The organism is Arthrobacter sp. CAU 1506, from assembly GCF_005047635.1.
GTDB lineage: Bacteria > Actinomycetota > Actinomycetes > Actinomycetales > Micrococcaceae > Crystallibacter.
In genome coordinates, this window is record NZ_SUKC01000003.1 from 230687 (window position 1) to 288357 (window position 57671).

At 66.2% G+C, this 57671-nt stretch carries 49 protein-coding genes and 1 pseudogene (1 of these 50 cut by a window edge); 30 read left to right on the forward strand and 20 right to left on the reverse strand.

All coding sequences use genetic code 11. The annotated features are described in order from the left end of the window. Window positions 1–46 precede the first annotated feature (46 nt). Window positions 47–481, forward strand: a complete 435-nt coding sequence (locus E4J89_RS06055; protein ID WP_136785206.1) for a nuclear transport factor 2 family protein — start codon at window positions 47–49, stop codon at window positions 479–481. Window positions 482–510: 29 nt separating this feature from the next. Here E4J89_RS06055 and E4J89_RS06060 read toward each other — a convergent pair whose 3' ends face one another. Then, the gene (locus tag E4J89_RS06060; RefSeq protein WP_136785207.1) at window positions 511–1185 is read right to left on the reverse strand and encodes an alpha/beta fold hydrolase; all 675 of its coding nucleotides are present in this window, start codon (window positions 1183–1185) and stop codon (window positions 511–513) included. Between the two features lie 51 nt (window positions 1186–1236). On the opposite strand from E4J89_RS06060, the gene ligD reads away from it, so the two are divergent. Next, on the forward strand, window positions 1237–2259 hold the full coding sequence (gene ligD, locus E4J89_RS06065) for a non-homologous end-joining DNA ligase (RefSeq protein ID WP_136785209.1): 1023 nt from the start codon (window positions 1237–1239) through the stop codon (window positions 2257–2259). Window positions 2260–2421: 162 nt separating this feature from the next. Here the strand turns inward: ligD and E4J89_RS06070 are convergent, their stop codons facing one another. Then, window positions 2422–3042 (reverse strand): L-threonylcarbamoyladenylate synthase, encoded by a 621-nt coding sequence (locus E4J89_RS06070; RefSeq protein WP_136785210.1) that lies wholly within the window; start codon window positions 3040–3042, stop codon window positions 2422–2424. Between the two features lie 142 nt (window positions 3043–3184). Further along, window positions 3185–3544 (reverse strand): nuclear transport factor 2 family protein, encoded by a 360-nt coding sequence (locus E4J89_RS06075; RefSeq protein ID WP_136785212.1) that lies wholly within the window; start codon window positions 3542–3544, stop codon window positions 3185–3187. A gap of 237 nt (window positions 3545–3781) precedes the next feature. On the opposite strand from E4J89_RS06075, the gene E4J89_RS06080 reads away from it, so the two are divergent. The 3 genes from E4J89_RS06080 to E4J89_RS06090 are packed head-to-tail and all read left to right on the forward strand — an operon-like array spanning window position 3782 to window position 5867. Further along, window positions 3782–5077, forward strand: a complete 1296-nt coding sequence (locus E4J89_RS06080; RefSeq protein WP_136785214.1) for an inorganic phosphate transporter — start codon at window positions 3782–3784, stop codon at window positions 5075–5077. Next, entirely contained in the window at window positions 5074–5298 is a 225-nt protein-coding gene (locus E4J89_RS06085) for a hypothetical protein (RefSeq protein ID WP_205754416.1), read from the forward strand. Before E4J89_RS06080 ends, E4J89_RS06085 begins: the two co-directional genes overlap by 4 nt. A 26-nt stretch (window positions 5299–5324) precedes the next feature. Then, a complete protein-coding gene (locus tag E4J89_RS06090; protein WP_136785216.1) occupies window positions 5325–5867 on the forward strand; it encodes a dihydrofolate reductase family protein in 543 nt (180 codons plus the stop codon). 45 nt (window positions 5868–5912) lie between these two features. On the opposite strand, the gene E4J89_RS06095 is transcribed toward E4J89_RS06090, so the two are convergent. Continuing rightward, window positions 5913–6410: a hotdog fold thioesterase gene (locus tag E4J89_RS06095; RefSeq protein WP_136785217.1), complete on the reverse strand. Its 498-nt coding sequence runs from the start codon at window positions 6408–6410 to the stop codon at window positions 5913–5915. Here E4J89_RS06095 and polA point away from each other — a divergent pair. After that, entirely contained in the window at window positions 6409–9183 is a 2775-nt protein-coding gene (gene polA / locus E4J89_RS06100) for a DNA polymerase I (RefSeq protein ID WP_136785219.1), read from the forward strand. The two genes, E4J89_RS06095 and polA, sit on opposite strands and share 2 nt — an antisense overlap. A gap of 266 nt (window positions 9184–9449) precedes the next feature. Here the strand turns inward: polA and E4J89_RS06105 are convergent, their stop codons facing one another. Continuing rightward, window positions 9450–10208, reverse strand: a complete 759-nt coding sequence (locus tag E4J89_RS06105; RefSeq protein WP_205754417.1) for an ABC transporter permease — start codon at window positions 10206–10208, stop codon at window positions 9450–9452. A 98-nt stretch (window positions 10209–10306) separates the two neighbouring features. Between E4J89_RS06105 and E4J89_RS06110 the strand changes: the two genes are divergently transcribed. The 3 genes from E4J89_RS06110 (at window position 10307) to E4J89_RS06120 (ending at window position 14740) form a co-directional block, all read left to right on the forward strand. Then, window positions 10307–11617, forward strand: a complete 1311-nt coding sequence (locus E4J89_RS06110) for a GNAT family N-acetyltransferase (RefSeq protein WP_136785221.1) — start codon at window positions 10307–10309, stop codon at window positions 11615–11617. A 308-nt stretch (window positions 11618–11925) separates the two neighbouring features. Further along, on the forward strand, window positions 11926–13398 hold the full coding sequence (rpsA, locus tag E4J89_RS06115) for a 30S ribosomal protein S1 (protein ID WP_136785223.1): 1473 nt from the start codon (window positions 11926–11928) through the stop codon (window positions 13396–13398). A 247-nt stretch (window positions 13399–13645) separates the two neighbouring features. Further along, window positions 13646–14740: a M20/M25/M40 family metallo-hydrolase gene (locus E4J89_RS06120; protein ID WP_136785225.1), complete on the forward strand. Its 1095-nt coding sequence runs from the start codon at window positions 13646–13648 to the stop codon at window positions 14738–14740. Window positions 14741–14753: 13 nt separating this feature from the next. On the opposite strand, the gene E4J89_RS06125 is transcribed toward E4J89_RS06120, so the two are convergent. From E4J89_RS06125 to E4J89_RS06160, 8 genes are all read right to left on the reverse strand, one after another. Then, the gene (locus E4J89_RS06125) at window positions 14754–15896 is read right to left on the reverse strand and encodes an acyl-protein synthetase (protein ID WP_136785227.1); all 1143 of its coding nucleotides are present in this window, start codon (window positions 15894–15896) and stop codon (window positions 14754–14756) included. Window positions 15897–15947: 51 nt separating this feature from the next. Then, the gene (gene sbnB, locus E4J89_RS06130; RefSeq protein ID WP_136785229.1) at window positions 15948–17015 is read right to left on the reverse strand and encodes a 2,3-diaminopropionate biosynthesis protein SbnB; all 1068 of its coding nucleotides are present in this window, start codon (window positions 17013–17015) and stop codon (window positions 15948–15950) included. Window positions 17016–17026: 11 nt separating this feature from the next. Continuing rightward, window positions 17027–18019 (reverse strand): TauD/TfdA family dioxygenase, encoded by a 993-nt coding sequence (locus tag E4J89_RS06135; RefSeq protein ID WP_136785230.1) that lies wholly within the window; start codon window positions 18017–18019, stop codon window positions 17027–17029. Continuing rightward, complete coding sequence (locus E4J89_RS06140; protein WP_240691740.1) at window positions 18019–20487, reverse strand: non-ribosomal peptide synthetase; 2469 nt, start codon at window positions 20485–20487, stop codon at window positions 18019–18021. The genes E4J89_RS06135 and E4J89_RS06140 overlap by 1 nt, the downstream gene beginning before the upstream one ends. Before the next feature lie 143 nt (window positions 20488–20630). Next, window positions 20631–23756 carry a Pls/PosA family non-ribosomal peptide synthetase gene (locus E4J89_RS06145; protein ID WP_136785234.1) on the reverse strand — a complete coding sequence of 1042 codons (3126 nt, stop codon included), beginning with the start codon at window positions 23754–23756 and terminating at the stop codon, window positions 20631–20633. Next, window positions 23753–24826, reverse strand: a complete 1074-nt coding sequence (sbnA, locus tag E4J89_RS06150; protein ID WP_136785236.1) for a 2,3-diaminopropionate biosynthesis protein SbnA — start codon at window positions 24824–24826, stop codon at window positions 23753–23755. The genes E4J89_RS06145 and sbnA overlap by 4 nt, the downstream gene beginning before the upstream one ends. A 496-nt stretch (window positions 24827–25322) precedes the next feature. Continuing rightward, a complete protein-coding gene (locus E4J89_RS06155; protein ID WP_136785294.1) occupies window positions 25323–26438 on the reverse strand; it encodes a methyltransferase in 1116 nt (371 codons plus the stop codon). A gap of 73 nt (window positions 26439–26511) precedes the next feature. Then, window positions 26512–27252 (reverse strand): YigZ family protein, encoded by a 741-nt coding sequence (locus E4J89_RS06160; RefSeq protein ID WP_136785238.1) that lies wholly within the window; start codon window positions 27250–27252, stop codon window positions 26512–26514. 120 nt (window positions 27253–27372) lie between these two features. Between E4J89_RS06160 and E4J89_RS06165 the strand changes: the two genes are divergently transcribed. Both E4J89_RS06165 and coaE read left to right on the forward strand, forming a co-directional pair. Further along, window positions 27373–27603 (forward strand): DUF6480 family protein, encoded by a 231-nt coding sequence (locus tag E4J89_RS06165; RefSeq protein ID WP_136785240.1) that lies wholly within the window; start codon window positions 27373–27375, stop codon window positions 27601–27603. Between the two features lie 324 nt (window positions 27604–27927). Beyond that, window positions 27928–29139, forward strand: a complete 1212-nt coding sequence (gene coaE / locus E4J89_RS06170) for a dephospho-CoA kinase (protein WP_136785241.1) — start codon at window positions 27928–27930, stop codon at window positions 29137–29139. A gap of 15 nt (window positions 29140–29154) precedes the next feature. On the opposite strand, the gene E4J89_RS06175 is transcribed toward coaE, so the two are convergent. Continuing rightward, window positions 29155–30012 (reverse strand): VOC family protein, encoded by an 858-nt coding sequence (locus E4J89_RS06175; RefSeq protein ID WP_136785243.1) that lies wholly within the window; start codon window positions 30010–30012, stop codon window positions 29155–29157. Between the two features lie 161 nt (window positions 30013–30173). Between E4J89_RS06175 and uvrB the strand changes: the two genes are divergently transcribed. From uvrB to E4J89_RS06190, 3 genes are all read left to right on the forward strand, one after another. Continuing rightward, window positions 30174–32270, forward strand: coding sequence for an excinuclease ABC subunit UvrB (uvrB, locus tag E4J89_RS06180; RefSeq protein ID WP_136785245.1), 2097 nt, complete (start codon window positions 30174–30176; stop codon window positions 32268–32270). A gap of 259 nt (window positions 32271–32529) precedes the next feature. Next, window positions 32530–33564, forward strand: a complete 1035-nt coding sequence (locus tag E4J89_RS06185) for a TerC family protein (RefSeq protein ID WP_169303929.1) — start codon at window positions 32530–32532, stop codon at window positions 33562–33564. A gap of 39 nt (window positions 33565–33603) precedes the next feature. Then, window positions 33604–34920 (forward strand): MFS transporter, encoded by a 1317-nt coding sequence (locus tag E4J89_RS06190; RefSeq protein ID WP_240691741.1) that lies wholly within the window; start codon window positions 33604–33606, stop codon window positions 34918–34920. On the opposite strand, the gene E4J89_RS06195 is transcribed toward E4J89_RS06190, so the two are convergent. Further along, window positions 34917–36173 (reverse strand): alpha/beta fold hydrolase, encoded by a 1257-nt coding sequence (locus tag E4J89_RS06195; protein ID WP_240691749.1) that lies wholly within the window; start codon window positions 36171–36173, stop codon window positions 34917–34919. The genes E4J89_RS06190 and E4J89_RS06195 overlap by 4 nt on opposite strands. Before the next feature lie 44 nt (window positions 36174–36217). Further along, window positions 36218–36709 carry a GNAT family N-acetyltransferase gene (locus E4J89_RS06200; RefSeq protein WP_136785247.1) on the reverse strand — a complete coding sequence of 164 codons (492 nt, stop codon included), beginning with the start codon at window positions 36707–36709 and terminating at the stop codon, window positions 36218–36220. Between the two features lie 47 nt (window positions 36710–36756). Between E4J89_RS06200 and E4J89_RS06205 the strand changes: the two genes are divergently transcribed. Continuing rightward, window positions 36757–38250: an ATP-binding protein gene (locus E4J89_RS06205; protein ID WP_136785248.1), complete on the forward strand. Its 1494-nt coding sequence runs from the start codon at window positions 36757–36759 to the stop codon at window positions 38248–38250. A gap of 19 nt (window positions 38251–38269) precedes the next feature. Here E4J89_RS06205 and E4J89_RS19690 read toward each other — a convergent pair. Continuing rightward, window positions 38270–38384 (reverse strand): annotated as a pseudogene (locus E4J89_RS19690) (glutathione-dependent formaldehyde dehydrogenase); the annotation flags it as partial. Window positions 38385–38412: 28 nt separating this feature from the next. Next, entirely contained in the window at window positions 38413–40965 is a 2553-nt protein-coding gene (locus E4J89_RS06215) for a DEAD/DEAH box helicase (protein ID WP_136785249.1), read from the reverse strand. A 79-nt stretch (window positions 40966–41044) separates the two neighbouring features. Between E4J89_RS06215 and E4J89_RS06220 the strand changes: the two genes are divergently transcribed. Beyond that, window positions 41045–41821: a trans-aconitate 2-methyltransferase gene (locus E4J89_RS06220; protein ID WP_136785250.1), complete on the forward strand. Its 777-nt coding sequence runs from the start codon at window positions 41045–41047 to the stop codon at window positions 41819–41821. A gap of 158 nt (window positions 41822–41979) precedes the next feature. Here the strand turns inward: E4J89_RS06220 and E4J89_RS06225 are convergent, their stop codons facing one another. Further along, window positions 41980–42876, reverse strand: a complete 897-nt coding sequence (locus E4J89_RS06225) for a glucose 1-dehydrogenase (protein WP_136785251.1) — start codon at window positions 42874–42876, stop codon at window positions 41980–41982. 201 nt (window positions 42877–43077) lie between these two features. Here E4J89_RS06225 and E4J89_RS06230 point away from each other — a divergent pair, with 201 nt between their 5' ends. From E4J89_RS06230 to E4J89_RS06255, 6 genes are all read left to right on the forward strand, one after another. Continuing rightward, the gene (locus E4J89_RS06230) at window positions 43078–43788 is read left to right on the forward strand and encodes a PIG-L deacetylase family protein (RefSeq protein ID WP_205754418.1); all 711 of its coding nucleotides are present in this window, start codon (window positions 43078–43080) and stop codon (window positions 43786–43788) included. A gap of 120 nt (window positions 43789–43908) precedes the next feature. Further along, on the forward strand, window positions 43909–44127 hold the full coding sequence (locus E4J89_RS06235) for a CsbD family protein (RefSeq protein ID WP_136785252.1): 219 nt from the start codon (window positions 43909–43911) through the stop codon (window positions 44125–44127). Window positions 44128–44480: 353 nt separating this feature from the next. Continuing rightward, window positions 44481–44687 carry a hypothetical protein gene (locus E4J89_RS06240; RefSeq protein WP_136785253.1) on the forward strand — a complete coding sequence of 69 codons (207 nt, stop codon included), beginning with the start codon at window positions 44481–44483 and terminating at the stop codon, window positions 44685–44687. A 248-nt stretch (window positions 44688–44935) separates the two neighbouring features. Further along, window positions 44936–45226 carry a hypothetical protein gene (locus tag E4J89_RS06245; RefSeq protein WP_136785254.1) on the forward strand — a complete coding sequence of 97 codons (291 nt, stop codon included), beginning with the start codon at window positions 44936–44938 and terminating at the stop codon, window positions 45224–45226. Between the two features lie 249 nt (window positions 45227–45475). Further along, window positions 45476–45919 carry a hypothetical protein gene (locus E4J89_RS06250; RefSeq protein WP_136785255.1) on the forward strand — a complete coding sequence of 148 codons (444 nt, stop codon included), beginning with the start codon at window positions 45476–45478 and terminating at the stop codon, window positions 45917–45919. A 32-nt stretch (window positions 45920–45951) separates the two neighbouring features. Next, entirely contained in the window at window positions 45952–46893 is a 942-nt protein-coding gene (locus E4J89_RS06255) for a DNA topoisomerase IB (protein ID WP_346763374.1), read from the forward strand. Between the two features lie 79 nt (window positions 46894–46972). Here E4J89_RS06255 and E4J89_RS06260 read toward each other — a convergent pair whose 3' ends face one another. Beyond that, complete coding sequence (locus E4J89_RS06260; RefSeq protein ID WP_205754419.1) at window positions 46973–47617, reverse strand: MBL fold metallo-hydrolase; 645 nt, start codon at window positions 47615–47617, stop codon at window positions 46973–46975. 99 nt (window positions 47618–47716) lie between these two features. Between E4J89_RS06260 and E4J89_RS06265 the strand changes: the two genes are divergently transcribed. From E4J89_RS06265 to whiA, 8 genes are all read left to right on the forward strand, one after another. After that, window positions 47717–48100 carry a GntR family transcriptional regulator gene (locus tag E4J89_RS06265; RefSeq protein WP_136785258.1) on the forward strand — a complete coding sequence of 128 codons (384 nt, stop codon included), beginning with the start codon at window positions 47717–47719 and terminating at the stop codon, window positions 48098–48100. 288 nt (window positions 48101–48388) lie between these two features. Beyond that, a complete protein-coding gene (uvrA, locus tag E4J89_RS06270; RefSeq protein ID WP_240691750.1) occupies window positions 48389–51235 on the forward strand; it encodes an excinuclease ABC subunit UvrA in 2847 nt (948 codons plus the stop codon). A 74-nt stretch (window positions 51236–51309) separates the two neighbouring features. After that, window positions 51310–52026: an HAD hydrolase-like protein gene (locus E4J89_RS06275; protein WP_346763373.1), complete on the forward strand. Its 717-nt coding sequence runs from the start codon at window positions 51310–51312 to the stop codon at window positions 52024–52026. Then, the gene (locus E4J89_RS06280) at window positions 52023–52688 is read left to right on the forward strand and encodes a lysophospholipid acyltransferase family protein (RefSeq protein ID WP_136785260.1); all 666 of its coding nucleotides are present in this window, start codon (window positions 52023–52025) and stop codon (window positions 52686–52688) included. The genes E4J89_RS06275 and E4J89_RS06280 overlap by 4 nt, the downstream gene beginning before the upstream one ends. Before the next feature lie 49 nt (window positions 52689–52737). Further along, complete coding sequence (gene uvrC / locus E4J89_RS06285) at window positions 52738–54915, forward strand: excinuclease ABC subunit UvrC (RefSeq protein ID WP_136785261.1); 2178 nt, start codon at window positions 52738–52740, stop codon at window positions 54913–54915. A gap of 52 nt (window positions 54916–54967) precedes the next feature. Next, on the forward strand, window positions 54968–55867 hold the full coding sequence (rapZ, locus tag E4J89_RS06290) for an RNase adapter RapZ (protein ID WP_136785262.1): 900 nt from the start codon (window positions 54968–54970) through the stop codon (window positions 55865–55867). Beyond that, window positions 55867–56907, forward strand: coding sequence for a gluconeogenesis factor YvcK family protein (locus tag E4J89_RS06295; RefSeq protein ID WP_136785263.1), 1041 nt, complete (start codon window positions 55867–55869; stop codon window positions 56905–56907). Before rapZ ends, E4J89_RS06295 begins: the two co-directional genes overlap by 1 nt. Before the next feature lie 15 nt (window positions 56908–56922). After that, a protein-coding gene (gene whiA / locus E4J89_RS06300) for a DNA-binding protein WhiA (RefSeq protein WP_136785264.1) crosses the window boundary here: on the forward strand, window positions 56923–57671 show its 5' portion. 232 nt of this gene lie beyond the right edge of the window; only the first 749 of its 981 coding nucleotides appear in the window; its start codon is at window positions 56923–56925; the stop codon falls past the right edge of the window.

Here is a 57671-nt window from a genome sequence, read left to right on the forward strand (position 1 = left end):
CCGCTCGCCAGCGTTGGCGTGTCGGCGGCGGCAGCGGGAGGAAATCATGCCGGGAACCGAACTTGATGTCATGATCGAGCGCTACCACCACGCGTTGGACGCGTTTGTCCGCGGGGACCCCGCTCTCCAGAAGGAGCTGTTCTCGCGGCGGGACGACGTCACCCTCGCGAACCCTCTCGGCCCGCCGGTCAGGGGCTGGCACAACATCGAAAAGGTGATGGACCGGGCGGCTTCCTATCTCCGCGAAGGCAAGCCCAACACGTTCGAGCGGCTTTCCAGCTATACCGGCCCGGACCTGGCCTACATGGTGGAGATCGAGCGGACCCATGCCAAGGTCGACGGATCCCCTGAAGCCTTGCCGGTATCCCTGAGGGTGACCACAATCTTCCGGCTGGAGGACGACCAGTGGAAGGTCCTGCACCGCCATGCAGACCCGATCACCACTCCACGGCCCGCGGCAACCATCGTCCAGCGTTCATAAGTCCAGGCTGCCGCGCTCGGAGTGTCCTGCTAGGCGGCAATCCGGCTGGAGCGGAGGAACCGCGACACGGGAATCGCGAGCGAGGCGCCGATCTCCGACGCGCTGCGTTTCTGGCCCTTGACGTCGAACGAGTGGTCGCCGCCTTCCTGCCAGTCCAGAACTGCGTTTGGCCCGATCCGCTCGACGACGGATTCGAGCAGCTCGGGGGTGGCAAAGGTGTCACGGGTGCCCTGCAGGAAGAGCATTGGCAGCGTCAGGCCATAGAGGTGTTCGTCGCGCAGCTTTTCCGGCTTTCCCGGCGGGTGCAGCGGATAGCCCAGGTACACCAGGCCGGCGGCCGGCATGCCCTCGGCCACGGCCATTGACGCCATCCGGCCGCCAAACGACTTTCCGGCAGCCCACAACGGCTCGCCGTCGGAGCGCGCATCAGCTTCCTGCATGGCCGCCCGCCAGGCCTCAATTGCGGCCGGCGGTCGGTCGGGGAACCGCTTGCCGGCCTCCCGGTAGGGGAAGTTGAAGCGCAAGGTGGCCACGCCGTCGTCGTTCAACGCGCGGGTGAAGCCCGAGAGGAACGGGTGGTCCATGCCGGCACCGGCCCCGTGGGCCACCACCACGGTTGCCACCGGGGCCGGTGGCCGCGCGTAGACACCGGAGACGGTGGCCTGGCCAACCTCGATGGACACATCTATCTCGCTGACTTGCATGCTCCCATCATGCCCTCGCCAGAAGCGACATGTGTATGTTTAGGTGTTCCCATGGCCAGCGAACAAACAACGCTGACGGTCGATGGACCGCACGGTGAACGTGACATCCGCATCTCCAGCCCGAGCCGGGTGATGTGGCCCGAGCTGGGCATCACCAAACTGGACCTGGCGCGCTATATCGCGGAAGTGGGGGAGGTGTTCATCCGCGCCAACGGCGACCGCCCGGTGTCCCTGCAACGGTTCTCCGACGGGATCGACGGCGAGCAGTTCTTCTCCAAGAATCCGCCCAAGGGCGCCCCTGACTTTGTGCGCTCGGTAATGGTGGTCTACCCGAGCGCCCGCTCGCACCCGCAGCTGGTGCTCGATGAGCCTGCCGCGGCGGTCTGGGCGGTCCAGATGAACACCGTGGTGTTCCACCCGTGGCCTTCCCGGGCGGAGGACTCCGACAACCCCGACCAACTGCGCATCGATCTCGATCCGCAGCCGGGAACGTCCTTCGACGATGCCATCCCGGTGGCCATCGAGCTGAGGTCGGTACTGGCCGAGGCGGGGCTTGAGGCATTTATCAAAACGTCCGGAAATCGTGGGCTGCATATGTTCGCTCCGATTGAACCCACGCACGAATTCCTGGACGTGCGCCACGCCGTCATAGCGGCCGCGCGGGAAATTGAGCGGCGGTTGCCGAAACAGGTGACGACCTCCTGGTGGAAGGAGGAGCGCGGGGAGCGGATTTTCGTGGACTTCAACCAGGCCAACCGCGACCGCACCATGGCCGGGGCCTACAGCCCCCGCGCCTTGCCGCATGCCTCGGTCTCCTGCCCGATCGAATGGGACGAACTGGAGACTGCCGATCCGAAGAACTTCACCATTGCCACCGTGCCGGACCGGCTGAAGTCAACCGGCGACCCCTGGGCGAAGATGCACGAAAACCCGGGCAAAATCGACGTCCTGCTGCAATGGTGGGAGCGCGACCTCGCGGCAGGCCTGGGTGAGATGCCGTTCCCGCCGGACTACCCGAAGATGCCGGGCGAGCCGCCGCGGGTCCAACCCAGCAGGGCGCGCAAGAAGGACTGACCGCGACAACGCTCCGGTGGTCGACCAAGCGAGCGCCCCGGTGGTCGACCAAGCGAGCGCCCCGGTGGTCGACCAAGCGAGCGCCCCGGTGGTCGACCAAGCGAGCGCAAGCGAGCGCGTGGAGACCCGCGGCCGTGGGCACAGCCCTTTACCCGAACCGCATCACTCGAACCGGGACGGGTCGCCGGCGCCGTGGCGGACTACCTCGGCGGTGCCGCTGGAGAAGTCCACGACGGTGGACGGTTCGGAACCGCAGTCGCCGGCGTCCACCACGGCATCCACCACGTGGTCCAGCCGCTCCTTGATCTCCCACCCCTGGGTCATCGGTTCGTCCTCGTCCGGCAGCAGCAGCGTGCTGGAGAGCAGCGGTTCGCCCAGTTCGGTCAGGATCGCCTGGACGACGTTGTTGGCGGGAATGCGGACACCGACCGTCTTCTTCTTCGGATGCAGCAACCGGCGGGGAACTTCCTTGGTGGCCGGCAGGATGAAGGTGTAGCTGCCGGGCGTTGCTGCCTTGATGCTGCGGAACACCTTGTTGTCGATGTGCACGAACTGCCCCAGCTGGGCAAAGTCCTTGCAGACGAGGGTGAAGTGGTGTTTGGCGTCGAGTTGGCGGATGGTCCGGATCCGGTCCAGGGCGTCCCTGTTGCCCAGCTGCGCGCCGAACGCATAACAGGAGTCAGTCGGGTACACGATCAACGCGTCGGACCGGACAAGGTCGACGATCTGGCCGATCGACCGCGGCTGGGGATTCTGCGGGTGGACGTCGAAGTATCTCGCCATGCCCTGAGCTTACGGCCCCGGCCGCCGGTTGAGCCATGAGCGGGCCCGTCCGCTGGGCGATTCCGCGGCCGCAGACCAAACCGTCGCGAAACTGTCGCAGACCGTGCCGCTCCCAAGCTGGCGCAGATTGAGCCGCCCGAGGTCAGGAAGGGGCCGACTGGTCCATCCACCACTCCGTGAAACTGGTTGCCCGGCCTTCGTCGTCCAGGCGGATCACCCACAGATTGCTATATGTTGGCCCATCCCGATACACCGTCGTTCCCTCCACCACCGAAACGCCGTCCGCCACCGCGACCTGATGCCACTCGAACGTGGCTGCGCCGGGTTCATCCTTGCGCGCCAACCATTCCCGGACAATGTTGTCCCGGCCACGCCACGGTGCCGTCCACGGATCGGGCCGGTACTCGGCGTCCTCGGTGAACAAGGCCCCGATCCGGACCGGGTCATTGGTCTCCCACGCCTGCCGGTAGGCCGTGATCCACGCCGCAGTTTTCGCGTCCATCCCACCGTTGTACTGCGGCACTCCGGGGCGGGCAAGCCCGTAGTTCCGGGGAGCGAGGGCCAGCGCACACCGACGAACCCGCCCGCCTTTCCCTCCGGGGTGCTTGCGGCGGGTCCGGCGTGGTTTGCGTGGGCCCGGCAGGGCTCTACAATCGGAAGGCGGTTTGCCGAACGTTGCTTTCACAACCCAAGCCCGGTGAACTTAGGATGAATTCTTCCAACAAGATTGGGTAACTAGGTGGATCTCACCTTCATAGTCGCGCTCGTCGTCGTGCTGGCGCTGTTCTTCGATTTCACTAACGGCTTCCACGACACGGCGAATGCAATGGCGACGCCGATTGCAACCGGGGCGATCAAACCCAAGACCGCCGTTGCATTGGCCGCCGTGTTGAACCTCGTGGGAGCCTTCCTTTCCACGGAAGTGGCCAAGACCGTTTCGGGCGGACTCATCCGCGAGGGCGAGGGTGGCATCCAGATCACGCCGCTGATGATCTTTGCCGGGCTGATCGGGGCGATCGTGTGGAACATGATCACGTGGCTGCTGGGCCTGCCGTCCAGCTCCTCGCATGCCTTGTTCGGCGGGCTGATTGGCGCTGCCATTGTCGGCGCCGGCTTCCAAGCGGTGGACTACGGCGTGGTGGTGTCCAAGGTGCTGCTGCCGGCCATCCTGGCGCCGGTGATTGCCGGAACTGTGGCGTATCTGGCCACCAAGCTGGCCTACTGGATCACCAAACGGGACGAGAGTGCGTCCAGCCCCAAACGCGGCGGTTTCCGCTACGGCCAGATCTTCTCCTCCTCGCTCGTGGCCCTGGCGCACGGAACCAACGACGCGCAGAAAACCATGGGCGTCATCACCCTGGTGCTGATCGCGGGCGGTTTCCAGGCGGCAGGCACCGGTCCGGAGTTCTGGGTCATCCTGTCCTGTGCCCTGGCCATCGCCATCGGCACCTACTCCGGCGGTTGGCGGATCATCCGCACCATGGGGTCGGGCCTGACCGAGGTCAAACCCGCCCAGGGTTTCTCCGCGGAGTCCTCCACGGCGTCGGCCATCCTGGCCTCGTCCCATCTGGGCTTCGCGCTGTCGACCACCCAGGTAGCCTCAGGTTCGGTGATTGGCTCCGGGTTGGGTCGCAAGGGAGCGAAGGTCCGCTGGGACACCGCCGGGCGCATCGGCATCGGTTGGCTGCTGACCCTGCCGGCGGCCGGCGCCATCGGCGCCCTCGCTGCGCTCATTGCGCACTTGGGAATGGTGGGCGTAGTCATCGACGCCGTTGCCGGGGCAGCGGTCATCGGCCTGATGTACATCGTCTCCAAGCGCAACCAGGTCGGTCATGACAACGCCATCAGCGACGTGGACCAGGCCGGCGAGATCGTCAAGATCAAGCGCAAGAAGAAGCGGAAAGCCACCGCCAAGAAACGCTCCAAGCAACAGGCCGAGCTGTCGGCGGACGGCCCCGAGCCGGCCGCTGCAGAAACCGCCCGGGTAGGGGCAACGAAGAACCACGAGGGCACCGACGAAGGGGCGGCACGATGAACATCGACTGGCTGGCATTCCTGATTGTCGCCGTGGCGACCCTCGTCTCGGCGCTGTTCGTCGTCGGTTCCTACGGCCTCGGCGTGCGCCTGCTGGCGGTGGCTGCGGATGCGCCTGAAACCCGTCGCCCGGCGTACCGCGGTCTGGCCTACCTGAGCTTCGCGGTGGCAGCGGTCGCCGTGGGCTACGGCATCTACCTGATCGTGCCCGCCTTTCACTAGTCGGTCCCGCTGGCTAGCATGGGCCCATGGCCCGGACTATCTACTATGTCGGCAGCTCGATGGACGGGTATATTGCCGACCGCAGGAACAAGCTTGACTGGCTGATGCAGTTCAACGACGGCGTCCAGGACAGCATCGAGACGTTCCTGCAGCGGGTCGGCGCGATCGTGATGGGCTCCGAGACGTATAAGTTCCTGCTGGCGGAGGGGCCGGAGGCCTGGGTCTACGGCTCAACACCCACGTGGGTTTTCACGCACCATGAACTGCCCGGCATCCCGGGTGCAGACATCACCTTTGTGCGCGGCGACGTCGACATCTTCCACCAGAGCATCTGCGCGGACGCCGGGGACAGGGATGTGTGGCTGATGGGCGGCGGCCAGCTCGCGGCGCAGTACGTGTCCGCCGGGCTCTTGGATGAACTGATCCTCACCTTGGTTCCGGTCGCGCTGGGCGGCGGACAGCCGCTATTGCCCGTTTTAAGCACGACGGCGCCGGCCCGGCTTCGTGCCAGCCGCGCCATGGGCGACCTGGTCGAGATGCACTACGACCTCACGCCGGCCGGCAGTTGAGCCCCGGGGGAGTGACTTCCCCGGCGCACTCCCGGGGGTGCTTCGTCAGCGGTTGTCGCGGATCAAATTGGTGATCCGGGCCGTGGAGAGGCGCCGTCCGTCGTCGTCGGTCATCACCACTTCATGCACGGTGAGGGATCGGCCCAGTTGGACCGCCGTCGCCGTCCCGGTCACCAGCCCGGAGGAAACAGACCGGTGATGGCTGGCGCCTACCTCGATCCCGACCGCGTGGCGCCCGGGTCCCGCGTGCAGCGCCGCGGCAAAGGATCCCAGCGTTTCGGCCAGCACAACGTGCGCGCCGCCGTGCAGGATGCCCGCCACCTGGGTATTCCCCTCCACCGGCATGCTGGCGACGATGCGCTGCGGGGCCATTTCGCTGAAAACAATGCCCATCTTGACCACCAGCGGGCCGACACCGGTATGGATGAGCCACCGGTGCAGGTGTTCGGGAACGCCGGCATCGACGAGTTCAGCGATCGTCGCCGCGGCGGACGCCTGCACGTGTTCGGGCACACCGCCGTCGGGTGTGAATTTGTCGCTCATGGGAACTAGGCTGGCAGGTGTGAGTGAAACTAACAAACCGGATGCAGCGACAGCCACTTTGGACGCCGACGGGGCTCCGCTGGCCGACGCGAAGGCCGATTCTTCCGGCCCCCACCGCCTGTTGCTGATCGATGGCCATTCCATGGCGTTCCGCGCCTTCTATGCCCTGCCGGTGGAGAACTTCTCCACCGATACCGGCCAGCACACGAATGCGGTTTACGGTTTCACTTCCATGCTGATCAAGATGATCGAGCAGCGCGAGCCCACCCATGTTGCGGTGGCCTTCGACCTGGACACCCCCACGTTCCGCACCCAGGAGTACGCCGAGTACAAGGGCGGGCGGAACAAGACGCCGGAGGAATTCCACGGCCAGGTGGACCTGATCGTCAAGGTGATGGAGGCGATGCAGATCCCGACCGTCACGCTCGACGGTTACGAAGCCGATGACATCATCGCCACGCTGAGCACCCAGGCCGAAGAAGCCGGCTGGGAGGTCATGGTGGTGTCCGGCGACCGCGACGCTTTCCAGCTGATCACGGACAAGGTCACCGTGCTCTACCCGAAGAAGGGCATCAGCGACATCCCGCCGATGGACAGCGCAGCGGTGGAGGCTAAGTACTTCGTCCGGCCGGAGCGGTATTCCGACCTGGCGGCGCTGGTCGGCGAAACGGCCGACAACTTGCCGGGCGTGCCGGGCGTGGGCCCGAAAACCGCTGCCAAGTGGATCAATCTGTACGGCGGGGTGGACGGCATCCTGGAGAACCTGGATTCCATCGGCGGCAAGGTCGGTGAGTCCCTGCGCGCCAACGTTGACTCGGTCAAGCGCAACCGGCGGCTGAACCACTTGCTGCGGGATCTGGAACTGCCGGTGGAGCTGGAGAACATGGTCCTCCAGCACCCGGACCGCGCCGCCATCGAGGAACTCTTCGATGCGCTGCAGTTCAACACCCTGCGCAAGCGGCTCTTCGACCTCTTCGGCGAGGAAGACGCCGTGCGCGAGACGGAGGTCAACGCTCCGGCGCACCACGTGGTTTCCGACGCGGCTGCGCTGAAAGAGTGGCTGGCGGAGAGCAACCAGCTGAACGTCGCGCTGCGGCTGGTGACGGAAACCGCGGAAGGCGGGGACGACGCCGTCGGGCTGGCTCTGGTGCGGCACTTGCACGCGGCCTACGTGCCGCTGGCCTCGCTGGACGCAGAGGCCGAGCAGCTGTTGGCGCATTGGCTGTCCGACCTGGACGCACCCAAGATCGTCCACGACTTCAAATACGCCTACAAGGTTCTTTCGCGGCGAGGATTCGAGTTGCTGGGCGTGGTGGATGACACCGCCATTTCGGCCTACCTGATCCAGCCCGACCGCCGCAGCTACGAGCTGGCTGATCTGGCCCAGTACCACTTGAAGATGTCGGTGACGGCGCCCGAGACGGCCGCGAGCGGCCAGCTGGAGCTTGGCCTGACCGAGGATGACAAGGCCGGCCCGGCCGTAGTCCAGGCCTTCGCCGCGCTGCAATTGAGCGAGCATTTCGCCGGGCAACTGGTGGAGCGCGGCGCCAACCAGCTGATGGGCGGCCTTGACCTGCCGCTGTCGCTGGTGCTGGCGCGGATGGAACTGGCGGGCATTGCGATGGATGCCGGCGCGCTGGACCGGCTGATGGATGACTTCACGGTCACTATCGACGCCGCCAGCTCGGCAGCCTTCGGCATCATCGGCAAGGAAATCAACCTGGGCTCGCCCAAGCAGCTGCAAGCCGTGCTGTTCGAGGACCTGGGCCTGCCGAAAACCAAGAAGATCAAGACCGGCTATTCGACCGACGCCGACGCCCTCAACGATCTCTTCGCCAAGACCGGCAATGAGTTCCTGGTGCAACTGCTGGCCTACCGCGATGCCACCAAGCTGCGGCAGACGGTGGAAGGCCTGCGCAAGACGGTGGCGGACGATGGGCGGATCCACACCACCTATGCCCAGACCGTTGCCGCCACCGGCCGGCTCTCCTCGATCAATCCGAACCTGCAGAACATTCCGGTCCGTTCGGAAGCCGGCCGGCGCATCCGCGAAGCGTTCATCGTCGGCGAGGGCTACGAGACGCTGCTGACCGCGGATTACTCACAGATCGAAATGCGCATCATGGCGCACTTGTCCGGGGACGAAGGCCTGATCCAGGCCTTCCGGGCCGGCGAGGACCTGCATCGGTTTGTCGGCGCGCACATTTTCGGGGTGGCGCCGGAGGACGTGACCAGCGAGATGCGGGCCAAGGTCAAGGCCATGTCCTACGGCCTGGTCTACGGTCTGAGTTCGTTCGGTTTGTCCAAGCAGCTGAACATCTCCGTGGATGAGGCGCGGACGCTGATGAAGGACTACTTTGCCCGGTTCGGCGCCGTCCGCGACTACCTGCGCGGCGTGGTGGACCAGGCCAGGGTCGACGGGTTCACCTCCACGATCGAAGGCCGGCGCCGGTACCTGCCGGATCTGGCCAGCGACAACCGCCAGCTGCGCGAGATGGCCGAGCGGGCGGCCCTCAACGCACCGATCCAAGGCTCCGCCGCGGACATCATCAAGAAGGCGATGCTCGGCGTCGCCCAAGAACTCGAAAGCCAGGGGCTGAAGTCCCGGATGCTGCTGCAGGTCCACGATGAACTGGTGCTGGAAGTGGCACCGGGGGAGCGGGAGCAGGTGGAGCAGTTGGTCCGGGTCCAGATGGGCGGCGCCGCCGACTTGTCCGTGCCGCTGGATGTCTCGGTGGGCGTGGGCGCCAACTGGCAGGAAGCCGGCCACTAACCGGTCGGTTGGCGCCGGTCTAAACCGGTAGCCCGACAACGCCCGGCGCAGGCTCCGTTGTTGACAATCGGGTGGCGGAAAGTTGCAGCGACACGCTGACGCTCGCTGCAACTATCCTCCACTCGATGGCCGGCGGATCGCATCCGCTTCCGCTATCGCATCCGGAGCAGCCTCAGACATCCGCGCGGCTTAGCCAACGGCCTCGTTCCGGCTGCCGGTGTCCGGTACCTCATTCACCCCCCACCGGTTTCGGCGAAGCAGGTGAGTCATCCGGAGGTGGCGGGTCGGCCAAGCAGGCCGCCCTCTTCCAGATACGCCGTGACGGACACCGCAATGGCTTCGGCCGCGAGCAGTGACACCAGAACCACCAGTTGGATGAGGCCGGCGTCGAGGGGCGATGCGCCCCCGAGCACCAGGCCGACGAAGGCTCCGGGCAACGTGACCGTGCCAACCGTGCGCGTTTGGTCCAGGGCCGGCAGCAGAGCTTCGGCTGCTACCGGCCGGGCCACCAGCGAGCGGGCGGCGCGGTCCGGCAGCCCGAGGGCAAGGCCGGCTTCCACTTCGCCCGACCGTAGCTGAAGTTCTTGGCGGAGCCGCCGACCGGCCAGATTCGTGGCAGTCATCGAGCCGCCGATCAGCTGGCCCACTACCGCGGCCAAGGCCAGCGGCTGCAGCGGCAGGACGCCGGTCAGCAACATCAACCCGACGACCGGCACGGTCCCGGCGGCAATCGGGACCGCTGCTCGCCAGACGGCGGTGTCACCGATGCGGCGCGCAGCTGTCCACGAGGCCACGGCCAACATCAGGATCAGGAAGGCGGCGGACAGCCACGCGGACCTGCCTAGCTGGGAGATGACGACGGCGACGACGGCCAGCTGGGCGAGTGCCCGCGTTCCGGCCAGCAGCACCTGCCTCACCGGTATCCCGAGCACAGACCGTCCGACCAAGGCGGCAACGCCCAGCAGTGCCACCAGCAGAATCCAGACAACTGGACCGGTGTTCAGTAGCGTCGATTGATCCGGCACCAGCCCAGTCTCGCACCTGCGGCTTGTGCAACGTGTCGCCGTCCAGGGCGCGCTGTGCTCTGGCGGACCGGGGGGAGGTGCAGCTAGGCTCAAACACCGTGACCACTCACACACAGGACACCCGCCAGGACCTGCGCATCGACCGGTTTTCTGCCGGGCTGGACGGCGAAGCTCCGGATGCCCGGACCCTCGGCTGGTTTGAAGCTGTCGGCTTCGGCTTTTACGACAAGAAGCCGGATCCGTCCGACGTTGCCGCCTACGCCAAGGCCTATGGCGCAGACCGGCGGATCCTCTGGGGCGCCTACGACGATGCGCCGCGCCCCGGCGTCTGGGACCGGCAGATACCGGTCGCCACCTATGCCAGCATGGTCAACACGCTCAACGTGGGCGGCGGGCGGCAGATGGACACGCACCTCATTACTGCAGTGACGGTCAGGGCAACGCACCGGCGCCGCGGCCTGCTGCGCCGGATGATCACTGAGGACCTGAAGCAGGCGGCCGGCCACGGGCTGGCGATGGCGGCCCTGACGGCTTCCGAGGCCACCATCTACGGCCGGTTCGGTTTCGGTGCCGCAACGTTCACCCGCGAAGTGGAGATCGACGTCAGGGAGCGGTTCGGACTGCGTGCCCCGGCCACCGGAACGATGGAGCTGGCTGACCCTGCCTCGCTGCAGGAGCTGGCGCCTCAGCTGTTCAACCGGTTCCATGCCCGGGTCCCGGGCTCCATTGGGCGCCAAGCCAGCTACGCCCTGCGCGTCTCGGGGCGCTGGAGCCCGGACGGAGCGTCGGAGGACAAGGCGCTTCGCACGGCTGTCCATTACGACGGCGATGGCCGCCCGGATGGCTATGTCAGTTATCGCTTCGCTGGCTGGGACACCAAGCCCTACACCGTGAAAGTGATGGATCTGGTCGCCGCCGAACCGGATGCCTACCTGGAGTTGTGGCGATACCTCGGATCACTTGATCTGGTGGAGCGAATCCAGTTCCCACTGTGCCCGGAGCAGGATCCGTTGGCCTGGGGCCTGACGGACAGCCGCGGCTACGAGGTGAAGTCGGTGGAAGACGTGTTGTGGCTGCGCGTCCTGGACCCGGTGACGGTGCTGCAAACCCGGCCGTACATTCATGACGGCACCTGCACTCTGCGGATCAGCGACCCGTTGGACATCTGCGGCGGCGTTTATCGGCTCACCGTGGAAGCCGGCCGCGGAACAGTGGAGAAGCTGGCCGCGGACGCCGATGCCGACGCCGTCGTGCCGGTGGATTCGCTCGGCTCCCTCTTCCTCGGCGGGGTCCGCGCCCGGACTCTGGCCGCGGCCGGGCATTTCTCCGGCGCCTCCGCTGAGGCGGTTTCCCGGCTGGACCGCCTGTTCGCCACGGATACCGCGCCCTATTGCATCACGCATTTCTGACGGGCGGCACGGCGGCGGGGTGCCCGGCTGCGGGCGGCCAGGGCAGGTTCGGCGCCGGGCGCGCGCGCCGCGGGGCCGGCACGCTTTGCCGGAATTGGGGTAACCGGCTAGACTTATTGGGCGCGTAATGCGTATGGAGAGCCCCTTCCCATGGAGGGCAGGCTCCATGAGCTTCACCAAAATACATCAGTCCGTTTCCGTAAACGGCAATGCATCCCCCGGGCAGCAGCGTATGAGTGCTGGTGCGTGCCGGGAAGCAGGGCAGTCACGGAACTTTCGAAAACTATCCACATCGGAGCCCCTACTACATGACCATCACCTCCACCGAGAAGCCCGGTACCCCGCAGGTCGCGATCAACGACATCGGTACCGCTGAAGACTTCCTCGCAGCCGTCGACGCGACCATCAAGTACTTCAACGATGGCGATCTGGTCGAAGGCACTGTCGTCAAGGTTGACCGCGACGAAGTTCTGCTCGACATCGGTTACAAGACCGAAGGTGTCATCCCCTCCCGCGAGCTTTCCATCAAGCACGACGTCGACCCGGGCGAAGTTGTCGCCGTCGGTGACGAGGTCGAAGCCCTGGTGCTGACCAAGGAAGACAAGGAAGGCCGCCTCATCCTGTCCAAGAAGCGTGCTCAGTACGAGCGCGCCTGGGGCGACATCGAGAAGGTCAAGGAAGAGGACGGCGTTGTTACCGGCACCGTCATCGAGGTTGTCAAGGGCGGCCTGATCCTCGACATCGGCCTGCGCGGCTTCCTGCCCGCCTCCCTGGTTGAAATGCGCCGCGTGCGCGACCTGGCTCCGTACATCGGCCAGCAGATCGAAGCGAAGATCATCGAGCTGGACAAGAACCGCAACAACGTGGTGCTGTCCCGCCGTGCATGGCTCGAGCAGACCCAGTCCGAGGTCCGCTCCACCTTCCTCAACAAGCTGGAGAAGGGCCAGGTTCGCCCGGGCGTCGTCTCCTCGATCGTCAACTTCGGTGCCTTCGTGGACCTGGGCGGCGTCGACGGCCTGGTGCACGTCTCCGAGCTGTCCTGGAAGCACATCGACCACCCCTCCGAGGTTGTCGAGGTTGGCCAGGAAGTCACCGTCGAGGTGCTCGAGGTGGATCTGGACCGCGAGCGTGTCTCCCTGTCCCTGAAGGCTACCCAGGAAGATCCGTGGCAGACCTTCGCCCGCACCCATGCTCTGGGCCAGATTGTCCCGGGCAAGGTCACCAAGCTGGTACCGTTCGGTGCGTTCGTCCGCGTCGAAGACGGCATCGAGGGCCTGGTCCACATCTCCGAGCTGGCCGTGCGCCACGTGGAGCTTGCCGAGCAGGTTGTCTCCGTCAACGACGAGGTGTTCGTCAAGGTCATCGACATCGACCTGGAGCGCCGCCGCATCTCGCTGTCGCTGAAGCAGGCCAACGAGGGCGTGGACCCCGAGGGCACCGAGTTCGACCCGGCACTGTACGGCATGGCTGCCGAGTACGACGAGCAGGGCAACTACAAGTACCCGGAGGGCTTCGACCCGGAGACCAACGAATGGCTCGAAGGCTACGAAGCGCAGCGCGCCGCATGGGAGCAGCAGTACGCTGACGCCCAGGCTCGCTGGGAAGCCCACAAGAAGCAGGTTGCTGCTTCGCTGGCCGAGGAAGCCCAGGCTCCGGGCGAGTCCGAGGCCGCACCGACCAGCTACTCCTCCGACGCCCCGGCGGCTCCGGCCTCCAGCGGCGGCACCCTGGCTTCCGACGAAGCCCTGGCTGCACTGCGTGAGAAGCTGACCGGTCAGTAACAACTGCGTCAACGGCGCGGCATCCTCCGCCGCCGCTTGACTCACGGAAACCCCCGTACCTTTCAGGTGCGGGGGTTTCCGCGATGTTGGACCCGGAGTGGCCGCGCCGACACCCCACAGACAAAGCGATGAGGGCCACCCTTGTCCGGTCGGCCGTTGCCGCCGGCAACTAGTCCTTCCCACACGGGTCCACGGGGCATAGGATGTGCCCAGCAGCGCCCAGAACGCATCCTTGGGGAAATCCGACATGCCACGTGCAGTATTCGTTCCGCAGCGTCTCCGGTACCATCCCAGTAGCCGTGCCCGGCTGTGCACCATTGCGCTGTGCGCGGCCCTGGGTTGCGGGCTTGCCGCCTGTACGGAGGAGCCGCGGTCGCCGGTGGTGGTGGATTCGCCACCGGATCCGTCGGTAGTACGCGAGGTGGTGCAACCCAGTGCGCTGCGGCGGCATCTGGAGGCGTTGCAGGCCGCGGCGGACGCGAACGGCGGGAACCGGGCCGACGCCACCGGGGGTTACGAGGCGTCCGCGGAATACGTTGAGGAGCAGTTACGTGCGGCGGGATACGAGCCGCGGCGGCAGGAGTTCAGCTATGGCCGGAGCGACCCGGTGGACGCGTTCAACATCCTGGCCGACACCGACGCCGGCGGAAGTTCCGGGAACGTGCTGCTGCTGGGCGCGCATCTGGATTCGGTCGAGGACGGGCCCGGGCTCAACGACAACGGCAGCGGCGTCGCAGCGGTGCTCGAGGTCGCGTTGCGGCTCGCGGAGCAGGGCGCGGTACCGCGGGACCGGATCCGGTTCGCGTTCTGGGGCGGCGAGGAGGACGGACTGCACGGCTCGGAACACTACGTCGAGGAACTCTCCGGCGCGGAGGCCGCCGCGCACGTGGCGTACCTGAACGTGGACGTGGTGGGCTCCCCGAACGGCGTGGTGTTCGTCTACGACGGCGACGGCTCCGACGGCGAGGGAGAGGCCGGGCCCGAGGGGTCGGGCGCCGTCGAACAGGTCTTCGTGGACATCCTGCGCGGCGAAGGGATCGAGGCGCTGCCGTTCGGGTTCATTGAGGACTCGGACTACGACGCGTTCGTGCGCGGCGGGATCCCGGCCGGAGGGCTGTTCACCGGCGACGCGGGGACCAAGAGCGAGGCCGAGGCGCTCACCTTTGGCGGGCAGGCCGGGGAGCAGTACGACGAGTGCTACCACGAAGCCTGCGACACCATCGAGAACGTCGACATGACAGTGCTGGAGCAGATGACCGAAACGCTGATCAGCGCGACCGTCTCGCTCGGCGGCATCGAAGACGGCCTTGCGACGGGCACCGCCACCGAGGGCGCCGGCTGAGTCGCTTACGGAGTTAGACCTTCACCAGAGCCGGCGCCTCATCGGCGGCGCTGTTGCGCGAGTCGAGGTAGCGCTCGATGCTGACCGGGCAGTTGCCAAGGCCGCTGCCCTGCCCTCGACGGCGGAAGTTGATGACCTGGCCGGTTCTCCCGCAGCCGCAGGTGCCGGATTCCACGTTGCCCACGTCGTCGGTGAGGAGGAAACCGGGGTAGCTGGTGTTGAGCGCGTCCAGTATGGCAATGGTGCCAGTGTCCCCCGAAGGGAGCTCCTTGCCGACCTGTCCAGGGTCGCGGATGGAAATGTAGCACCAGGGCGGGACGTGTTTGCGATGCAGGTGGCATTCGACGGCGAGCATGTTCGACTCGATCATGCCGTACATGTCGCGCACGTTCGCCGGACGCACACCGAGCAGGTCGTGGCACCGGTCCCGGAAGCCCTCCTCCGGGATGGCCTCGGCCGTATGCCGCTTCCAGCCCCCGAGCGTGATGATCATGCTGTAAGGGTCCAAGCGCACATTGACTTTCTCCTGCTCGAGGAAGCGGAGGAGCCGGTTGATCAGGAACGGCGGACCGACGATGTGCCGGGTCATGTGACCCTTCCACCGGCGCAGGTGCTCCATGGCCTCCCTGGCGTCGAACGCCTGATCGTCAACGAGGTAGGCGTGGTGGTCGAAGACGCTGTTCAGGATGTTGAAGTCCTTGAGCAGGCCCATTTCCGAGGCTTCGGAGTCCGTAGGGTTCAAGAACAGGCCCGCGCCGCCGGACAAGTTGAAGAATTCCCGATAGGTCCCGATGAGGCCAACCAGCGCGCGGGTCATCGTCTCGCTGTTGCGGCGGGCGACGGACTGGATACCGTGGGTTCCGCTGGAGCGGGTCTCGGTCTCGACGTCGGCCAGAGAGCAGGTGAGCAGCACTTGGGCGTCGGGGCGTTTGAACATGCTGACTGGCAACAGGGGCAGTTCCTGCAGGTCGCCGATGTCGTTGATCGCGGCGGGATCGACTCCCAGCGCGTCGCACTGGGCACGATAGAAGCCGTTTTTGGCCTGATGGTAGATCGCGGCGTCCCGCAGGACGTCCGTAACCGATTGTGCCCAGTCATCAGGGGACTGGACGTGTGCTTGGGACACATTCCCCAGCATCTGCGCTAACGAGAGCATTGTGTCACTTCCTCGGTGGGTGCGATTCGATAAACGTGGTGGGCCGCCGGGTCAGCCGTACCTACGCAGTTCGGAAAAGAAGTCGTCGACCACTCGGAGCTGCCCGCTGCCGGCAAGTTCGTCGTAGACGTACTTGCCCACCGCCAGGTCCAGCACGCCCAACCCGAACGGAGAGAACACCACGGGACGGTCGTCCGGCAGCGAGACCCTTCCCTCCATGACATCGGCCAACGTTCCGTCCACGAAATCCCGGTTGCCGACCGCCTGCTCCGCGAGGTGGGCCGACGTCCCGGCCTTGAGGCAATGATCCACGTCGTCGAGGATGTTGGTCGACGCCAGCAGGATCTCCGGGGCCAGATCACGCAGGGATACGTGAAGCACCAGCGGATTGTGCGCGAACCACGTGGTGTCGTGCACGTGCGGCTCCCCGGCCACAGTGGCGAACACGATCAGGTCGCTGTTGCTGATCAGCTGTTCGGGGCCCTCATGCACGGTCACCCGGGCCTGGGTGCCGCTGCGCTCCAGATACCCTTTGAAACCCTCCGCGCTTTCGCCCAAGAGGTCGAACACCCCGATCTCGTCGAAGGACCAGTCGGTCGCGTTCAGGAAGGTGTGGATGTAGCGGGCGATGAGGCCGACGCCGAAGAAGCCGATGCGGCGGGGGCGCCCGCGTCCCCGGCTGAGCCAGTCCGCAGCGGCGGCAGCCGAAGCAGCCGTCCTGGAGGCGCTAATGATGGAGCTTTCCATGCATGCGAACGGGTATCCCGTTGCCCGATCGTTCAGGATGAGTACCGCCGAAGCACGTGGAATCCCCGATGCCACGTTGTCCGGGAAGCTGGAGACCCACTTGATGCCGTCAACCTCCACCTGACCGCCAACCGAGGCGGGCAAGGCGATGATGCGAGAGGTGGGCCGGTCGGCGAAGCGCAGGAAGTAGGAGGGTGGGTTTACTGAGTCGCCGGCAGCATGCACCCGATAGGTTTGCTCGACCAGTTCGACGACCTGTTTCTCCCGGCCCTGCAGCACCTGCTGCACCTGGGCGCCTGCAATGACCGCGAAAGACGGCACCGTCTTCGGCTCTGTGGCCGATGCGGCTGGGGGAGTAGCGATATCTGTCATCGTGCACCGTCCTAGGTGTGGGTATCAAGATCGAATACGTTGCGCGGCTCGGCCATGCCGACCAGGATCTCCCGCGGTCCCTCGTACGCCTCGCGGCTGTGGGCCATGCGGATGTTGTCGACCAGCATCAGGTCCCCGGGTTCCCAGGGAGTGCGAAGCGTGTGGGCCTCGTAGATCTCGTTCAGGAGGGCGACGATGTCCTCGCCAATCGGGTCGCCGTTGCCAAACCGGGTGTTGAACGGCAGACCGTCGGGACCGTAGACGTCCACCAGGTATTCCCGCACCTCGGGAGCGATCGTCCATTCGTTCAGGAACGCGACCTGATTGAACCAACAGCGTTGGCCGGTCGCCGGATGCCGGACCACGGCAGGGCGCCGTTGCCGGGTGCGCAGCTCCCCGTCTGGCTGCCACTCGAACTCGATCTCGTGCGCGCGGCAGTAGCTCTCGACGTCGGCGCGGTCGGAGACCCCGAATGCCTCCTCGTAGGTGGCTCCGATGTCCTCGTTGTAGCTGCGGGCGAGCAGCCACCCCTCGTCTTCGAAGCGCCGAACGATGTCCGGAGGGATGGCGTCGAGCACGGCGCTGGCGTCTGCCACACCGGTCACCCCACCGACGCTGGGTGCCCGGAGGCAGGCGAAGAGCATCAGTCCGGGGAACTCGAGCGCATAGCTGAGCTCCTGGTGCATGCACATCGGCTGGTTCGAGGGCCAGGTGAGGGATGAGTACACGCCGTCCAGGTAGGGCTGCCGGGTGGCGAATGCCTCCCGGTCCGGCATGAGGCCGCCTGAGACCAGCCGCTGGAAGCCCTCGGCCACTTCAGCTGGATCACGCAGGCCCAAGCCGCGGACCAGTACTGCGCCGTGATCATCCACCGCCGCGCGCAGCGCCTCACGGTTCTGTTCGGCCCACAGCACGGGGTCGTGGCCGTAATCGACGGTGAGCATCGGCGTCCGTCCGGCTTGGCGTTCCACGTCGAACTGGATCCTGGGTGATTGAGACGACATCAGAGGTCCTTTCCTTTCACGGGTAGCGGGTGGGAATGGCCAACCGGTCCTCCCACCGGGGCCGTTGGGTCTGGCTTCGCGGCGGCTCCTGCCGGCCGCGGGTCGGGCGAGACGGCAGCGTCCGTGAGGGACGAGGCCTCGAGCAAGGTCGCCAGGTCGGACAGGACAGGCGACTGCATGATGTCCTTGATCGACACCGCGCGCTTGAGCAGGACGGCGAGCTTCACCGCGGACAGCGAGGTCCCGCCCAGGGCAAAGAACGAGTCCTGCGCGCTGATCCGACCCGCCGGTAGGCCGAGCACCGACGCCCATGCCTCGGCGAGCCGCTGCTCGGTGGCCGAGAGGGCCTCCGCCGCGGTACCGGCTTCGGGCACGACCTCCCGAGCCATCCGGGTCAAGACCTTCCGGTCGATCTTGCCGTTGCCGGTCAGGGGCAGGCTCTTCTGCCACCGATACGCCGACGGAACCATGTAGCCCGGAACCCGCGCGGCCAGCTCGCTCCGGATTTCATCGACTTCGAGCTGCCCATTGCCTGAGTAGAACGCCACCAGGAACTTCGACTGTCCGGCGCCCTCACCGACGACGACGGCGCCGTCGCGGACGCCGGGAACCCGCAGCAGCGCGTTCTCGATGTCGCCGATCTCGATCCGGAAACCGGAAATCTTGACTTGGTTGTCCCGCCGGCCCAGATACTCCAGCTTTCCCTCCGGCGACCAGCGGCCGTAGTCGCCCGCCCGGTAGAGTCGCGCACCGTCCACGTAGGGGTCGGTGGAGTAGGCCAAGGCCGTCCGTTCCGGATCGTTGATGTAGCCGCGGCCCACGCACACTCCGGAGAAGGCGATCTCGCCCGGTGCTCCGAGCGGCACAAGGCGCTGCCGCTCGTCGAGGATGTGGATCCTGACGTTGGAAATCGGCGGACCCAGTGGCACAGAACTGCCCGCTGGCGCTGCGCTCATGACCTCGTGGTTCGTGTCGTCCGAGGTCTCCGTGAGTCCGTAAGCGTTGACCAGCTTGACGTCCGGCATCACGTCGAACCAGCGGCGGACCAGTTCACGTTTCAGGGCCTCCCCGGTCGCCGAGACGCAGCGGAGGTTCGGCAGGGCGCGGGGGTTGCCGGCCAAGTAGGCCACCACGGCGTCCAAATACGAGGGAACGACCTGGAAGACCGCGACCGCGCCCCGTTCCACCGTGTCGATGAACCGCTCGACGTCGAGGATGCGGTCCTGCGCGACAATGTGCGTGCGACCGCCGACGAGCAGTGCCGAGACCAGTTGCCACAGCGAGATGTCGAAACATTGGGGGGCGCTCTGGGCAACGACGTCGCCGGGGCCGATCCCGAGGTCCTCGACCTTGGCGAACAGGTGGTTCACCATCCCCTCGTGCTCGCACATGGCGCCTTTCGGCTCGCCGGTGGAACCCGAGGTGAAATAGACGTAGGCGAGCTGATCGGGGCGAACCTCCACACCGGGATCGTCGCCGGTGTGCCCCTCGGACTCAATGGTGTCGAAGAGGAGCCTGGTGACCGAAGGAAGTCCGTCGAGTGCTTCATCCAGAGTGCCGGTGCTGCCCTCCTCAGTCAGCACCATCCGACTGCCGGACCGGGTGAGTGTTCTGGCGATCCGGTCGGCAGGGAAGTGCGGTTCGATCGGCAGGTACGCGCCGCCGGCCTTGAAGACGCCGATGACGGCGGCCATCCACTCCAGGTCCCGCTCGGCGATGACCGCCACAACGTCCTCCGCCTGGAGTCCGCGCGCCAGCAGGGCCCAGGCAATGCGGTTGGCGCGGGTGTTCAGCTCCGAGTATGTCCACTCCCGCGCGTCCTGGACAGCCGCGATGCGATCGGGATGCTGCCGGACGCGTTCCTCGAACAACTCATGGAAGCGCTGCTGGGGCCGGGGGCGTTCGGGTCCGGCGAGCTGCCCAAGCTGGAAGCGCTGCTCATGGGCATCAACCACATCGGCATCGAAGGGATCCGCCTCCGGGTTTGCCACCAGGTGGCGGACCGCGGCGAGGTGGTAGCCGGCGATCCGGAGGGCCGCATCCTCGTTGATGACGTCGCGCCGATAGCGCAGGCGCAAGGTTGCGCCGCCTTCGGTATCGCGGAGTGAAATGCCCAAGACAATGCTCTCCGGCAGGTCGGGATCGTTGTCCCGGAGGGCGTCGAATACCACCTCGTAGCCCGGCGTGGCCGCGTCATGGCCGGCGTGCCCGGGGCCGGTCTGCTCTGCCCCGGCCTGGATCTGCCGGCTGTGCGCCGCGGAGACAAGCGCCAGCCATGATCCTTGGCCCGGCTCCAGCTCGCACGGCCAGGTCCCTGAGGTGTCCCTCCAGCCGGTGGTGACCTCTGCCTCGCCGGACAGCGCCTGAAGCACCCTGGCGTGAGCCGCCAGCCAGATCGCCACAGGGGTCACATCCAGCTCGCGGGACACGGTCCGCACGGACTGGTGCAAATCCTCGGGAACCGCCACCTCGATCCTTGCCTGACCCGGCTGGCGGTCCTGTGTCCACCTGGGAATCGCCGTCGGGACGGTACCAGCGGCAGCTGTCCGATTGGTATTCGGGCCCTGAGCCTGGTCAGCGGCGGTGCGGCAGGTTTGCGCAGTGGTGATGGTCATGAAACGGGCCTTTCCAGTGCGATGGGGGAGATGGCGGGGGTAGGGGCCTCTTCGGCCGGGTTGCCGCCCCACAAAGTGCCCCGAGGAAGCGTGGTCCCCTTCATCACGAAGGAGTCGGCAGCCACGACGGCACCGTCCTCAACGGTCACGCCGTAGTGGATAAAAGCTGCCACACCCAGCGTGACGTCGTCCCCGACCACGTTGTAGTCGGACTTGAACATCCCGTCCTCCTGGGAATGGGACTGGATGGTGGTGCCGTTGTTAAACGTGCAGCGGGAGCCGATCGTCACCAGGGACCGTTCGATGACCGCGAGGCCGTCGTCGTAGACCCGGGAGCCGATCCGTACGCCCAGCAGACGCCAGATCAGCGGCTTGAACGGCGTTCCGTTGAAGACAGCCAAGTATCGGCTCTGGGCCTGCAGCTTCCAGTACCGCTCGTGCCACCAGAAGTAAGGGTTGTAGATGGAGCACAACTGGGGCCGAAGCCCCCGGAACCCGGTCGCGAGATGTTGGAGGCCGATGGGGACCAGCACGCCGAGCACGAGCAGCACCACGAAGGACGCGCTGAGCGCCAGGAAACCGTATTGGTCGGTCAACTCGAGGCCGGCGAACATCACCAGCAGGGCCACCGAGGCGTTGAACCACCGTGCCAGCATGAGGAGCGCCATGGTGCGCAGGTTGTGACCGTCCTTGGCCGCTAAGTCGCGGCGGAGATCGGTGCGGCTCCTCTGCTCTTCGGGGAGGGTGTCCCGCAGCACTGAGCGGGGGATCTCGAACGCCGGCGATCCGAGCAGACCCACGTCTTGGCGCACCGGCCCGTCGACCGGGATCATGACTTTGGTCGCGAGCAGACAGTTGTCGCCGGTCTTGGCTTCGGCGGGGTACAAGACGGCGTTGCCCAGGAAGTTGCGGGCACCGATCGCCACCCCACTGAGCTTGAACGACGTCGCCGAGTATTCCGCGTTCATGAATGACACCCCGTCGGCGATCATGGTGCCGGTGCCGATGGTCGAAAGGAACGGGTTGTCGTGCTTGAAACCGGTACCAAAATTCGAGCCGGTCTGCTGGACCTCCGGCTGGCGGTATCCGATGGCCCGCACGTAGTTCACAACGTAGGAGCTGTCGCCGAACAACTGCCCGAGCATGGGGCTGTTGGTCATTTTTGAGACCGTTCGTGCTGCCGCATCACGCAGGCCGAACAGTGGATAGACCCTGTCGGGCTTCAGCACCAGTTGGAGCAGTTGCGGCAGGGTCGTGATGAGGACCAGCGCCACAATCGTGCCACCGATGATGCCCAGGCCGGCGTAGGCAATGGCGTCCGCGTAGAAGATCCAGCCGCCGAACGCCCACTCCTGCGTCCCCAGAAGCGCCGCCACGTTCGGGTCCGCCAGGATCACCAGCGTGATCACCAGTCCCCACATGGTCCGGCCCAGCCCGACGGTGCCCACGAGTTGGGAGACGGCGAACCATGCCCGGCGCCATGGCCGGTAGGGTGTCGGCTCGACGGTGGCGTAGTCCGCACTCCCCGGCCGGCCCGGCGAACCGTGCCACCGCTCGCCGTCGGGCACGGATTGGCCCGTGTAGAGCGTGGACCGGTGGCCTAGTTGCGAGTGGTCGCCCATGGCCGTGTTGATGTCCAGGACGCTTCCCTCGCCGATGATGACGTCCTTGCCCAGCGTGACTCCGCCCACTTGGATGACGCCGCCGTGGGCACGGTATCCGTTGAGTATCGCGTCCTTGCGGATTACCGTCCCCTCGCCGATCGTCAGCAGGTCGGTGCAGATCGGCAACCGATTGGTCATGATCATCACGTTGCGGCCGACCTTCGCCCCCATGGCCCTCAGGTAGAAGGTGGTGAGCGGCGAACCGGCCATCAACGAAAGCGGAGAAGTGCGCATCAGCGCCTTGACCAGCCAGAACCGGAAGTAAGCCAGGCTCCAGATGCGGATCTCCTTGGGCCGGAACCGCCCGATGAAAATCCACTTGGCAACCACCGGCAGGATGCACATCACTACGAACGTCGCAGCGGTATAGGCGATTGATCGCAGGTAGAGCTCCCAGAAGGGCGTTCCATGGCTTACCCAGTCGTGGTTACCCGCCGCCGCGTCCGGGAACAACCAGAGGTACCCGACGACCATGATGAAACCGGCCAGCACACAATAGCCAAGGTAAACAAGCACCTGCAGGGCGCCGCAGGCGACATACTCCCAGGTCCGTGCGTCCATGGGGGGTGGCATCTCCGGCTCGGTGGCCACAGTCGGCGGGGGCATCGTCTCTTTGTCCTGCTGCAGGGGAACCTGGAGTGCCGTTGCCAGCGCGGAGATATTGGGGTTGCTGTAGATCTCCTTCATGGATATTTGCGGCAGGTCCGGCTGCTTGCGCACGCGGGCGCAGAACCGGGCCATGACCAGCGAGTCGGCGCCCAGGTCGTGGAAGAAGTCGGCGTCGGCCGGCACCTGCTCGATGTCCAGCACGCCGGCGAGGACTTCGGCCAGCTGGCCCTGCAGTTGTGCCGCCGCTGACGTTTCTTCCGCGGGTGCCAGTGCAGCGGCCAGTGCCGAGATCGTTGGGTTCTGGTAGATGTCCTTGATCGAGACAGCCGGCAGGTCCGGTTGCTTGCGCACGCGGGCGCAGAACCGTGCCATGACCAGCGAGTCGGCGCCCAAGTCGTGGAAGAAGTCGGCGTCGGCCGGCACCTGCTCGATGTCCAGCACGCCGGCGAGGACTTCGGTCAGCTGGCCCTGCAGCAGTGCCGCCGCTGACGTTTCTTCCGCGGGTGCCAGCGCTGCCGCCAGTGCCGAGATCGTTGGGTTCTGGTAGATGTCCTTGATCGAGACGGCCGGCAGGTCCGGCTGTTTCCGCACGCGGGCGCAGAACTGCGCCATGACCAAGGAGTCCGCGCCCAATTCGTAGAAGAAGTTGTGGTCCAGGGGGACATCGTCCTTCTTCACCACCGATGCGAGGAGATCCGCTAGGCGGCGCTCCAAGGCAGCGCGCGCCACCTTGGCAGGCGCGGCTGCAGGACCGTTGTTCGCCGGAGTATCGGGTGCCTCAGGAGCCGGGGGATTCGTCGGGGGTCTGGAACGCGGAGCCCCCTGCAGGTCACGGACGGGCAGTTTCACTGCACAAAGCTCCTTAGTGAGGCGGTGGCAACGGGATCGGCCACGGGGGCCGGTGCCGTGAGCCGTGGCCCTGACACGGAGCCGGACAATGGGTCCGGAGCGACCGCCGCGTCAGCGGAGGCGAGCGCTTCGGCGCCGAAGTGGTCGAGCACCCAGTCGGGGTTGTAGACAGTTTCCAAGTACGGACGGCCCAGATCCGGCGAGATGGCCACTGCGGTGGTGTCCTGGGCGTTGTGGTCGTTGAGCCAGGACATGGCGCCGTGGACCACGGTCCCGGTGGAGCCACCCAGCATGAATCCGCTGGCGGCGAGGCGGTGGCAGGCACGCACGGTGTCCGGCTCCTCGACGATCACCACGTCATCGATCAAAGATTCGTCGAGCTGCGGCGGACGTACGCTCATCCCGAGCCCCGGGATCAGGCGGGTGGCGGGATCGCCGCCGAAGGAGACCGATCCTGCGGCGTCCACCGCGACAACCCGGACGTCTGGTCGGTGCTCGCGGAAGTACCGCGCGCAACCCATCAGCGTTCCCGTTGTCCCGGCTCCCACGAACAGTACGTCCAGTTCGGGGAACTGCTGGGAAATCTCGGGGGCGGTCCAACGGTAGTGCGCGCCCCAGTTGCCGGGATTGGTGTACTGATTGAGCCAGATGTACCGCTCGTCGGAAGCGCAGAGGTCCCGGACGTGGTTGAGCCGGGCTCCGAGGAAGCCGTCGACGGGATCTGGTTCGGTGACCAGGTCTACCTGGGCCCCGAGCGACTCCATCACTTGCCGGGTTGCCGGATTGCAGCGTGGATCGATCACGCATACGAAGCGGTATCCCTTGCTGGCTGCGATCATGCTGAGCGCAACGCCGAGGTTCCCCGAGGAGGACTCCACCAGGATGGAGTCCGGGCCGATTGAGCCATCCCGCTCGGCGCGCTCGACCATTTCCCGCGCGGGCTTGAGCTTGATCGAGCCGGCGAAGTTGAACCCCTCGATCTTCAGGTAGAGGCGGCGGCCGAGCACCCCTTCAAGGTCTACGAACAGGCTCTGCTCATTGAACAGGTGCGGATCCTTGATGATCGGCATGATATCCCTCGTTCTCCTGCCAGGAGCTTGATCACAAGGGTCGCCAGGGAATGGCGGGTCGGATTAGTGAGCATCGCTGTTCTCCCCAAGAACCCCATGAAGCTGCGTTTGCAATGCGCTTAAAGTGAACCCCCGGCCCCGTTATCGCGCCGTTATTGCGCCGTTATTGGCCGTGGGTAAAGACCGCCGGGCGTGTTGGCCTGCAGGCCTTACGCCGCGGTGCCCCCCCCACGGCTCTCTCAGCATCAAAAAGGTGTTCTGCGGACAAGGCGCCAGCACCGCCGGCAGTGGTTGGCCAGGTCTGATCGCCTGCGCACGGACAGAGCCACATGATGTGTTCGTCGCCTACAGCCACGACACCATCAAAGACTCGCCCTCGCCGGCGGCCTCCGAAGGCCTGACTCCGGAGGAAGAAGGCGAGCTTCGCCGGTACTACGGCACCGAAACCTGACGTCGAGTGAGGCCCTGGTCCTCACCACCGAAGCCTGACGTCGCGTCAGGCCCTGGTGCTCACCGTGACCGTGAACTTGGGATTCCTCGCCACCTGGCGGGTGGGTCCTACCAGGCGGTTCAGCGCAGGCTTGTAGGCCAAATGGCTGTTCCACACCGTCCACAGTTCGCCTCCGGGGGCCAAGACACGGCCGGCGTCGGCGAAGAGCTTCAGGGCAATGCCGGCATGGACGGCGTTGCCGATATGGAACGGCGGATTCAGGACAACCAGTTGCTCGGAAGCCGCAGGCAGTGAGGACAGGGCATCGTCCCGGCGGACCTCTACCCGGTCGGCCACCGCGTTTGCCTCGGCGGTGGCGCGCGCTGAGCTGACCGCGGAGGCGGACTGGTCCATGGCCAGCACCCGCAGTCCGCCGCGGGCCAGAGCCAGATAGGCGGCGATCGTTCCGTTGCCGCAGCCAAGGTCCACGGCCCGGCTAGCCTCCCGGGCATCGGCGAGCAGGGGGAGCAGGAACCGGGTCCCAGGGTCCAATTTTGGCCCGCCAAAGGTGCCGCCAAAGGCGACCAACCGCAGCGGAACCGGCAGACCGACGTCGTGCTCCTCGGTGCGAGGGAAGCGCGCGCCGACCGAAGGCAGCGGACCAGAGGCGGTCAGGATCCGTGCTTTCTGCCGCGCCAGACCGGCCGTCACGGAGGAGAACGATGCCGACAGCACGGAGTTCATCGCGGTGCTCATGTGTTTGACCCGGCCGCCCGCCAGCACCGTCACATCTGGAGACGCCGCCGCGGCGACGCAGCCGGCAATCTCCTCCAGCGCATCGAGCGAACGCGGCAACTGAAGGAGCACCAGTCGGACTCCGTCAAGGGCGGACGGCTCCAGCGGGCGGTGGCCGTAGCCCGACAATCCAAGCCGGGAGGCGTTGTTGTCGAGCGCGCGCTCTGAGCTGAGGGCGTCCTGCAGCACGCGGATTCCCTGTTTGCCCGCAGCTGCCAGGGCCAGGGTGAGCGCCCCGTAGCGGTCATTCACCACCGCGATCCGGCTTCCTGCCAGACCAGTGATCAGGGGTTCGGCGGTGTCCAGCAGGAGCTTGTCGGCGGCATCGTAGGCGAACAGGTTGTCCGCTTCCACGTCCGGCCACCGCCGGAGCGCGGCAAAGTCCAGGCCGGGTCGGAGGCTCCGGGCGGCGTCCCCGGCACCCCCGGCGTCCCCGGGGGCCCCGGCGTCGGCGTGATGGTCAGCCAAGGTCTACCCACTCCGTCCCCAGTTCAAGAGGTGCGGGACCGCCCGACGTCAAGGCTGCCAGTTGTTCCTTGAAGCGTTCGATCACGTCCGGCGTGTCCTCCAGGGCCAGCCGGATCCGCACATCTGCTGCACCGTAGTCGGTGCCCAGCACGACGGTTCCGGTGGCTCGCAGGTCATTTTCCAGCCGGCCGGCGTCCGCGTGCACGGTGGGGGCCGCGAACAACCGCATCCTGCGCCGCTGGACCAGGTCAGCGGTGGAAACGGCCTCCGACACCGATTCCGAATAGGCTCGCACCAGCCCGCCGGCGCCCAGCAGGATCCCGCCGAAGTAGCGCACGACGACGGCAGCGACGTCGCTCAGGTCCGTCACCCCCGGTGCGGTCTCGCGTTTGAGCAGGGCTTCCAACATGGGGATGCCGGCCGTGCCGGAGGGCTCGCCGTCGTCATTGGAGCGCTGGACCGCGCGATCGGGACCAAGCACGAAGGCGCTGCAGTGGTGCCTGGCATCATGGAACTCACGGCGCAGGTCCGACACCAGGCTGCGGGCCTCGTCCTCGGTCTCCGCACGGCGCAGCACGGTGATGAATCGCGAACGCTTGATCTCGATCTCATGGCGGTGTTCGCCGGCAACGGTGGTGTAGCTGCTGGCGGTGGACGGTTGAAGCACATCCTCCAGCCTAATCGTCTTTGCAGCGGCGCTGGAGCCGAGGTGCTTGATCGTGCCGTTGTCCATGCGCCCCTGCCCGCGCCGGGCCGAGAGGCCCCCTTGTCCGGCCGGCCGGACCGTGCCTAGTGTGGCGGTAAGTGGCCGTCCGGTAGCGGTGCGGCCGTCCCGGCAACGAACGGTGGAGCCATGGCGAAGTACCAGCCCGAATTCGATCGGCGCATCCAGGACGAGCAGGACCAGGGTTCGGACTCGGACAAGACGAGCGCGGAACGGGTCTCGGCTCAACAGGGCGACTCGGCCAATCCGGATCCGCAAGAACAGAACATCACCGGACCTGAACCCGGCGGCGGGGTTCCGCCCGGCGAAACCCCGCCGGCCGAGGACCAGATGAGCGCAGACCAAGGACACGAGGAGTAACCGGCCCGCTACAGCCGCTGCCTTCGTCGTCGGCGTGGAGACCACGACGACGGCGCGGTGCGGTTCCGCTGCCTTCGGCGTCGGCGTGCAGACCACGACGACGGTGCCGTGCGGTTCCGCTGCCTTCGGCGTCGGCGTGCAGACCACGACGACGGTGCCGTGCGGTTCCGCTGCCTTCGGCGTCGGCGTGCAGACCACGACGACGGTGCCGTGCGGTTCCGCCGCGGACTCGTTGGCGCGCCCTTATGTTCCGGTCCGTCTGCCGTTCCGCGGGGACCGAGTGTGTGGCACGGTGTCAGCTGGCTTGCTGGCTAGACTGAGGCCGTGTTGAGAATCGGACTGACAGGTGGAATCGCCGCCGGAAAATCGCTCGCCGCCCGGCGACTGACGGAGCTGGGCGCAACCTTGGTCGACGCCGATGCTATCGCCCGGGAAGTAGTAGAGCCGGGCACCGATGGCCTGCTCGCGGTCGTCGAAGCCTTCGGCCCGGAGGTCTTGGATGCCGAGGGCCGGCTGAACCGCCCGGCGCTGGGCGCCTTGGTGTTCAATGATCCGGCGCAACGCGAGCGCCTGAACACGATTGTGCATCCTCTGGTCCGCGCGCGTGCGGCCGAAAGGGCAGCTGCCGCCGGCGAAGGCGGAATCCTTGTCCAGGACATCCCACTGCTGGTGGAAACCGGACAGAGCCCCTCCTTCCACCTGGTCTTGGTGATCGACGCCCCCAGCGAAGAGCGGCTGCGGCGCATGATTGAAGACCGTGGCATGACTGAGGCCGACGCCCGTTCCCGGATGGCCGCCCAGGCCTCGTCGGCAGAACGCAGGGCTGCCGCCGACGTGGTGCTGAACAACACCGGGACGCGCGAGCAGTTGCTGGCCGCACTGGATGCCCTCTGGGAGGAGCGGCTGGTGCCCTTCAACCAGAACTTGCTGGCCGGCCGGCTGGCTCCTCGCTTGGGGCCGCCGGTGCTGGTGGATCCGCAACCGCAGTGGCCGGCGCAGGCAGCCTTGCTGGCGGAGCGGATCAGGCGCTCCGACCCGCGGATCATGGCAGTCGACCACATTGGGTCAACGGCCGTTCCGGGCCTGCCGGCCAAGGACGTGCTGGACCTGCAGGTCACGGTGGCCAGCATGGCGGATGCCGACTCCGCCGCCGAGGCGCTGGCCGCGGCCGGCTTCCCGCGCTGGCCCGGCAGCTGGCGCGACACGGCGAAACCGCAGCATCCGGAGCCGGGAGACTGGGCCAAGCGGCTGCACGGCAACGCCGATCCGGGCCGGGCCGTCAATGTGCATGTCCGGGAAGCGGGCTCGCCGGGTTGGCGTTTTGCCTTGCTGTTCCGCGACTGGCTGCGGGCAGACCAGGGGGCCGCCGAAGCCTATCTGGCCGAGAAGCGGCGGCTGGCCGCCCTGCATGCCGCGGACCCATCCGCCGGCCGCTACGCCCGGGCCAAGGAAGACTGGTTCAGCCAAACAGCAGACCCGCAGATGCATCGGTGGGCCGAGGACACAGGCTGGAAACCGCCCGCTCTCGGCGGCTAGCGCCGGCGCGGTTTCTCAGCCGGTGGGAGGGGTGAACTGGCTGGCGGTGAAGTCGGCCCCCCACGGGTCCCTGATCACCGCATCCCGCGTCCAGTCCGTGTCGGTCCGGTCAAGCACCGTTCCGCCCAACCGCTCGGCATCGGCCGCCGTCGCATCGCGGTCGGCGACGGTGAAAGCCACGTGCCAGTGTGGTGCCTCCCCGTGCTGCACCTCCGAAAGCCACCCGATGGCGTCCGCGAAGCCCGGCGGAGCAGCGATACCAGACTGGCGCTCGTGGATCTCCGGGTCACTGGTCGACTGCAGGTGGTCGCCATAGCCGGGGACGCGGATCATGCTGCCGAAACCGAGGTCGTCGAACTGCCAGCCGAACACCCGGCCGTAGAACTCCCTGGCCGCGGCAGGATCCGCGGCGTGGAGGTCGCTGAAGTTCCACGCCCCCGGCACATTGACCGCCTGGGCACCCGGGCGGCGCCGCGCCTGCCAGAGCCGGAACACGACACCGGCCGGATCGGCGCACACCGTTGACCAGCCGCCCTCCCCGGCAGCCTCCGGACCGGAGAGCACCCGGCCGCCCGCGGAGCGGATCCTGTCCAGGGCACCCTCGGAATCCTCGACCGCCACGTACGTGTTCCAGGCCGGCTCGCCGCCGCCGGCCGTGCCCTCGCCGCCGACGACTCGGGCTTCGCCGAGGCCGGCGACATCACGGCCGTCGAGCTGGGCGATCACGTAGCGCGGGGAGGCGCCCGGCGGCGTTGCGTCGGCGAACGTCCAGCCGAACAGGCCGCCGTAGAATTCCTTGGCCTTCTCAATGTCCCGGTGTTCGACGTCGATCCACGACGTCACGCCCTCGGGATAGGTCCGGACCTGGTCCATGATGTGCCTTCCGTTCGTCGTCGGGTGCACGGACAGATCTACCGCACACAACTGCGCCGAGGCAACGGTGCACGGACGCGGCAGGGGTAGCCGAGGCGCCGATTTTTGCCCAGAGCGATTCAGGACCCACACTGACCGGAATCGGGTCTACGGTTAACGGCATGAGTCTTGCGCAGGACATCAAACGCATTGTAGCGCCCTTCGAAGTCGTCAGCGAGTTCCAGCCCGCGGGCGACCAGCCGACAGCCATCGCCGAACTGACGGAACGGATCCAGGCCGGAGAGAAAGACGTGGTGCTGCTCGGCGCCACCGGTACCGGCAAGTCCGCCACCACCGCCTGGCTGGTGGAACAGGTGCAGCGGCCCACCCTGGTGCTGGTGCAGAACAAAACCTTGGCGGCCCAGCTCGCCAACGAGTTCCGCGAACTGCTGCCGAACAACGCCGTGGAATACTTCGTTTCGTACTACGACTACTACCAGCCGGAAGCCTACGTCCCGCAGACGGACACCTTCATTGAGAAAGACTCCTCCATCAATGAGGAAGTCGAACGGCTGCGCCACTCGGCCACCAACGCGCTGCTGACCCGGCGCGACGTCATCGTGGTGGCCACCGTGTCCTGCATCTACGGCCTGGGCACGCCGGAAGAGTACATCGCCGGAATGGTCACGCTGCGCAAGGGCGCCGAAATGAACCGCGACGACATGCTCCGCCGGTTCGTCGCCATGCAATATGCCCGCAATGACATCGACTTCCACCGCGGCACCTTCCGGGTGCGCGGCGACACGGTGGAGATCATTCCGATGTACGAGGAGCTGGCGGTCCGGATCGAGTTCTTCGGCGACGAGATCGAACAGATCCAGACACTGCACCCGGTCACCGGCGAGATCATCCGCGAGGAGACGGAGATGTATGTCTTCCCGGCCTCGCACTACGTGGCCGGCGAGGACCGGATGAGTCGCGCGGTCAAGGAAATAGAGGACGAACTGCGCGACCGGCTGCAGGTGCTCGAGTCGCAGAACAAACTGGTGGAAGCGCAGCGGCTCCGGATGCGCACCACCTACGATCTGGAAATGATGCAGCAGATGGGGTTCTGCAACGGCATTGAAAACTACTCGCGGCACATCGATGGCCGCGGTCCGGGCACGGCGCCGCATTGCCTGCTGGACTACTTCCCGGACGACTTCCTGCTGGTGATTGACGAATCGCATGTGACCGTGCCGCAGATCGGCGCGATGTATGAGGGCGACATGTCCCGCAAACGGACCCTGGTGGACCACGGTTTCCGGCTGCCGTCCGCGATGGACAACCGGCCGCTGAAGTGGGACGAGTTCCTGGAGCGGATCGGGCAGACCGTCTACCTTTCCGCCACGCCGGGCAAGTACGAGCTGTCCAAGTCCGACGGATATGTGCAGCAGATCATCCGGCCCACCGGCCTGGTGGACCCGGAGGTCATCGTCAAGCCCACCAAGGGCCAGATCGACGACCTGCTGGGCGAGATCAACGCGCGGGTGGAGCGGAACGAACGCGTTCTGGTCACCACGCTGACCAAGCGGATGGCCGAGGACCTGACCGACTACCTGAACGAGCACGGGGTCAAGGTCCAGTACCTGCACTCCGACGTGGACACGCTGCGCCGCGTGGAGCTTCTCCGGGAACTGCGGATGGGCGCCTTCGACGTGCTGGTGGGCATCAACCTGCTCCGCGAAGGCCTGGACCTGCCCGAAGTCTCGCTGGTCGCGATCCTGGACGCGGACAAAGAGGGCTTCCTGCGCAGCAGCACGTCGCTGATCCAGACCATCGGCCGTGCCGCCCGCAACGTCTCCGGCCAGGTGCACATGTACGCGGACAAGATCACCGACTCGATGGCCAATGCCATCGAGGAAACCAACCGGCGCCGTGAGATCCAGATTGCCCACAACAAGCAGCACGGCGTGGACCCGCAGCCGCTGCGCAAGCGGATTGCGGACATCACGGACCAGTTGGCCCGCGAAGACGCCGACACCCAGCAGCTGCTGAAGGACTTTGACTACGGCAAGGGCAAGCGCGGATTTTCCGCGGCAGTGTCCAAGGACAAGGTCCGCCGCGACGGGCTGGCTGCTGCCCCGGCCGAGGACCTGGGCGAGCTGATCGCGCAGATGACCGAGCAGATGCACGCCGCAGCGGCGGAACTGCAGTTCGAGCTGGCCGCCCGGCTGCGCGACGAGGTTTCCGACCTGAAGAAGGACCTGCGGCAGATGCGCGCCGCCGGCCACGCCTGACACGTGCGTTGCCTGCCGTTGCAGGCTGTGTGGAGGGGATCACGACGGCGGTGCGCACCGCCGTCGTGATCCCTGCCTTGCGCTACACTTGTCCGAGCGTAGGGGAGTATCCCGAACACTGTGAACGTCAGCACGCGGGGCATCGAAGCTCCGCCGGGCGCAGTGGCCTGGCCGGTCAGGGCAGGCGGAGAGACTTGCGGCGAACACTCGCACCCGCGCACCGCACGCGCGCGGCATCTTCTGTGAAAGGCAAGGTTCCGTGTCGGACCAATTAACGCTGCCCTTTGAGATCATCTCGTTTGTGGTCCTGGGCATCATCCTGCTGTTTGACCTGCTCTACGTGGTCAAGCGGCCGCACGAGCCGTCCATGAAGGAAGCCGGGCTCTGGGTAGGCTTCTACGTCACCTTGGCCCTGATCTTCGCCGGCCTGCTGTTCTGGCAGGCAGGCCCGGACTACGGCCAGGAGTTCGTGGCGGGCTGGATCACCGAGTACAGCCTCAGCGTGGACAACCTGTTTGTCTTCATCATCATCATGGCCAGGTTCTCCGTGCCCCGGAAGTACCAGCAGGAAGTGCTGATGTTCGGCATCATCATTGCGCTGGTCCTGCGCGGTATCTTCATCCTGCTGGGCGCCACCGTGATTGCCCACTTCAGCTGGGTCTTCTACATCTTCGGAGCCTTCCTGCTCTGGACCGCCTGGAAGCAGGCCACCGACTCCGGAGAAGACGAGGAAGAAGGGTCCGAATCCGGGCTGGTGGCCCGGCTGACCAAGAAGCTGCCGGTCAGCGAACACTACGACGGCAACAAGCTGCGCACCACGGTGGACGGCAAGCGCTTGTTCACCCCGATGGTCATGGTCTTCATCACCATCGGCATGACCGACCTTCTGTTCGCGGTGGACTCCATCCCGGCGATCTTCGGCCTGACCCAGAGCGCCTTCATCGTGTTCACCGCGAACATCTTCGCGCTGATGGGTCTGCGCCAGCTCTACTTCCTGTTGGGCGGCCTGATGGACCGGCTGGTCTACCTGAAGCACGGGCTGTCCGTGATCCTGGCCTTCATCGGTGTGAAGCTGATTTTCCACGCCCTGCATGAGAACGAGCTGCCGTTCATCAACGGCGGCCAGCACATCGAGTGGATCCCGGAGATCAGCACCGGGTTGTCCTTGGCCGTGATTATCGGCACCCTGGTGGTCGCCACGGTGGCCAGCCTGCTCAGCCCGGCCGGTCGCCAGGCCGCCATCGACGCGCGGCTGGCCAAGGACGCTGAACGGGCCAAGTCCGACTCTGAGTAACACCGGCACCACCGGTCGTCCGTCGACTAGGCTCGGCGTGTGAAAGAACTGAGCAACGCGGCGCTGAACGCAGACCCTCGCACGAGGGCCGTTCAGCGCCGCGTTGTCATTTCCCTGTCCATGGCGCAGCTCTTCAGCGGCCTGGGCCATGGCGCGGGACTCGCCATCGGCTCACTGCTGGCGGTAGAGCTCACCGGCAGCGAGGCGCTGGCCGGAACGTCCACCATGGCGATTTCGTTGGCCGCCGCGCTGGCCGCCCTGCCGTTGGCGGGGACCGCCGCCCGGTCCGGACGCCGGCGGGCGTTGGTCACCGGCCTGCTGCTGGCCCTGCTGGGATCCGCACTGATGGCGCTTGCACCCGTCACCGGGTCCTTTGCCGTGCTGCTGGCCGGCTCCGCCTTGCTGGGTGTAGGTAACGCGGCCAACCTGCAGGCGCGCTTCGCCGCGGTGGATCTGGCCGTGCCCCAGCATCGCGGCCGGGACCTGGCTTTCGTCGTCTGGTCCATCACCGTGGGGGCCGTCGCAGGACCGAACCTGATCCGGCCGGGTGCCGAACTGGGTGCTGCGCTCGGGCTGCCGGAATCGTCCGGGCCCTTCCTGTTCTCGATGGCCGGGATGGCCATCGGCGCCGCCCTGCTGCTGGTGGGGCTGCGGCCCGATCCGCTGCGCTACGCGCGCTCGCTCGGCACTGGCCCAGCCGACCTCCGCCCGGTCCAACGCCGCGGAACGCTGCGCACCGGTGTGGCCGCGGTGCGCCAGCATCCGATGGCCATGCTCGCGCTGGCCGCGGTGATCGGCGCCCATCTGGTCATGGTGGCAGTCATGTCCATGACCCCGGTCCACCTGCAAGAACTGGACCATGCAGGCGGACATCAGCACAGCCAGACCGACACCTTCGCCATCATCGGCTTCACCATTTCACTGCACATGGCCGGCATGTATGCGCTCTCGCCGCTGATGGGCTGGCTGACCGACCGGCTCGGCCGAGTCGGCACCATCGTGGTGGGGCAGCTGATGCTGCTGGCCGCTACAGCCCTGGCCGGCGCTGGGCAGCAGGATACCTGGCTGGTGGGGGCCGGACTGATGCTGCTGGGCCTGGGCTGGTCCGCCTCGGTGATCGCTGGATCCACCCTGTTGGCCGAGTCGGTCCCGGAAGCGGAACGCGTTCCCGCCCAAGGCTTGTCGGACACCCTCATGGGGGCGGCCGGGGCAATGGGGGCGGCATTCTCCGGTCCGGTGCTGGCCGTCATGGGATTCGCCGGCCTCAACGCCACGGCGGCCATCGTTGCCGTGGTCCTGCTAGGCGCCGCCGCCAGCGTCTGGCGGCGGGGCGCCCGCACAGGAGCCGCCCGCTAGTTCCGAACCATGCCGAGCAGCCGGCCGAAGATGGCTTCGCCGTCGTCGGCAATGCCGTCATGATGGAACTGGTCGGTTTCCCAGACCTGCAGCCGGTTGACCTGGCCTGCCGTCTCCAGCGAAAGTCCGCGCTCCACGTAAATGTCGTCGCGGTACACATTGGCTGCCACCGGGACGGTGTTCCGGGCCAGGCGGTCGCGGTCGTAGAGCGCGGGCCAGTCGGACTTGGCGGCCAGCAGCTCGGCGACCTCGCGGAGCGGTGCCAGGGCAGGGTCCTGCTCGAAGTACCACGGATAGATCATCTCGCCGGTCAGCAGCGGTTCGGCGGCCTCGGGAGAAAACTGCGGGAACTCGCGGAGGACCCGCCAGGCCGCCCAGTCGGTGGCTGCGTGCTGGGCGTAGATCGACTCGTGCATCAGCGCGTACAGCGGGTTGGTGGCCCGGCTGACCAGAGCGGCCAGCTGTTCCAGGAAGGAGTCGGAGAGCCGCTGGCCGGCCGGAGTCTGGACGAACGCCTCCTCCAGCAGGTAGTGCAGGGCGTCGATCCGGGTGTTGCCGCCGAGGAACGACCCGGCCATCTGGAAGCGGCCGGTCGTCAGGCGCTCACCGGAGGGCAGGTATTCGGGCACCGTGTCCAGGTGCCGTGCGACGGCGGTGACCCGCGCACGGTCCTGCGGGTAGCGGTCGAAATACTCCCGGTTGCGGGCCTCCACTCGGGGGAAGGTGGCCCGGTAGACCCGGTCGGCGTCGCCGGCCAGCGGAGCCAGGCCTCCGGTGATCAGGACTTCTTGCAGCCCTTCCGGTGCGAGCGAGAGGTAGGTCAGCGAGCAGAAGCCGCCGTAGCTTTGGCCGAAGATGCTCCAGGGGCCGCTCTCGAGTTGCCGCCGGATCAGTTCGGCGTCGCGCACAATGGAATCCGCACGGAAATGCGTCAGGTAGTCCGCCTGTTCCGCGGCGCCACCGCGCAGCGGCAGGGTCTGCCGGTTCACCGGGGCGGACAAGCCGGTGCCCCGCTGGTCCAGCATCAGGATCCGGAAGGACTTGGCCGCTTCTTTCATCCAGCCGCCCAGCGAGGTCACCCGGTTGCCGCGTCCGCCGGGGCCGCCCTGCAGGAACAGCAGCCAGGGCAGGCGGGCCGCGGCGTCGTCGTCGTGCTCAGTAGAGGAGTATTCCCGGGCAAAGATCTCCAGGGATTCGCCGCCGGGGTCGGCATGGTCGAGTGGAACGGTGAAGAAATGCTCCGCTGTTCGCATCCCGCGCTGGCGGTAGGCTCCGGCCACCCGGTGCGGCTGCCCGATCACAGGGAGACCCGATCCACCGTCCCGAAAGCGGACAGTGCGTCGCCGGTCAACCGGAACGTCGACCATTCCTCCTGCGGACGGGCGCCCAGGCTGCGGTAGAAATCGATGGACGGACTGTTCCAGTTCAACACGGCCCACTCCACCCGGGCATAGCCGGAGGCCACCGCATGGCTGGCCAGCGTTTGCAGCAGGGCCTTGCCGTAGCCACGGCCGCGGGCCTCGGGCCGCACGTAGAGGTCCTCCAGGTAGATGCCGTGGACGCCTTCCCAGGTGGAGAAATTCCGGAACCAGAGGGCGAATCCCTGCACGCCGCCGTCGTCTTCGGCGATGTGCGCGAACACCGATGGCTGAGCCGAGAACAATGCTTCCCGCAGCTGGTCCGGCGTGGTCTTGACCGCGTCGGGTTCTTTCTCATACACCGCGAGATCGCGGATCAATTCGAGGATGACGGGGACATCGGCTTCTTTGGCAGGGCGGATCATAGACATGATGAGAGCCTATCGTCCGAAGCAGTCCGCGTTGGTAGGGTCGGTCCATGGATGCGACGTTGGGGAAATTCGTTGACGACTTCGCTGCGCTGGTGGCACTGGCCCAGCAGGCGCAGCAGCCCACCTTCCGCGGGGAGAACCTGCTGGACCGGCTCGATGCCCATCTGAAAACCGACGTCCGTGATCTGCCGACCGTCATGGAGGAGATCTCGGCGCACCGGTTGGCCGATGCTGACATCGCCCTGGCGGCATTCGCCGCCGAGGATCCGGAGAGCGTCCTGCTGGGCATCGGCGGCGGCGATCAACGCCACCATATGTCGCTGAGTGACATCCTGCAGCACGCGTCGCACGTTGGCGGCTTCCCGGTCGGACAGCCGGACTACACCAACTTGGCCGTCGGGCCTGCCCAGCAGCGGCAGGCATTGGCCCTCGGCATGCGCCTGTTTCGCCGTCACGGGCATCCGCTGGCAGTGCTCATGCGGGCGGCCAATCCGCGCTTCGGGCAAGCTGCGGCACGGCTGGAAGTGTTGTGTGCCGAGCCTGCCGCGTTGTCAGAATTCTTGACCGATTTCCGCGAGCGAATGCGCACCCACAGCGTGCTGAAAGGACAGGTGGTTTCTTTCACCATGGAGGAGTTCGGTGCCAGCGGTGCCGGTGTGACCTTCCATGAGCGCCCGCACGTGGCAGCCGGTGACGTGATCCTTGCACCCGGTGTCCTGGCGCGGATAGCCCGACATGTGGTGGAGGTGGCCGAAGCGCGCGGAAACCTGCGCAGACTAGGCCAACACCTCAAGCGGGGCGTTTTGCTGTACGGTCCGCCGGGCACCGGGAAGACACATACCGTCCGCCACCTGCTCTCCCGCAGCGAGGGTACGACGGCGATCCTGCTCTCCGGCGGCTCACTCGCCTTTATCTCCGAGGCGGCCAGGATGGCCCGCGCGCTGCAGCCTTCCATCGTTGTGCTGGAAGACTGCGACCTGATTGCCGAAGACCGCAGCTTTGGCCATGGCCCACAGCCGCTGCTGTTCGAAGTCCTGGACGCGATGGACGGGCTGGACGAGGACGCCGACGTTGCTTTCGTGCTGACCACCAACCGAGTGGAAGCGCTCGAGCATGCGCTCGCGCAGCGGCCCGGCCGGGTGGATCTGGCGGTGGAGATCCCGCGGCCGGACGCCGAGCAACGCGAGGCCCTGATCCGGCTTTACGCGCGCAGCCTTGGCTTTGGAACCGAAGCCATCGCGCAGGCCGCGGAACGGACCGCCGGCACCACCGCATCGTTCGCCCGCGAGCTGGTGCGCCGGACGGTGGTGGGAGCCTCCGCCAGAGGCAATGATCCCGGCGACGCCGACTTGCTGGCAGCAGTCGGCGAACTGATGGCCGACGCCGAAGCGCTCACGCGCAGCCTGCTCGGCAGCGACGGCGGCGAGGCACACGGCCGAGAACTTCCACGGATGCATACGACAGGGCAGCCAATGGCGGCCGGCGCCAGCGGCTCCTTCGCCTATACCAGCGAGCTACAGTTCGACCCGGACGAAGCCTAGGCGTCTGCTGTCGCGGCCGCTAGGGCTTGAGCACCACCTTGATGCAGCCGTCGTCCTTCTTCTGGAACTTCTCGTACAGCGCCCGGGGCGTCGCTGAGTGGCGCCGTGTGCGTCACCAAGTCACCGATCCCCAGCGCGGGCGCAGCCGGTCAGCCGTCAGGCTCAGGCCCCGCCGACGGGACCGACGTCGATAATCCGGACCGCCGCGGCACCGGATTCGTTGCTGGCAGCCAGGTCAACCTCGGCGCTGATGCCCCAGTCGCGGTTGCCGGCCGGATCGTCGAAGATCTGTCGCAGCTTCCAGACCGCGGGCTGCTCCTCGATGATCAGCGCCGCGGGTCCCCGGGCATCGGGCCCGGTTCCGATGTCGTCGTATTCCTCGAAATAGGCGTCCATTGCCTCGGCCCAGCGGTCTGCGTCCCAGCCTGCCTCGGCGTCCAGGGCGCCCAGCTCTTCTTCCTGTTCGTCGGCAAACAGTTCCACCCGTCGGAACAGCTCGTTCCGCACCATTACCCGGAAGGCCCGGATGTTGTCGGTCAGCTTCGGCGGCTCCTTGGTGAGTACCGATTCCGCGGCGTGTTCGGCGGCTAGGTCGGCTGCGCCCTTGCCGGCCGCGAGTTCTTCCCATTCGTCCAGCAGGCTGGAGTCCACCTGGCGAACCAGCTCGCCCAGCCACGCAATGATGTCTGCCAGGTCCTCGCGCAGCGCGTCGGCCGGCACCGTTTGGCGCAGTGCCTTGTACCCGTCGGTCAGGTAGCGGAGCACGATGCCTTCGCTGCGGGCCAGGCCGTAGAACTGCACGAACTCGGCAAAGTTCATGGCTCGTTCATACATGTCCCTAATGACCGATTTCGGCGCCAGTTCGAAATCACCCAGCCATGGGGCGCCGCGACGGTAGGTCTCGAAGGCGGCCTCCAGCAACTCGGCAAGCGGCCGCGGATAGGTGACTTCGTCCAGCAGCGCCATCCGCTGGTCGTATTCAATGCCGTCGGCCTTCATGGCGGCCACGGCCTCGCCGCGGGCTTTCTTCTCTTGGGCGGAGAGGATCTGGCGGGGTTTCTCGAGGGTGGCCTCGATGACCGACACCACGTCCAGCGCGTAGCTGCCGCCCTCGGCGTCCAGCAGTTCCAGGCTGGCCACGGCGAACGGGGACAACGGCTGGTTCAAGGCGAAGTTGGGCTGCAGGTCCACCTTCAGCCGGACACGATGGCCGTTCTCGTCCGGGGCATCCAGCCGTTCCACCAGGCCGGACACCACCAATTCCCGGTAAATACCCAGTGCCTTCCGGATCAGCTTCAGCTGCGAAGCGCGTGTCTCGTGGTTGCGCGTCAGCAGGCGCTTGGCCGCGGTGAACGGGTCGCCGGGGCGCTCCAGAACGTTCAGCAGCATCGCGTGGCTGATCGTGAAGCTGGATGTCAGTGGTTCAGGGTCGCTCTCCACCAATTTCTGGAAGGTCGGCTCACCCCAGCTCACAAAGCCGGTTGGCGGCTTCTTTTTCACCACCTGACGAAGCTTCTTCTGGTCGTCACCAAATTTCGCTACGGCCTTCGCCATCGCCTTGGTGTTCTCCACCACGTGTTCCGGGGCCTGTACGACGACGGTGCCTGCCGTGTCGTACCCGGCCCGCCCTGCGCGTCCGGCGATCTGGTGGAATTCGCGGGCGTTGAGCAGCCGGGTGCGCACGCCGTCGTACTTGCTCAGCGCGGTGAGCAGCACGGTACGGATGGGCACGTTGATGCCCACCCCCAACGTGTCCGTCCCGCAGATGACCTTCAGCAACCCGGCCTGGGCCAATTGCTCGACCAGCCTTCGGTATTTGGGCAGCATGCCGGCGTGGTGGACGCCGATGCCGTGCCGGACCAGCCGGTTAAGCGTCTTGCCGAAGCCCGCTGCGAAGCGGAAGCCGGAGATCAGTTCGGCGATGCGGTCCTTTTCCTCGCGGGTGCAGACGTTGACGCTCATCAGGTTTTGGGCGCGTTCGATGGCCTCCAGTTGGCTGAAGTGCACTACATAGACCGGTACCTGTTTGGTGGACAGCAGTTCTTCCAGCGATTCCTGCACGCTGGTCTGCACGTAGTAGTAGTGCAGCGGAATCGGCCGCTCCGCGGAACTCACGGTGACCGTCGTCCGATCGGTGAGTTCGGTGAGTTCCTTCTCGAACCGGGTCACGTCGCCCAGGGTGGCGGACATCAGCAGGAACTGCGCCTGCGGAAGTTCAAGCAGCGGCACCTGCCACGCCCAGCCGCGCTGCGGATCGGAGTAGTAGTGGAACTCGTCCATGATCACCGTGCCAAGATCCGCCGCGGAACCCTCACGCAGCGCGATGTTGGCCAAAATTTCGGCGGTGCAGCAGATAATCGGAGCATCCTGGTTCACCGCGGAGTCGCCGGTGACCATGCCGACGTTCTCGGGGCCGAAGATGTCGCACAGGGCGAAGAACTTTTCCGACACCAGCGCCTTGATCGGGGCCGTGTAGTAGCTGACAGTCCCGGTGGCCATGGCGTGGAAGTGGGCGGCGATTGCCACCATCGACTTTCCGGACCCGGTGGGGGTGGCCAGGATGACGTTGTTTCCGGTCACCAGCTCCATCACGGCTTCGTCTTGGGCAGGGTAGAGCGACATGCCGCGGGAATCGACCCACTCGGTGAACCAGGTGTAAACGTCGTCGGGATCTGGGGCGGTGCCGGTGTCCGGCAGGAGTTGGAGAAGGTTCATGTTCTCTCCAGCTTAGGCGGTGCCGCAGCGGGACGGCGCGGGAACCGGCTGGCTTCATCCGTGGCGTAACGTACGTCCCATGCACTGGGACCCGCACAAGTACGAAGAGTATGCCGACTACCGGAATCGTCCGTTCTTTGACCTCACCGGCCGCATTGCGGCCGCTGACCCGGCCGTGGTGGTGGATCTTGGCTGCGGCCCGGGTGGCCTGACGGCGGCGCTCGCGGAGCGTTGGCCGGGGGCCACGGTTACCGGCGTGGATTCCTCAGCGGAGATGATCCGCCAAGCCAAGCAGCGGAACAACCCGGCCAACCTGGAGTTTGTTGCCGGGGATATCCGTGACTGGACGCCGCCGGCGGATCTGGAGGTGTTGGTCTCCAACGCTGCACTCCAGTGGGTTCCAGGTCACCAGGACCTGATGCGCTCGTGGCTGCGCGCCATGAAGCCCGGCGCGTGGCTGGCCGTCCAAGTGCCGGGTAACTTTGCCGCGCCATCGCATGCGCTGATGAGGGAGCTGGCCGGGTCGCCGCATTGGCACCGGCGGTTGGGCGGCGTGCTTCGGCATGAGGACGCCGTGTCCGAACCGCAGGAGTACCTGGAGCTGCTGTTGGGCGAAGGCTGTGACGCCGACGTCTGGGAAACCACCTACCAGCAGCTGCTGCACGGACAGGACCCCGTGCTGGAATGGGTTCGGGGGACAGGCCTCCGCCCGGTACTTGCGGCCCTGTCGGCCGCCGAAGCGGCCAAGTTCGAATCCCAGTACGCCACGCTGCTGCGCGATGCGTACCCGGAATCCAAACATGGCACCGTCTTCGGCTTCCGCAGAATCTTTGCTGTGGGACGCAAGCTCAACTGAGCCCTACTGCTCGCTGGTTTCCTCCGGCACGCTGTTCTCGGCGCGCGCCAGCAATTTCCTGCCTGAGGTCCGGCACTTTCCGTCCCGTATGGTCCTGCTTGCATCCGCCCAGGGGCGCATCGCTCAGGCTGAAGGGAGCCTGGCTCTTGTCGCACCGGCTACGGCGTTGGGGTTCCGCCGTTGACGTTGAGGGTCTCGCCTGACACATAGCTGGATTCGGGTGAGGCGAGGTAGACGTAGGCCGGGGCCAGCTCGGTGGGTTGTCCGGCACGGCCCAGCGGTACGTTTTTGCCGAACTCGGGCAGCTTGTCCTTGGGCTGGCCTTCGCTGACCTGCAGTGGAGTCCAGAAGGGTCCAGGGGCCACAGCATTGACCCGGATACCGCGGCTGGCCAACTGCTGGGCCAGGCCCTTGGTGAAGTTGTTGATGGCAGCCTTGGTGGAGGCGTAGTCCAGCAGGAAGGGAGACGGATTGTAGGCCTGCACCGACGTGGTGTTGATGATCGTTGACCCGGGCTGCATGTGCGGCACCGCGGCCTTGGTAATCCAGAAAATGGCGAAGATGTTCGTGCGGAAGGTGTCCTCGAACTGCTCGTCGCTGATGTCTTCGATCTGTTCGACGGCGATCTGCCGTCCGGCGTTGTTGACCAGGATGTCCAGACCGCCCAGCTGCTCGACCGCCTTGGCTACCAGGTCACGGGATGCGGCGGCGTCCGAGATGTCGCCCGGCAGCAATACCGCTTTCCTGCCGTCTTTCTCGATCACGGAGGCGATGTGCTGGGCATCCGATTCTTCCGCCGGCAGGTAGGAGAGGGCCACGTCGGCACCTTCCCGGGCGAAGCCGATGGCAACCGCAGCTCCGATGCCGGAATCTGCTCCGGTGATGAGCGCCTTGCGGCCGGTCAGCCTGCCGGTCCCGCGGTAGGACTCTTCGCCCCGGTCGGTTTTCGGTTCAAGTTCCTTGTCCAGGCCGGGTTCCGGCTGGCTTTGCTTTGGCGGCGAAATGCTGGGGTAACGGTCAACAGGGTTCTGGAAGGTGTACTGATCCGACGTCATATGTGGCTCCTTCTTGCGGTCGGTTCCGGCGGCGCCCGGCAGCAATGGCTGCGCTGGAGGGGAGCGGCAGGGCCTGGCGGAATATGGTCAGTATGCTGATCGTAACGCCACCGTACGCTGTGGCGCAGGGGGTCGTACAGCCCGTCCGGCCGCAGCGGAAGGTGCGACGGTCGGATCGCAATCATCTGAAAGGAAGCCGCCATGTCGCCGGATCACCTGGAGCAACTTCCCGACGACTGGGGTCGGGCGCTGGTCCTGATGGCGCATCCCGATGATCCCGAGTACGGAATTGCGGCGGCTGTCGCCGAGTGGACCGGACGCGGCAAGGAGGTGGCCTACGTCTTGGCCACCAGGGGAGAGGCAGGTATCGCCGGACTGCCTCCCCGGGAGGCCGGACCGCTGCGCGAACAGGAGCAGCGGGCTGCCTGCCGGGCTGTGGGGGTCGAAGAGGTGTCGTTTCTGGACTATCCGGACGGCCGACTGGAGGAAACGCTCCAACTGCGCCGCGATCTTGCCCGGGAGATCCGGAGCTTTCGACCGCAGGTCGTGGTGACACTGAACCACCGGGACACCTGGGGCCGGGGAGCGTGGAATTCACAGGATCATCAGGTCATGGGACGGTCGGTCCTCAACGCCGTGGCCGACGCTGCCAATGGATGGATCTTTCCGGAGTTGGCAGAGCAAGGGCACCGGCCGCACAGCGTTTCGTGGACGGCCGTCGCCTCCACGCAACCCACGCACTATGTCGACGTCGGTCCGCGGGCGCTGGACTCTGCGCTGCGCTCGCTGTCAGCGCACCGCCGCTACTTGGAAGCGCTCAGTGACCGGCCCGTGGAAGAGCAAGCAGCGGAACAGCTCGCGCTGGTGACCGGCGGCCGGCCCCGCATCAGCTTCGAATTATTCGGACTCTAGCCGGGTGGCCGAAGTATTCCGCAGCGAAACGCAGAAAAGGTCAGCAAGCTTTCTACTTGGCGTTTCGCGATGTAGTCTGGCTGCACCTGTTGGAAATCCTGAACCGAAAGAGGTGCTGTCATGGGTATTGGCGACAAGTTCGATGCTGCGAAAGACAAGGTGACGGGCAAGGTTAACGAGGCCGTCGGCGACGCGACCGACGACAGGTCTCGCGAGATGAAGGGCAAGGCCCAGCAGGTCGAGGGCGAAGCCAAGGACAAGCTGGCCGACGCCAAGGCCCATCTGAACGAGGATGCCCACCGGGCCACCGATGACACCGAAGGTGGCGGCAGGCACTAGGCGCATCTGACCACTCGGGAGCCTCCGTGGACCGCTGGTTCACGGAGGCTTCCGGCGTCATGGTGGTGGGGCAGGAGCCTGCGAACCGGCAAGGCGGAGCTGCCGCACGGTCAGCCCACCGCAGAATTCCCACAGGCCTGCCGGGAACGGGCCGAGGCTCTTCAAATCCGCTACCGACTGTGGTAACTCTAAGTAGCCTTATAAACCTTTGTTTGTCGCTGCTGGCAGGGCAGTGCGCACCGACCGGCTCGAACCATCTGAACGGACAGCCAGACTGGCGTCGCTCGGAACTATCCCGAGGATCGCGTGGGTGAACTTGTCGAATTCATCTCCTACTGACGATGGGGGGCATCATGGCGGAGCAGTTGCCGGAGGGGTATACGAGATACCTGGCCGGGCTGGAGGGGAGCCAGGCGGACGCCATTCTGCCGGTGATTAAACAATCGGTCGCGGATGGGAAGCGCGGCGTGCTGGTCCGGTTCCTTCCTGACGAAGTCCAAGCCGTGGCGTCCGAGGATGTCCAGTTCGGAACCATCAGGGAAGAACGTTACGACGAGTGACGCCCGGCCTTAGTCCGGCGTCTGGCGCCCGGGGTGCCGTGCACTCCGGGCTTCAGCCTGTCAAGATGCAGACGGCGCAAGAAGGGCGCTCCGGTGATGTTTTTGTGATTCGTTGCCGAGGGAGTGCAGCGCTTGTAAGCTCACAGCAGTAGGGGCCGAATCGGCTCCTGGGTTATCTGGAGGCTGCGCATGGACGTCTTGAATGCCGGTCGGGCCGGAGCGCTGCATATGGGTTCGGGGGGAACCTGATGCGGCATCGTCACCTGCCACCTGCGGACGCTTTTCCGCTGGAACTGGCCCTCCTCGCCGACTCTGAGCTCTTGGCGCTGTACGGCAGGGCCATGCGGCAACTCGAGCGGGAGAGCATCCAATTCGGGGCCGCGGACCCAGAGACCGAGTTCCGACTGGAGGAGCTCCGTGTCGAGCTGGACCGGCGGGACAGCAGGGATGCGCTGAAGGCCAGCAAGCGTCGAATCCGCGGGCTCTATGGGCAAGCCGGAAGTGAACCGCCGGACTCTCTTTATGCGGGGGATTACTAGACCCGGGTCGGCCGGCACCTCCTTGCCTCCTGGGGAAAGCGAAGTGCGCACGGCAGAACACGGGCCCGTGTACTTTGTTGCCCGCCCATCGCAGAGGCTTTTCGCGGTTGAACCTGTCCGGGCCAATGGTCGTCGTCGCCCAGTCCCTTGAAGCGTTCGATCCAGCCCACGCCGCGCTGCCCGCCCTTCGGTATAGTTATAGACAGTAGCCTTACCAATACTGCTGTTAATTCGAAAGGGCAGACGATTATGATCGCCAACGACAGTTCACGTGCCCAATCCGGCGAGCACAAATTCGGGGAATCCGAAGTCGCATTGCCCGACCCGTGGTGCTCCGCCTGTAACAGCGACGAATACCTGGTGTTCGACGCTGTCACGCTGCTTCCTCCCGAGCCGGGTGCCCCCGCGCTGCCGCGGTGGGACGTGAGCTACTGGTGCAGTCACTGCGACGGTTATTACGGGCATCAGACCCGCAAGGTTCCCGCGTCGGAAACCGAGACTGTGGGAATCGATTTCGGTGCCGACGGCTACATGCACTGCGGCGAACCGATGCAGCCGGTGGAGCGGGTCGATCAAACGATCCTGGATCCTGTGGACACCGGTTCGCCGGGGACCGGCCCGCTGCCGACCGTGCGGGTGAACGTTGAAGTTCTCCGCTGCCGCTGCGGCTTCAAGATGGAGGTGCCCGTCTGAGGCTGCGACGAAGCAACCTCCGTGCTCCCGGCATATCCCGGCGTCGGCATGGCACAGGATTCTCCTACCGTCATCCCGACGGTTCGAAGCTGTCCGGCGACGAACTTCGCAGGGTCAAGGCGCTCGCGGTCCCGCCGGCATGGTCCGACGTGTGGATCGCGCCGGCGGAGAACGGCCACATCCAGGCAGCGGGTACGGACGACGCCGGTCGGCGGCAGTACATCTACCATCCCCGTTGGCGGGAACTCAGGGACCGGGAGAAGTTCGACCGGGCGCTGGATTTCGGCCGAACCCTGACCGCCGCGCGGCGCAAGGTGACGGTGCTTCTCCGGTCGGGGGAGGCCACCCGGGAAGTGGCCTGTGCCGCGGCGTTCCGGTTGCTTGACAGTGCGTCATTGCGGATCGGCTCCGAGGTCTATGCCGAAGACAACGGCTCCTACGGTGTCACCACCCTGGAGGTGCGCCATGCGCAGGTGCAAGGGGACACCATTCGGCTGGACTTTCCGGGCAAGAGCGGGCTGAAGTGGGACGTGGAACTGAAGGACCCTGACCTCGCCGACTGGCTGGCTGTGGCAAGAGGGAAGGAACCGGATGACCCTGCCATCGGTTATCGCAGTGACGACGGCGCCTGGTCCGGGCTGGCGGCTTCCGAGCTCAACGATTTCATTCACGCACTCTGTGGGCCGGGCTTCAGTGCCAAGGATTTCCGAACATGGCAGGGGACCGTCGCGGCTGCGGTAGAACTGGCGCGCTATGACGGCAAGCCGGGCATCACGGCCCGCCGCAAAGCGGTCGTGGCCGCCATCAAGGCCGTAGCGGAGCGGCTTGGCAACACGCCCGCCGTTGCCCGTTCCTCGTATGTCGACCCGCGGCTGGTCGACCGCTTCATCGACGGGCAGGTTCCCGATGCCGTTACCTATTCGGCGGCGGAGCGCAGTGTGCCGTCTTTCCTTGGCGGCGAGGAACAGAAATAGCCCACGGCGCTAGAATGAGAGAGCCCCGGCAGGCGGGATTCCCCCCAACGTCCACGTCTGTCGGGGTTGTTGACGCTTCCTACCAGCCGCGGGATTTCCACTCGTCCAACTGGGGGCGTTCCGCTCCCAGCGTGGTTCCCTTGCCGTGACCGGGATGGATCAACGTGTCGTCCGGCAGGTAGCCGAACAGTCGGTCCCGGACATCGTTGAAGAGGGAAGCGAAGCGCCCCGGATCCTTCTGCGTGTTGCCCACTCCGCCGGGGAACAGCGAGTCCCCGGTAAAAACATGCGCGGGACCTGCCGGAGCACGGTAGACCAGCGCCACCGAGCCAGGAGTGTGACCCCGAAGTTTGATGGATTCCAACGAGAATCCATCAAACCGGCCGATGTCCTGATGGTCCAGGGAAACGTCGGTCGGAACCTCGATCGCGGGAATATCCTCCGTGCCCGCAGCCGTCTTGGCTCCGGTGGCGGCCACCGCGTCCGGCAAGGCGCGGACGTGGTCCCAGTGGCTGTGCGTGGTGATGATCAACGCGACTTTGGCAGGCGCGGACGCATCTGCGGCTCCATCGCGGAGGAGCTGCTGGATGGCCGGAAAGTCGTCGGCAGCATCAATCAGTACCTGGACGCCGGATTTTTTGGCGGTCAGCAGATAAACGTTATTGTCCATGTCGGAAACCGAAATGGCGCGGATCGTGACTGCAGGATCTTCGTGAAGCAACATGTGGTCCAGCCTACCGACAGTCGACCCGGACGGCTCCGGATGTCATTCTGGTTGTAGCAGTCGACATGCTGCGGACACGACGAGGAGCGGGCACGGGCGATGGAAGCGAGTGGTTTTGACTGGCGGATGAACCGCGACAGCGCCGTGCCGCTGTTCGAGCAGTTGAGGCTGCGGATCATTGAAGCGGCAGATGCCGGGGAGTTGCCGGTGGGCACCAAGCTGCCGCCGGTCCGGCGGTTGGCCGATCATCTGGGTGTGGTGCCGAATACCGTGGCCCGCGCCTATCGGGAGCTGGAAACCGCGGGCCGGGTGGAGACGCATGGCCGCGCCGGCACAGTCGTCAGCGCCGGAGCCGGCAAAGCCCGGCAGCAACTGGGCGACGCCGCCGAAGCATTCGCAGTGGCGGTTCACGGCCAGGGAATCAGCACCAAGGAAGCCCTGGCCGCCGCCAAGGCCGCCATGGAACGCCACGGCATCAAGTAACGCAACGCGTGACGAGTCGGCCGCCCACGGCCTGACGGACCAGTCACGCGAGCCCGGAGGCACTGAAGCCGGCCGAAGAACTGTGCCGAGCTGCGCCGTCGTACTGCGCGACGGTTCCCGCCGCGGGAAATGCGGACACTGGTTGTCCGCAGTAGCGGCGACCGTGACCGATGCAATACAAGTTCGAACGAATTTTCGATTAGAGTAGATACCGTGCTAAAAGCAAGCGAAACGTCCGTCCCGGCGACCGATTCGGAGTCCGCCACCCCCGTTTCCCGCTCCGCGGATATGTCACGCTTGGTCGTCAAGGGCGCCCGCGAGCATAACCTCCAGAACGTGAGCGTCGATCTTCCCCGCGACTCCATGATCGTTTTCACGGGCCTGTCCGGCTCCGGGAAGTCTTCCTTGGCCTTCGACACGATCTTCGCCGAGGGCCAGCGCCGGTATGTGGAGTCACTGTCTTCGTATGCGCGGATGTTCCTGGGCCAGGTGGACAAGCCGGATGTGGATTTCATCGAGGGACTGTCGCCCGCGGTGTCGATCGACCAGAAATCCACCAGCCGCAACCCGCGCTCCACCGTGGGAACCATCACGGAGATCTACGACTACTTGCGCCTGCTGTGGGCCCGGGTAGGGCGCCCGTTCTGCCCGCAGTGTGGCGAGCCTGTGGAGAAGCAGACCCCGCAGCAGATCGTCGATCAGCTGCAGGAGCTGCCCGACGGGACGCGTTTCCAGGTCTTGGCGCCGGTGGTGCGTGGCCGCAAGGGCGAGTTTGTCGACCTGTTCAAGGAACTGACTGCCAAAGGATTTTCCCGCGCCAAGGTGGACGGCAAGCAGGTGCAGCTGTCCGAACCGCCCAAGCTCGGCAAGCAGTACAAGCACACCATCGAGGTGGTGGTGGACCGGCTGGTGGCCAAGGAAGGTATCCACCAGCGCCTGACCGACTCGGTTGAAACGGCCTTGGCGTTGGCTGAGGGCAGGGTCCTGGCTGACTTCGTGGACCTCGACGAGGATGACCCGGACCGGACGCGTGCCTTCTCCGAACACTTGGCCTGCCCGAACGAGCACCCGCTGGCCATCGATGAAATCGAACCACGCTCGTTCTCGTTCAACAATCCGTTCGGCGCCTGCCCCGCCTGCACCGGCATCGGCAGCAAGCTCGAAGTCGACGTGGATTTGGTGGTTCCGGATCCGGACCTGAGCCTGGCCGAGGGCGCCATCGCCCCGTGGTCGCTCGGCAAGGCCACTCAGGAGTACTGGACCCGTCTGCTTGAAGGTCTCTCCCACGAGCTGGGATTCTCCATGGACGAGCCGTGGAAGAACCTGCCGAAGAAGGTCCGCGACGCGGTGTTGCTCGGCAAGGACTTCAAAGTGGTGGTGCAGTATCGCAACCGCTTTGGACGGGAGCGCAAGTACTCCACCGGCTTCGAAGGCGCCTTCCAATACATCCACCGCAAGCATGAGGAAACCGAGTCCGAAATGGCCCGGGACCGCTACAAGGAGTACATGCGGGAAGTCCCGTGCCCGGAGTGCAACGGTGCACGGCTGAACCCGGCCTCGCTGTCCGTGCTGATCAACGGCAAGTCCATTGCGGACGTTTCCGCCCTGCCGCTGCGCGAGGCCAGCTCCTTCCTGGACGGCCTCGACCTGACGGCCCGAGAAGCCCAGATCGGCCACCAGGTGCTCATCGAGATCCAGGCGCGGCTGCGCTTCCTGCTGGATGTGGGCCTGGAGTATCTGAACCTGGAACGGGCGGCCGGCACGCTGTCCGGCGGCGAGGCCCAGCGCATCCGGCTGGCAACACAAATCGGCTCAGGCTTGGTCGGTGTGCTGTACGTCTTGGACGAGCCGTCGATCGGGCTGCATCAGCGGGACAACCGGCGGCTGATCGAGACCCTGACCCGCTTGCGCGATCTGGGGAACACCCTGATTGTGGTGGAGCACGACGAGGACACCATCGCCGAGGCGGACTGGATCGTCGACATCGGACCGGGTGCCGGTGAACACGGCGGCGAAGTGGTCCATTCCGGCTCGCTGCAGGAACTGCTGGAGAACACGCGTTCCATTACCGGCGACTACTTGTCCGGCCGCCGCCGGATTGAGCTTCCGGCCAAGCGCCGGAAGATCGACAAGAAGCGGCAGCTGAAGGTGGTCGGTGCGCGCGAGAACAATCTCCGCGGCATCGATGCGCAGTTCCCGCTGGGCGTCTTCACCGCCGTGACCGGCGTCAGCGGCTCCGGCAAGTCGACGTTGGTCAACGACATCCTCTACAAGGTGCTGGCCAACAAGCTCAACGGGGCAAAGCACGTGGCCGGCCGGCATACCAGGGTGGAAGGGCTGGACCAACTGGACAAGGTGATCCACGTGGACCAGAGCCCGATCGGACGCACCCCACGGTCCAACCCGGCTACCTATACGGGCGTCTTCGACAACATCCGCAAACTGTTCGCCGAAACCAACGAGGCAAAGCTGCGCGGCTACCTGCCCGGCAGGTTCTCCTTCAACGTGAAGGGCGGCCGCTGCGAAGCGTGCTCGGGCGACGGCACGCTGAAGATCGAAATGAACTTCCTGCCGGACGTCTATGTCCCGTGCGAGGTTTGCCACGGCGCGCGCTACAACCGGGAGACCCTGGAAGTCCACTACAAGGGCAAGACCATCGCCGAGGTGTTGGACATGCCCATCGAGGAAGCGGCGGATTTCTTTGCCGCCTTCACCCCGATTGCCCGGCACTTGCGGACGTTGGTCGACGTCGGACTGGGCTACGTCCGGCTCGGCCAGCCCGCCACCACGCTGTCCGGCGGCGAGGCGCAGCGCGTCAAGCTCGCCAGCGAACTGCAGCGGCGCTCGAACGGGCGAAGCATCTACGTGCTGGACGAACCCACCACCGGCCTGCATTTTGAAGACATCCGCAAGCTGCTGCAGGTGTTGCAGGGCTTGGTGGACAAGGGCAACACGGTGATCACCATCGAACACAACCTGGACGTGATCAAGAGCGCGGACTGGATCGTGGATATGGGTCCCGAGGGCGGATCCGGCGGCGGCCAGATCATTGCCAGCGGCACTCCCGAGCAGGTTGCCGCAGTCGAGGGGAGCCACACCGGCCGGTTCCTGGCGGAGGCACTCGAGCGCCAGTGAACCGCGACGGGGTGACATATTCCGCCGCAGGAATGGATCCCGGCCGATCCGCGGATTTGTGGGAAAATGCCCGGGTGACTCAATTGCCTGCGCTGGTCTTGTTCGACCTTGACGGAACCCTTGTTGACCCCGCGGGCGCTATCACCAGCGGCATTGCCGGTGCGCTCGAGGCTGCCGGACTGCCGGTGCCGCCGGAGCACACGCTGGGGACTCTGGTGGGGCCGCCGCTCGGCGATTCATTGCGCGGCGCCGGTGTTCCGGAGCATCGGCTCGGCGAAGTGATCGACTTGTACCGGGCGGGCTACCGCGAACACGGTATGGCAGCAAGCCGCGTTTACCCCGGCATGGCCGAGGTCCTGGAGCGGCTCCTGGCGGCGGGCATGATGCTGGCCGTGGCCACGCAGAAACCGACCGGCTTGGCCCGCGACCTTCTGCGCCTGAAGGGGCTGGACCCGTTCTTCGAGAACATCCACGGAGCCGAGGGCGACGATCCCGCTCCGAGCGCCCCGGGACTGGGCAAGGTGCCCATCCTGCAGGCAGCCCTCGAGGCTGCGGAGAGCTTCGGGCCGGTGGTGATGGTGGGCGACCGGCTGTACGACATGGCTGCTGCGAGGCATCTGGGCATCCCGGGCATCGGTGTGAGCTGGGGATTCGCGGCCGACGGCGAACTGGAAGCCGCCGGTGCCTCCGCCGTCGTGCATTCCATGCCGGAACTCGAAGCGGCCATCGGACGGCTGGCGGTTGGGCAGCAGGAGGCCGCCCCGGCCGGGGCGCCGGGCCCGGCCGCATGAAGACGTTTGAACTGACCCGTGCCTCGTTCCGCGCTGCCCTGCGGGGGAGTTGCCGGCCGACCATCGAAGGCATCGAGAATTTTCCTGACGCCGGCCCGGTGATTGTCGCGCCGAACCACCTCTCCTTTCTGGACAGCATCATCATCCAGGCCATGATGCCGCGGAAAGTCGCGTTCTTTGCCAAAGCCGAGTACTTCACGGCGAAGGGACCCAAGGGTGCGGCGATGCGCTGGTTCTTCAGCAGCGTGGGCTCGATTCCGGTGGAACGGGGCGAGCAGGCGGCCAGCGTGGCCGCCCTGCGGACCGCACTTGACGTGCTGGAGCGCAATGAGGCTTTCGGGATCTATCCTGAAGGAACACGGTCACGTGACGGCAAGCTCTACCGCGGACGAACCGGTGTGGGGTGGCTGGCCCTGACCACAGGGGCGCCGGTGCTGCCGGTAGGGCTGATCGGCACCGAGCTGCTGCAGCCCGCCGGGAAAATGATGGTCCGGCCGAAACACTTCACCGTCCGGATCGGCAAACCGCTCTACTTCGAGCGGACCGGACCGGAGCATTCACTCCCGGCACGCCGATCCGCGACGGACCAGATCATGGACGCGATCGCCGACCTCACCGGCCAGGACCGCTCCCATAGCTACAACAAGACGCCGTCGGACTGACCGGCCCGGCGGCAGATCAATAACGAGACGACGAAGGGAGTGACCGACAATGGCTGATCCGGCATCCTACCGTCCGCGGACGGGGGAGATCCCCACCAATCCCGGCGTCTACCGCTTCCGGGACGAGCACGGCCGCGTCATATACGTGGGCAAAGCGAAGAACCTGCGCTCACGGCTCAACAACTACTTCGCCAGTCCCAAAAACCTGCTGCCCAAGACCTACGCGATGGTGCATACGGCGGCTTCGGTGGAGTGGACGATCGTCGGCAGCGAACTGGAAGCCATCCAGCTGGAGTACACGTGGATTAAGGAGTTCACGCCGCGCTTCAACATCATGTTCCGGGACGACAAGTCCTACCCCTACCTGGCCGTGACGATGGGGGAGAAGTTCCCGCGGGTCCAGGTGATGCGCGGGGAGCGGCGCAAGGGCGTGAAGTACTTTGGCCCGTACTACCCGGCCAAGGCGATCCGCGAGACCGTGGACACGCTGCTGCGGGTCTTCCCCGTTCGCAGCTGCAGCACCGGGGTGTTCAACCGCGCCCAGCGCACCGGACGGCCGTGCCTGCTGGGCTACATCGACAAGTGCTCCGCGCCCTGTGTGGGGCGGATTTCGCCCGAGGACCACAAGGCGCTGGCGGCCGAGTTCTGTGCGTTCATGGGCGGGGAAGCGGACCGCTTCATCCGCGCGCTGGAGAAGAAGATGGCGGCAGCGGTGGCGGAACTCGACTACGAGTCGGCGGCACGGTACCGCGACGACATCGCCGCGCTGCGCCGCGTCTTCGAACGCAATGCCGTGGTGCTCAGCGAGGACACCGACGCCGATGTGTTCGCGCTGGCGCAGGACGAGTTGGAGGCGGCGGTCCAGGTGTTCCACGTGCGCGGCGGCCGGATCCGCGGCCAGCGCGGCTGGGTGGTGGAAAAGGTCGAGGACCAAAGCACTGCCGACCTGGCCGAGCATCTGCTGCAGCAGGTGTACGGCGACGCCGACGGCCCGGACAGGATCCCGCGCCAGGTGATGCTGCCGCAGGAGCCGGAGAACGCTGCCGAGCTGCAGGCTTGGCTGAGCACACTGCGCGGCAGCAAGGTCCAGATCCACGTGCCGAAACGCGGCGACAAGGCCGCGCTGATTTCTACTGTTCGAGAGAATGCCGAGCAGGCGCTGGCGCTGCACAAGAGCAGGCGGGCCGGCGATATCACCACGCGCTCGGCCGGCCTCCAGCAGCTGCAGGAGGCGCTGGACCTTCCGGTCGCGCTGCTGCGGATCGAGTGCTACGACATCTCGCATGTCCAGGGCACCAACGTGGTGGCCTCGATGGTGGTGGTGGAAGACGGGCTGCCCAAGAAATCCGACTACCGCCGCTTCGCGATCACCGGAGACGCCGCCCGCGACGACACATCGGCGATGTACGACGTGATCAGCCGGCGGTTCCGCAACTATCTGCTGGACCAGGGACGCCTGGCGGCTCCTGAAGCCACAGAGGCCACCGACGCCCCCGACGCCACCGGGATTGCGGCCACCGGGGTTACCGGGGTTACCGGGGTTACGGAGGCCACCGCACCCGGCGCCGCCGGCGCCACGGACGCGCCCGCTGCCGCCGCCGAGCAGGCGGCGTCAGCTCTCGCCCAAGGCGGGGACACCGCCGTCGTGCTGGAACAGACGGCGGCTGAAATCACCGTGCCTGAAGAGACCGTGCTGGAAGCGACTTTGACCCCGGCGCCGAAAACCAAGTTCGCCTACCCGCCGAACCTGGTGGTGGTCGACGGCGGCCCGCCGCAGGTGGCCGCCGCCTCCCGCGCGCTGGCTGACCTGGGCATCACCGACGTGTTCGTGGTGGGCCTGGCCAAGCGGTTGGAAGAGGTGTGGCTGTCCGACGACGATTTCCCGGTGATCCTGCCGCGCTCGTCCGAAGGGCTGTTCCTGCTGCAGCGCATCCGCGACGAGGCGCACCGCTTTGCGATCGCCTACCATCGGCAAAAGCGCGGCAAAGCCATGACCGTGTCCGTGCTGGACGGCGTGCAGGGGCTGGGACCGGCCAAGCGGAAGGCCTTGATGAAACATTTTGGCTCGGCCAAGAAGCTCAAGGCGGCCAGCGTCGAAGAGCTGCAGCAGGTGCCGGGCATCGGGCCCGCGATGGCGGCGTCGTTGAAGCGGCAGCTGGCGCCCGGGGCTGCGGACGAGGCCGCGCCGGCAGTGAATATGGCTACCGGCGAAATCATCGAATCTTAGTTAGGCTAGAGCTGAAATCGAGGGGTGTGTGGTCGGGATGGATGGTGTGACGATGACGGCGGACGAGGAGCTGACGCCGGAGAAGCCGGTGGAATCCGAACTCCTGGTGGTCACCGGCATGTCCGGTGCAGGCCGCACCACGGCAGCGCACGCACTGGAAGACCATGGTTGGTACGTGGTGGACAACCTGCCGCCGCAAATGCTCGGAACGTTGGCCGAACTGGTGTCGCGGATGCCGCAGTCGTTGCCCAAGTTGGCTGTGGTGGTGGACGTGCGCAGCCAGAGCCTGTTCCGCGATATCCGCGAGGCGCTGCATGCTCTTGCCGCCAGCGGCGTCCACTACCGGGTGCTCTTCCTTGACGCTTCGGACGACGTCCTGGTCCGCCGCTTCGAACAGGGCCGGCGGCCGCACCCGCTGCAGGGCGATGGCCGGATTTCCGACGGCATCACCGCCGAACGTGAGCTGCTGAGCAGCCTGAAGGACTCGTCCGACTTGGTGGTCGAAACCACCGAGATGAACGTGCACGCCCTCGCCACTGCGATCACCGAACTCTTCACCGACTCCGGCCCGATCGTGCTGCGCATCAACGTGATCAGTTTCGGCTTCAAGTACGGGCTGCCGGTGGACGCCAACTTCGTCGCCGACGTCCGCTTCATTCCGAACCCGCATTGGGTTCCTGCGCTGCGTCCCTACACCGGGCTCGACGAGAACGTGCGTGATTACGTGCTGGTGGATTCCGGCGCCGAAGAGTTCGTCAACCGGTATGTGGAGGCGCTGGAGCCGGTGCTGGAGGGCTACCGCCGGGAAAACAAGCACTACGGCACCATCGCCATCGGATGTACCGGCGGCAAGCACCGGTCGGTGGCGGTCGCCGAGGAAATCGGCAAGCGGCTGGCCCAGCTGCCCAGCGTCAAGGTGACCGTGCAGCACCGGGACCTGGGGCGCGAGTAGTGGCAATCCTGACCGGACCGTTGCCGCTGGTGCCGGTCCCGGGTACCTCCCGCAGCAGGAACGCGAAGAGCGGGGCGCCGCCGTCCGTCGTCGCACTGGGCGGCGGGCACGGGCTGTCCGCTTCGCTGGGCGCGCTGCGCCTGCTCACCACCGAGCTCACCGCTATCGTCACGGTAGCCGACGACGGCGGATCCTCCGGCCGCCTGCGCGATGAGTTCGGCGTGCTTCCGCCCGGGGACCTGCGGATGGCTCTGGCGGCGCTGTGCGACGACACCGACTGGGGCCGGACCTGGCGCGACGTGATGCAGCACCGCTTCAAGTCCTCCCCGGGATCCGAGCAGTCGCTGGACAACCACGCCCTGGGCAACCTGCTGATTGTCACGTTGTGGGAGTTGCTGGGGGATCCCGTGGCGGGCCTCAAATGGGCCGGAGCCCTGCTGGGAGCACGCGGCGAGGTGCTGCCCATGGCCACCGTACCGCTGACCATCGAGGGCGACGTACTAGTGGAGGACGAGGATGGGCGGTTGCGCAGCGCGCTGATCTCCGGCCAGTCCCGCCTGGCCGCGGCCGGACGGAACAGCCATGTCAATGACGTGCGGCTGCTCCCCGACGACGCGCCGGCCTGCGTCGAAGCACTCAACGCCATCGAGTACGCCGACTGGGTGATCCTGGGGCCCGGATCCTGGTACACCTCCGTGCTGCCGCATCTGATGCTGACAGAGATGCGCGAGGCGCTATGCAACACCCAGGCGCGCCGATGCCTGACGATGAACCTGTCGGTGGATACCAAGGAAACGTCCGGGATGACGGCGGCGGACCACCTGGCAGCAGTGAAGCGCTGCGCCCCCGGCATGCGATTCGATGTGGTGCTGGCCGATCCGCGGGTGATCGACAACAAGGAGCGTTTCGAGGAAGCCGCCGGAGAACTCGGTGCGCGCGTTGTCTTCGGTAGAGTAGGAAGCTCAGGCGGACGCCCCGTACACGATCCGTTGAGACTGGCGAGTGCCTACCACGACATTTTCGAAGGCCACAAGGATTAGGTAAGGACAAGGTGCATGGCGCTGACCGCAGCAGTCAAGGATGAGCTTGCTCGCCTCGACATCAAGAAGTCCCAGGTCCGGAAGGCGGAGGTCTCCGCGACGCTCCGGTTCGCCGGCGGACTTCACATCATTTCCGGCCGGATTGTGATTGAGGCCGAAGTTGATCTGGCTGCGACGGCGAGGCGTCTGCGTACCGCCATTTCGGAAGTGTACGGCCACAGCGGAGACATCATCGTGGTCTCCGGCGGTGCCCTGCGCCGGGGGAACCGCTACGTAGTCCGCGTCGTCAGGGACGGAGAGTCCTTGGCCCGGCAAACCGGGCTGCTGGATGGCCGCGGCCGTCCGGTCCGCGGACTGCCGTCCGTGGTGGTCAACGGCTCGGCCGCCGACGCGGAGGCGGTGTGGCGCGGTGCATTCCTGGCGCACGGCTCGCTGACCGAGCCCGGACGCTCCTCTGCACTGGAAGTCACCTGCCCCGGTCCGGAAGCGGCGCTGGCGCTGGTCGGCGCGGCCCGCCGGCTGGGCATCGCCGCGAAAGCACGCGAGGTCAGGGGCGTGGACCGGGTTGTGATTCGGGACGGGGACAGCATCGCCGCCCTCTTGACCCGGATGGGCGCCCATGATGCGCTGATGGTGTGGGAAGAACGCCGGATGCGGAAGGAAGTGCGGGCCACCGCCAACCGGTTGGCCAATTTCGACGACGCCAACCTGCGGCGTTCGGCCCAGGCCGCGGTGGCCGCCGGTGCCCGCGTCGAACGGGCGCT

Coding starts and splice junctions, on each gene's coding strand:
- E4J89_RS06055 (WP_136785206.1), top strand. CDS start 47: ATGCCGGGAACCGAACTTGATGTCATGATCGAGCGCTACCACCACGCG.
- E4J89_RS06060 (WP_136785207.1), bottom strand. CDS start 1,185: ATGCAAGTCAGCGAGATAGATGTGTCCATCGAGGTTGGCCAGGCCACC.
- ligD (WP_136785209.1), top strand. CDS start 1,237: ATGGCCAGCGAACAAACAACGCTGACGGTCGATGGACCGCACGGTGAA.
- E4J89_RS06070 (WP_136785210.1), bottom strand. CDS start 3,042: ATGGCGAGATACTTCGACGTCCACCCGCAGAATCCCCAGCCGCGGTCG.
- E4J89_RS06075 (WP_136785212.1), bottom strand. CDS start 3,544: ATGGACGCGAAAACTGCGGCGTGGATCACGGCCTACCGGCAGGCGTGG.
- E4J89_RS06085 (WP_205754416.1), top strand. CDS start 5,074: ATGAACATCGACTGGCTGGCATTCCTGATTGTCGCCGTGGCGACCCTC.
- E4J89_RS06090 (WP_136785216.1), top strand. CDS start 5,325: ATGGCCCGGACTATCTACTATGTCGGCAGCTCGATGGACGGGTATATT.
- polA (WP_136785219.1), top strand. CDS start 6,409: ATGGGAACTAGGCTGGCAGGTGTGAGTGAAACTAACAAACCGGATGCA.
- E4J89_RS06095 (WP_136785217.1), bottom strand. CDS start 6,410: ATGAGCGACAAATTCACACCCGACGGCGGTGTGCCCGAACACGTGCAG.
- rpsA (WP_136785223.1), top strand. CDS start 11,926: ATGACCATCACCTCCACCGAGAAGCCCGGTACCCCGCAGGTCGCGATC.
- E4J89_RS06120 (WP_136785225.1), top strand. CDS start 13,646: ATGCCACGTGCAGTATTCGTTCCGCAGCGTCTCCGGTACCATCCCAGT.
- E4J89_RS06125 (WP_136785227.1), bottom strand. CDS start 15,896: ATGCTCTCGTTAGCGCAGATGCTGGGGAATGTGTCCCAAGCACACGTC.
- sbnB (WP_136785229.1), bottom strand. CDS start 17,015: ATGACAGATATCGCTACTCCCCCAGCCGCATCGGCCACAGAGCCGAAG.
- E4J89_RS06135 (WP_136785230.1), bottom strand. CDS start 18,019: ATGTCGTCTCAATCACCCAGGATCCAGTTCGACGTGGAACGCCAAGCC.
- sbnA (WP_136785236.1), bottom strand. CDS start 24,826: ATGCCGATCATCAAGGATCCGCACCTGTTCAATGAGCAGAGCCTGTTC.
- E4J89_RS06160 (WP_136785238.1), bottom strand. CDS start 27,252: ATGGACAACGGCACGATCAAGCACCTCGGCTCCAGCGCCGCTGCAAAG.
- E4J89_RS06165 (WP_136785240.1), top strand. CDS start 27,373: ATGGCGAAGTACCAGCCCGAATTCGATCGGCGCATCCAGGACGAGCAG.
- E4J89_RS06175 (WP_136785243.1), bottom strand. CDS start 30,012: ATGGACCAGGTCCGGACCTATCCCGAGGGCGTGACGTCGTGGATCGAC.
- uvrB (WP_136785245.1), top strand. CDS start 30,174: ATGAGTCTTGCGCAGGACATCAAACGCATTGTAGCGCCCTTCGAAGTC.
- E4J89_RS06195 (WP_240691749.1), bottom strand. CDS start 36,173: ATGCGAACAGCGGAGCATTTCTTCACCGTTCCACTCGACCATGCCGAC.
- E4J89_RS06200 (WP_136785247.1), bottom strand. CDS start 36,709: ATGTCTATGATCCGCCCTGCCAAAGAAGCCGATGTCCCCGTCATCCTC.
- E4J89_RS06205 (WP_136785248.1), top strand. CDS start 36,757: ATGGATGCGACGTTGGGGAAATTCGTTGACGACTTCGCTGCGCTGGTG.
- E4J89_RS06215 (WP_136785249.1), bottom strand. CDS start 40,965: ATGAACCTTCTCCAACTCCTGCCGGACACCGGCACCGCCCCAGATCCC.
- E4J89_RS06220 (WP_136785250.1), top strand. CDS start 41,045: ATGCACTGGGACCCGCACAAGTACGAAGAGTATGCCGACTACCGGAAT.
- E4J89_RS06225 (WP_136785251.1), bottom strand. CDS start 42,876: ATGACGTCGGATCAGTACACCTTCCAGAACCCTGTTGACCGTTACCCC.
- E4J89_RS06230 (WP_205754418.1), top strand. CDS start 43,078: ATGTCGCCGGATCACCTGGAGCAACTTCCCGACGACTGGGGTCGGGCG.
- E4J89_RS06235 (WP_136785252.1), top strand. CDS start 43,909: ATGGGTATTGGCGACAAGTTCGATGCTGCGAAAGACAAGGTGACGGGC.
- E4J89_RS06240 (WP_136785253.1), top strand. CDS start 44,481: ATGGCGGAGCAGTTGCCGGAGGGGTATACGAGATACCTGGCCGGGCTG.
- E4J89_RS06245 (WP_136785254.1), top strand. CDS start 44,936: ATGCGGCATCGTCACCTGCCACCTGCGGACGCTTTTCCGCTGGAACTG.
- E4J89_RS06250 (WP_136785255.1), top strand. CDS start 45,476: ATGATCGCCAACGACAGTTCACGTGCCCAATCCGGCGAGCACAAATTC.
- E4J89_RS06260 (WP_205754419.1), bottom strand. CDS start 47,617: ATGTTGCTTCACGAAGATCCTGCAGTCACGATCCGCGCCATTTCGGTT.
- E4J89_RS06265 (WP_136785258.1), top strand. CDS start 47,717: ATGGAAGCGAGTGGTTTTGACTGGCGGATGAACCGCGACAGCGCCGTG.
- uvrA (WP_240691750.1), top strand. CDS start 48,389: ATGTCACGCTTGGTCGTCAAGGGCGCCCGCGAGCATAACCTCCAGAAC.
- E4J89_RS06280 (WP_136785260.1), top strand. CDS start 52,023: ATGAAGACGTTTGAACTGACCCGTGCCTCGTTCCGCGCTGCCCTGCGG.
- uvrC (WP_136785261.1), top strand. CDS start 52,738: ATGGCTGATCCGGCATCCTACCGTCCGCGGACGGGGGAGATCCCCACC.
- rapZ (WP_136785262.1), top strand. CDS start 54,968: ATGACGGCGGACGAGGAGCTGACGCCGGAGAAGCCGGTGGAATCCGAA.